General features: G+C 65.3%; 50 protein-coding genes, 2 tRNA genes and 3 rRNA genes (2 of these 55 cut by a window edge). 29 read left to right on the top strand and 26 right to left on the bottom strand.

What is annotated here, in order from left to right:
- On the bottom strand, positions 1–860 hold the 5' portion of the coding sequence (locus AXYL_RS23710; RefSeq protein ID WP_049797954.1) for an AraC family transcriptional regulator. Its footprint begins 160 nt before the window's first position; 860 of the gene's 1,020 nt are visible here — the first part of the coding sequence; its start codon is at positions 858–860; its stop codon lies off the left edge, out of view.
- A gap of 190 nt (positions 861–1,050) precedes the next feature.
- Between AXYL_RS23710 and AXYL_RS23715 the strand changes: the two genes are divergently transcribed.
- Together AXYL_RS23715 and AXYL_RS23720 are read left to right on the top strand one after the other, a co-directional pair.
- Entirely contained in the window at positions 1,051–2,220 is a 1,170-nt protein-coding gene (locus AXYL_RS23715) for a CaiB/BaiF CoA transferase family protein (RefSeq protein WP_013395412.1), read from the top strand.
- Positions 2,221–2,278: 58 nt separating this feature from the next.
- Positions 2,279–3,274 carry a tripartite tricarboxylate transporter substrate binding protein gene (locus tag AXYL_RS23720; RefSeq protein WP_013395413.1) on the top strand — a complete coding sequence of 332 codons (996 nt, stop codon included), beginning with the start codon at positions 2,279–2,281 and terminating at the stop codon, positions 3,272–3,274.
- A 31-nt stretch (positions 3,275–3,305) separates the two neighbouring features.
- On the opposite strand, the gene AXYL_RS23725 is transcribed toward AXYL_RS23720, so the two are convergent.
- Entirely contained in the window at positions 3,306–4,202 is an 897-nt protein-coding gene (locus AXYL_RS23725) for a LysR family transcriptional regulator (protein ID WP_041654206.1), read from the bottom strand.
- A 71-nt stretch (positions 4,203–4,273) separates the two neighbouring features.
- Between AXYL_RS23725 and AXYL_RS23730 the strand changes: the two genes are divergently transcribed.
- The 3 genes from AXYL_RS23730 to AXYL_RS23740 all read left to right on the top strand — a co-directional run bounded on the left by AXYL_RS23730 (position 4,274) and on the right by AXYL_RS23740 (position 7,048).
- The gene (locus tag AXYL_RS23730; protein ID WP_013395415.1) at positions 4,274–5,521 is read left to right on the top strand and encodes a CaiB/BaiF CoA transferase family protein; all 1,248 of its coding nucleotides are present in this window, start codon (positions 4,274–4,276) and stop codon (positions 5,519–5,521) included.
- Entirely contained in the window at positions 5,518–5,994 is a 477-nt protein-coding gene (locus AXYL_RS23735; protein ID WP_013395416.1) for a MaoC family dehydratase, read from the top strand. Before AXYL_RS23730 ends, AXYL_RS23735 begins: the two co-directional genes overlap by 4 nt.
- Before the next feature lie 88 nt (positions 5,995–6,082).
- Positions 6,083–7,048 (top strand): Bug family tripartite tricarboxylate transporter substrate binding protein, encoded by a 966-nt coding sequence (locus tag AXYL_RS23740; RefSeq protein ID WP_013395417.1) that lies wholly within the window; start codon positions 6,083–6,085, stop codon positions 7,046–7,048.
- Between the two features lie 75 nt (positions 7,049–7,123).
- Here the strand turns inward: AXYL_RS23740 and AXYL_RS23745 are convergent, their stop codons facing one another.
- The 5 genes from AXYL_RS23745 to AXYL_RS23765 all read right to left on the bottom strand — a co-directional run bounded on the left by AXYL_RS23745 (position 7,124) and on the right by AXYL_RS23765 (position 12,746).
- A complete protein-coding gene (locus AXYL_RS23745) occupies positions 7,124–7,498 on the bottom strand; it encodes a tautomerase family protein (protein WP_013395418.1) in 375 nt (124 codons plus the stop codon).
- Positions 7,499–7,618: 120 nt separating this feature from the next.
- Positions 7,619–8,875 carry a quaternary amine ABC transporter ATP-binding protein gene (locus tag AXYL_RS23750; protein ID WP_013395419.1) on the bottom strand — a complete coding sequence of 419 codons (1,257 nt, stop codon included), beginning with the start codon at positions 8,873–8,875 and terminating at the stop codon, positions 7,619–7,621.
- Complete coding sequence (locus tag AXYL_RS23755) at positions 8,872–9,729, bottom strand: ABC transporter permease (protein WP_013395420.1); 858 nt, start codon at positions 9,727–9,729, stop codon at positions 8,872–8,874. Before AXYL_RS23755 ends, AXYL_RS23750 begins: the two co-directional genes overlap by 4 nt.
- A 235-nt stretch (positions 9,730–9,964) precedes the next feature.
- Complete coding sequence (locus AXYL_RS23760) at positions 9,965–10,966, bottom strand: ABC transporter substrate-binding protein (RefSeq protein ID WP_013395421.1); 1,002 nt, start codon at positions 10,964–10,966, stop codon at positions 9,965–9,967.
- Positions 10,967–11,483: 517 nt separating this feature from the next.
- Positions 11,484–12,746: a class I SAM-dependent methyltransferase gene (locus tag AXYL_RS23765; protein ID WP_013395422.1), complete on the bottom strand. Its 1,263-nt coding sequence runs from the start codon at positions 12,744–12,746 to the stop codon at positions 11,484–11,486.
- 206 nt (positions 12,747–12,952) lie between these two features.
- Between AXYL_RS23765 and AXYL_RS23770 the strand changes: the two genes are divergently transcribed.
- From AXYL_RS23770 to AXYL_RS23795, 6 genes are all read left to right on the top strand, one after another.
- A complete protein-coding gene (locus tag AXYL_RS23770) occupies positions 12,953–14,101 on the top strand; it encodes a Bcr/CflA family multidrug efflux MFS transporter (RefSeq protein WP_013395423.1) in 1,149 nt (382 codons plus the stop codon).
- 354 nt (positions 14,102–14,455) lie between these two features.
- The gene (gene rpmB / locus AXYL_RS23775; RefSeq protein WP_013395424.1) at positions 14,456–14,692 is read left to right on the top strand and encodes a 50S ribosomal protein L28; all 237 of its coding nucleotides are present in this window, start codon (positions 14,456–14,458) and stop codon (positions 14,690–14,692) included.
- A 37-nt stretch (positions 14,693–14,729) separates the two neighbouring features.
- A complete protein-coding gene (gene rpmG / locus AXYL_RS23780) occupies positions 14,730–14,897 on the top strand; it encodes a 50S ribosomal protein L33 (protein ID WP_003810296.1) in 168 nt (55 codons plus the stop codon).
- A gap of 169 nt (positions 14,898–15,066) precedes the next feature.
- On the top strand, positions 15,067–16,290 hold the full coding sequence (locus AXYL_RS23785; protein ID WP_013395425.1) for an ABC transporter substrate-binding protein: 1,224 nt from the start codon (positions 15,067–15,069) through the stop codon (positions 16,288–16,290).
- On the top strand, positions 16,290–18,179 hold the full coding sequence (locus AXYL_RS23790; protein ID WP_013395426.1) for an ABC transporter permease: 1,890 nt from the start codon (positions 16,290–16,292) through the stop codon (positions 18,177–18,179). The genes AXYL_RS23785 and AXYL_RS23790 overlap by 1 nt, the downstream gene beginning before the upstream one ends.
- Positions 18,176–18,940 (top strand): ABC transporter ATP-binding protein, encoded by a 765-nt coding sequence (locus tag AXYL_RS23795; RefSeq protein WP_013395427.1) that lies wholly within the window; start codon positions 18,176–18,178, stop codon positions 18,938–18,940. Before AXYL_RS23790 ends, AXYL_RS23795 begins: the two co-directional genes overlap by 4 nt.
- Positions 18,941–18,958: 18 nt before the next feature.
- Here AXYL_RS23795 and AXYL_RS23800 read toward each other — a convergent pair whose 3' ends face one another.
- The 4 genes from AXYL_RS23800 to AXYL_RS23815 all read right to left on the bottom strand — a co-directional run bounded on the left by AXYL_RS23800 (position 18,959) and on the right by AXYL_RS23815 (position 23,518).
- Complete coding sequence (locus AXYL_RS23800) at positions 18,959–20,716, bottom strand: SulP family inorganic anion transporter (protein ID WP_013395428.1); 1,758 nt, start codon at positions 20,714–20,716, stop codon at positions 18,959–18,961.
- Positions 20,717–20,843: 127 nt separating this feature from the next.
- A complete protein-coding gene (locus AXYL_RS23805) occupies positions 20,844–21,716 on the bottom strand; it encodes a phosphonopyruvate hydrolase (RefSeq protein WP_013395429.1) in 873 nt (290 codons plus the stop codon).
- An 80-nt stretch (positions 21,717–21,796) separates the two neighbouring features.
- The gene (locus tag AXYL_RS23810; RefSeq protein WP_013395430.1) at positions 21,797–22,345 is read right to left on the bottom strand and encodes a hemerythrin domain-containing protein; all 549 of its coding nucleotides are present in this window, start codon (positions 22,343–22,345) and stop codon (positions 21,797–21,799) included.
- Positions 22,346–22,357: 12 nt separating this feature from the next.
- Positions 22,358–23,518 carry a D-alanyl-D-alanine carboxypeptidase family protein gene (locus AXYL_RS23815; protein WP_013395431.1) on the bottom strand — a complete coding sequence of 387 codons (1,161 nt, stop codon included), beginning with the start codon at positions 23,516–23,518 and terminating at the stop codon, positions 22,358–22,360.
- Positions 23,519–23,826: 308 nt separating this feature from the next.
- Between AXYL_RS23815 and AXYL_RS23820 the strand changes: the two genes are divergently transcribed.
- The 9 genes from AXYL_RS23820 (at position 23,827) to AXYL_RS23860 (ending at position 33,405) form a co-directional block, all read left to right on the top strand.
- Positions 23,827–24,297, top strand: coding sequence for an HU family DNA-binding protein (locus tag AXYL_RS23820; RefSeq protein ID WP_013395432.1), 471 nt, complete (start codon positions 23,827–23,829; stop codon positions 24,295–24,297).
- Positions 24,298–24,448: 151 nt separating this feature from the next.
- Positions 24,449–24,961: a MarR family winged helix-turn-helix transcriptional regulator gene (locus tag AXYL_RS23825; RefSeq protein ID WP_013395433.1), complete on the top strand. Its 513-nt coding sequence runs from the start codon at positions 24,449–24,451 to the stop codon at positions 24,959–24,961.
- Between the two features lie 44 nt (positions 24,962–25,005).
- Positions 25,006–26,226, top strand: coding sequence for an MFS transporter (locus AXYL_RS23830; RefSeq protein ID WP_013395434.1), 1,221 nt, complete (start codon positions 25,006–25,008; stop codon positions 26,224–26,226).
- Positions 26,227–26,311: 85 nt separating this feature from the next.
- Complete coding sequence (gene leuS, locus AXYL_RS23835) at positions 26,312–28,969, top strand: leucine--tRNA ligase (RefSeq protein ID WP_013395435.1); 2,658 nt, start codon at positions 26,312–26,314, stop codon at positions 28,967–28,969.
- Positions 28,970–28,980: 11 nt separating this feature from the next.
- Positions 28,981–29,643, top strand: a complete 663-nt coding sequence (gene lptE, locus AXYL_RS23840) for an LPS assembly lipoprotein LptE (RefSeq protein WP_013395436.1) — start codon at positions 28,981–28,983, stop codon at positions 29,641–29,643.
- Positions 29,644–30,699 (top strand): DNA polymerase III subunit delta, encoded by a 1,056-nt coding sequence (gene holA / locus AXYL_RS23845; protein ID WP_013395437.1) that lies wholly within the window; start codon positions 29,644–29,646, stop codon positions 30,697–30,699.
- A 115-nt stretch (positions 30,700–30,814) separates the two neighbouring features.
- Positions 30,815–32,095 carry a glutamate-5-semialdehyde dehydrogenase gene (locus AXYL_RS23850; RefSeq protein ID WP_013395438.1) on the top strand — a complete coding sequence of 427 codons (1,281 nt, stop codon included), beginning with the start codon at positions 30,815–30,817 and terminating at the stop codon, positions 32,093–32,095.
- Positions 32,096–32,234: 139 nt separating this feature from the next.
- On the top strand, positions 32,235–32,612 hold the full coding sequence (locus AXYL_RS23855; RefSeq protein ID WP_013395439.1) for a hypothetical protein: 378 nt from the start codon (positions 32,235–32,237) through the stop codon (positions 32,610–32,612).
- A 4-nt stretch (positions 32,613–32,616) separates the two neighbouring features.
- Entirely contained in the window at positions 32,617–33,405 is a 789-nt protein-coding gene (locus AXYL_RS23860) for a 2-keto-4-pentenoate hydratase (RefSeq protein ID WP_013395440.1), read from the top strand.
- Positions 33,406–33,455: 50 nt separating this feature from the next.
- On the opposite strand, the gene AXYL_RS23865 is transcribed toward AXYL_RS23860, so the two are convergent.
- Complete coding sequence (locus AXYL_RS23865; protein ID WP_013395441.1) at positions 33,456–34,871, bottom strand: amidase family protein; 1,416 nt, start codon at positions 34,869–34,871, stop codon at positions 33,456–33,458.
- A 92-nt stretch (positions 34,872–34,963) separates the two neighbouring features.
- Positions 34,964–35,833, bottom strand: a complete 870-nt coding sequence (locus tag AXYL_RS23870) for a LysR family transcriptional regulator (RefSeq protein WP_041655984.1) — start codon at positions 35,831–35,833, stop codon at positions 34,964–34,966.
- A 112-nt stretch (positions 35,834–35,945) separates the two neighbouring features.
- Between AXYL_RS23870 and AXYL_RS23875 the strand changes: the two genes are divergently transcribed.
- A complete protein-coding gene (locus AXYL_RS23875; protein WP_013395443.1) occupies positions 35,946–37,346 on the top strand; it encodes an MFS transporter in 1,401 nt (466 codons plus the stop codon).
- A gap of 51 nt (positions 37,347–37,397) precedes the next feature.
- On the opposite strand, the gene AXYL_RS23880 is transcribed toward AXYL_RS23875, so the two are convergent.
- A complete protein-coding gene (locus tag AXYL_RS23880; RefSeq protein ID WP_013395444.1) occupies positions 37,398–38,024 on the bottom strand; it encodes a hypothetical protein in 627 nt (208 codons plus the stop codon).
- 119 nt (positions 38,025–38,143) lie between these two features.
- Here AXYL_RS23880 and AXYL_RS23885 point away from each other — a divergent pair, with 119 nt between their 5' ends.
- From AXYL_RS23885 to AXYL_RS23900, 4 genes are all read left to right on the top strand, one after another.
- Positions 38,144–39,094, top strand: coding sequence for a 3-hydroxyacyl-CoA dehydrogenase NAD-binding domain-containing protein (locus AXYL_RS23885; protein WP_013395445.1), 951 nt, complete (start codon positions 38,144–38,146; stop codon positions 39,092–39,094).
- Between the two features lie 99 nt (positions 39,095–39,193).
- Entirely contained in the window at positions 39,194–39,466 is a 273-nt protein-coding gene (locus tag AXYL_RS23890; protein ID WP_013395446.1) for a GNAT family N-acetyltransferase, read from the top strand.
- 21 nt (positions 39,467–39,487) lie between these two features.
- Entirely contained in the window at positions 39,488–39,892 is a 405-nt protein-coding gene (locus AXYL_RS23895) for a YchJ family protein (RefSeq protein ID WP_013395447.1), read from the top strand.
- A 58-nt stretch (positions 39,893–39,950) separates the two neighbouring features.
- A complete protein-coding gene (locus AXYL_RS23900) occupies positions 39,951–40,691 on the top strand; it encodes an aldolase (protein WP_013395448.1) in 741 nt (246 codons plus the stop codon).
- A gap of 157 nt (positions 40,692–40,848) precedes the next feature.
- On the opposite strand, the gene rrf is transcribed toward AXYL_RS23900, so the two are convergent.
- The 6 genes from rrf to AXYL_RS35355 form a co-directional block, all read right to left on the bottom strand.
- Positions 40,849–40,961: ribosomal RNA gene (rrf, locus tag AXYL_RS23905) — 5S ribosomal RNA — on the bottom strand.
- 198 nt (positions 40,962–41,159) lie between these two features.
- Positions 41,160–44,044, bottom strand: a 23S ribosomal RNA gene (locus AXYL_RS23910).
- Between the two features lie 298 nt (positions 44,045–44,342).
- A tRNA-Ala gene (locus AXYL_RS23915) sits at positions 44,343–44,418 on the bottom strand.
- A 23-nt stretch (positions 44,419–44,441) separates the two neighbouring features.
- A tRNA-Ile gene (locus AXYL_RS23920) sits at positions 44,442–44,518 on the bottom strand.
- Positions 44,519–44,649: 131 nt separating this feature from the next.
- A 16S ribosomal RNA gene (locus AXYL_RS23925) occupies positions 44,650–46,180 on the bottom strand.
- The 16S, 23S and 5S rRNA genes sit together here with 2 tRNA genes alongside, the layout of an rRNA operon.
- An 881-nt stretch (positions 46,181–47,061) precedes the next feature.
- Complete coding sequence (locus tag AXYL_RS35355) at positions 47,062–47,367, bottom strand: hypothetical protein (protein ID WP_237709933.1); 306 nt, start codon at positions 47,365–47,367, stop codon at positions 47,062–47,064.
- Positions 47,368–47,488: 121 nt separating this feature from the next.
- Between AXYL_RS35355 and AXYL_RS23935 the strand changes: the two genes are divergently transcribed.
- Entirely contained in the window at positions 47,489–48,433 is a 945-nt protein-coding gene (locus AXYL_RS23935; protein ID WP_041654212.1) for a LysR substrate-binding domain-containing protein, read from the top strand.
- A 131-nt stretch (positions 48,434–48,564) separates the two neighbouring features.
- Here AXYL_RS23935 and AXYL_RS23940 read toward each other — a convergent pair whose 3' ends face one another.
- Entirely contained in the window at positions 48,565–50,082 is a 1,518-nt protein-coding gene (locus AXYL_RS23940) for an acetyl-CoA hydrolase/transferase family protein (RefSeq protein ID WP_013395451.1), read from the bottom strand.
- A gap of 240 nt (positions 50,083–50,322) precedes the next feature.
- On the opposite strand from AXYL_RS23940, the gene AXYL_RS23945 reads away from it, so the two are divergent.
- Together AXYL_RS23945 and AXYL_RS23950 are read left to right on the top strand one after the other, a co-directional pair.
- Positions 50,323–51,243, top strand: coding sequence for a LysR family transcriptional regulator (locus AXYL_RS23945; protein WP_013395452.1), 921 nt, complete (start codon positions 50,323–50,325; stop codon positions 51,241–51,243).
- 233 nt (positions 51,244–51,476) lie between these two features.
- Entirely contained in the window at positions 51,477–53,882 is a 2,406-nt protein-coding gene (locus tag AXYL_RS23950) for a DUF3772 domain-containing protein (RefSeq protein ID WP_013395453.1), read from the top strand.
- A 55-nt stretch (positions 53,883–53,937) separates the two neighbouring features.
- Here AXYL_RS23950 and AXYL_RS23955 read toward each other — a convergent pair whose 3' ends face one another.
- Positions 53,938–54,606 (bottom strand): hypothetical protein, encoded by a 669-nt coding sequence (locus AXYL_RS23955; RefSeq protein ID WP_013395454.1) that lies wholly within the window; start codon positions 54,604–54,606, stop codon positions 53,938–53,940.
- Positions 54,607–54,650: 44 nt separating this feature from the next.
- Positions 54,651–55,115 (bottom strand): hypothetical protein, encoded by a 465-nt coding sequence (locus AXYL_RS23960; RefSeq protein WP_013395455.1) that lies wholly within the window; start codon positions 55,113–55,115, stop codon positions 54,651–54,653.
- 455 nt (positions 55,116–55,570) lie between these two features.
- On the opposite strand from AXYL_RS23960, the gene AXYL_RS23965 reads away from it, so the two are divergent.
- Entirely contained in the window at positions 55,571–55,861 is a 291-nt protein-coding gene (locus AXYL_RS23965; RefSeq protein WP_013395456.1) for an antibiotic biosynthesis monooxygenase family protein, read from the top strand.
- A gap of 30 nt (positions 55,862–55,891) precedes the next feature.
- Here AXYL_RS23965 and AXYL_RS23970 read toward each other — a convergent pair whose 3' ends face one another.
- The 3 genes from AXYL_RS23970 to AXYL_RS23980 form a co-directional block, all read right to left on the bottom strand.
- Positions 55,892–56,251 (bottom strand): nucleotide pyrophosphohydrolase, encoded by a 360-nt coding sequence (locus AXYL_RS23970; RefSeq protein ID WP_013395457.1) that lies wholly within the window; start codon positions 56,249–56,251, stop codon positions 55,892–55,894.
- Between the two features lie 2 nt (positions 56,252–56,253).
- Positions 56,254–56,796, bottom strand: a complete 543-nt coding sequence (locus AXYL_RS23975; protein ID WP_319946456.1) for a 3'-5' exonuclease — start codon at positions 56,794–56,796, stop codon at positions 56,254–56,256.
- Positions 56,797–56,881: 85 nt separating this feature from the next.
- Positions 56,882–56,958 carry the 3' end of a DUF1653 domain-containing protein gene (locus tag AXYL_RS23980; protein ID WP_013395459.1) on the bottom strand. The gene runs 148 nt beyond the window's last position, so 77 of the gene's 225 nt are visible here — the last part of the coding sequence; the start codon falls outside the window, past its right edge; its stop codon occupies positions 56,882–56,884.

Consider the following 56,958-nt stretch of genomic DNA (forward strand, 5'->3'; position numbering starts at 1 on the left):
ACGGCGGCATCGCGCCGCAGATCGTCCTTCAAGGCTTGAAAGCCCTGGCCCTCCTCGCGCAGATGTCGCCGCAGCGTTTGCGGCGTCATCGCGAGCTGCGCGCTGACCTGGGCCAATGACGGCAATTCCTTGGCAAGATCGTTACGCAGCAGGCGCCGGATGCGGTCGGTCAGGGTGGTGCGGTCGTGGTACTTCACCAGCAGGTCGAACGGCGCATTGGCCAGGAACGGCTTGAGCGTCTGCGCGTTCTGGACTACAGGCAGGGCCAGCCAGCGCGACTCCAGCCACAGGCCGGTCACGGGCTGGCCATAGCGCACGGGCGCATAGAACAGCCTGTGCGCATCGACGCTGCGGGCGCCGCTGCTGTAGTCCACGCCCAGGATGGGAATGCGCCGCGCGGCCAGCCAGTTGGCCACGCCCAGCGTGAAAAACAGAAAGCTGCGCTCGCCATACCAGCGCGTACAGCTGCTGGGGCCGCGCGAGTCGAGCACGATGCGCGCGCGCTCGCCGCTGACGCACAAGCGGGCGGTGAAGTCGGGCAGCACGCCGTGGTAGTAGCGGAATGCCACGCGCAAGGCCTGCCCCACCGTGCCTTCGTGCAGCGCGAGCCGGCAGGCATGATCGAACGCCCCCATGGGAACGGGATGCTGGCCCATGCCGAGGAAGTCGTCCCGGGTGGCGCGGCGCAACACCCGCATTATCTGCGCCAGCTGCGCCTGCGAAACCCGCGCCATCGGCGCCTGCAGCAGGGTCGGCGGCACGCCGGCGCGCATCAGCACCCGGTCCACGTCCACGCCCCGGCTGCGCGCGCCTTGCAGGATCTGGGCGATATGCCCCACGGCGATGGTGTGATGGGTCATGAGCGAATCCTGCGGCTGGCGTACGCCGATGGATCGATGGTAGCCAAAGCCCGCGCGCGCAGGAATGGCTGGCGTGAGCATTCCCGCCAAGCGGAATCAGCGAATCCGCCATTGGTGGGCCGCAAAGCCGCGCCTAGACTGGGCCGAGCCCCTGGCGGGCATGCCACTTCGTATTTACGGGAGTCCCTCTTTGGATACGCCGAACACCGCTCCGCTCGCAGGCGTCAGGATCCTGGACCTGTCGCGGCTCCTGCCCGGCCCGCTGGGTGCGCAGTACCTGGCCGACCTCGGCGCCGATGTGATCAAGATCGAAGACACGCAGGCGGGCGACTATGCGCCCGCGCCGCTGCGCGCCCTCTGCAACCGCAACAAGCGCGGGCTGCGGCTGGATCTCAAGCATCCCGAAGGACAGGCGGCGCTGGCCGCGCTGGCGCGCGGCGCCGACGTGGTGATCGAGAGCTTCCGGCCCGGCGTGGCCGCGCGGCTGCAGGCCGACTACCCCACCCTGGCGCGGCACAACCCCCGGCTGGTCTACTGCAGCATCACCGGCTACGGACAGGACGGCCCGCAGCGCGACGCCGCCGGCCATGACCTGAACTATGCCGCCTGCGCCGGCGTCGCCGACCAGATGGGCTGCGGGCCCGATCTGCCGGCGTTGTCCAACCTGCCGGTGGCCGACATTCTTGGAGGCTCGCTCACCGCGGTGATGGGCATATTGGCCGCGCTGTACGACGCCCAGCGCAGCGGGCGCGGACGTTATATCGATATCGCCATCGCCGACGGCCTGCTGGCCGCCGCCGTGGTGCCGCTGGCCACGCTCAACGCCCGCGGCGACACGCGCCCGGCGGGCGCCGATACCTTGTCGGGCGGACTGGCCTGCTATGGCCAGTACCGCGCCGCGGACGGGCGCTATCTGGCGGTCGCCGCGCTGGAGCCCAAGTTCTGGGAAACGCTGTGCCGGCGGCTGGAACGCCCCGACCTGGCGCCGCTGCACCGCAACGGCGACGCGACGCAGCAGGCGCGCGTGCGCAGCGAGCTGCAACAGCTGTTCGGCACGCGGCCGCTGGCGCACTGGCTGGCGTTGCTGGAAGACGCCGACTGCTGCGTGTCGCCCGTGCTCAAGCTGGCGGAAAGCCTGGAGCATCCACAGTTCGTCGCCCGCGGCCTGCCGCTGCAAACCGAGCACCCGGCCTATGGCCGCCATGCCCAGGTCGCCAGCCCGGTGAAGATGTCGGGCTTCCAGTTCGCCATCCACCGCCAGGCCCCGCTGCCGGGCGAACACAGCAATCAGATCCTGCGCGAGGCCGGCTACAGCGAGCCCGACGTCGCCAGCCTGATCGGACGTGGCATTGCGCTGTAGGCACATACGGCCAGCCCACCCGACACCTGCAGTACCCATAACCAGGACGGAGACATCCATGAACGATCCTCATCGCAGCCCCCCCTCGCCGCGACGCCGCAGCCTGCTCAAGCTGAGCGCGGCCCTGCCTGCCGCACTGGCCCTGCAGCGACCGGCCCGCGCCGCAGGCTTCCCGGCCCGCCCCGTCACGCTCATCGTGCCGTTCCCCGCGGGCGGTGCGACGGACACCCAGATGCGCGCGCTGGCGGTCGCGGCCTCGCGCGAACTGGGCCAGACCGTCGTCATCGCCAACCGGCCGGGCGCCGGCGGCACGCTCGGTCCCGCGGCCATGGCGCATACCGCCGCGCCGGACGGCTATACGGTGTCGGTGGTGGTGGGCACGCTGTTCCGCTATCCCTTCCTACAGCAGGTCAACTATGACCCGATCAAGGACTTCACCTACGTCGCCTGCATGACGGCCTACTCCTATGCCATCGTGGTGCGCGAGGACGCCCCCTGGCGCACGCTGGACGAACTGATCGCCGACGCGCGCGCCCATCCCGACAAGATCAGCTACGGCGGCACCGGCACGGGCGGTTCGGGACGCATCGCGATCGAACGCCTGTCGCGGCTGACGAATACGCGCTTCAACTTCATCCCATACAAGGGCGCGGCCGAGGAAACCACCGCGCTGCTGGGCGGCCATATCCAGATGGTCTCGGACGCGGGCTGGGGACCGATGATAGACACCGGCAAGGCCCGCCTGCTGGCGGTGCTGGGCGAGGCCCGCGCCAAGCGCGTGCCAGACGTGCCCACGCTGACGGAGCTGGGCTACCCCATCGTCACGGCCAACCCGGTCGGCATCGCCGGTCCGAAAGGCATGGATCCCGAGGTGACGCGCGTCTTGCAGCAGGCCTTTCATCGCGCGTCCAGCGACCCGGAGTACAACCGCGCGCTGGAAACCGCCGACCAGCCCCACATGCTGATGGATAGCGCCGCCTATACCGACTTTGCGATCCGGCAGGTGGCGGAAGAGAAAAAGTTCGTGGCCGAGCTGGGCCTGAAGATGCAGTGACGGCTTGGAGCGCGCGCTGCCGTCGGCGTCCTCAGGCGGTGGGGTGCAGCATGCAGTCCCGCAAGCGCAGCACCGATGCGCAGGAAGTGTCGCGATGCGTCACCAGCGACAAGGACAACGCATCATGCGCATCGGCGTCGGTCAGCGGCACGAAGGCCACGTGCGGGGTCGAGTATGCCCGCGTCACCCCAGGTACCAGCGCCAACCCCATGCCGCTGGCCACCAGGCTGATCAGCGTCTGCACCTGTATCGCCTCCTGGCTGATGCGCGGCGAGAAGCCCGCCTTCAGGCATAGCGCCTGCGCCACGCCGTGCAGGCCCGGCACCTTCAACGGCGAGTACAGCACGAAGCTTTCGGCGCGGGCCCGCTGCAGGCTGACCGGCCCGCCCGCGGCCAGCGGATGTCCCGCCGGCACGGCCAGGATGAGGTCGTCGCGCTCCACCACCCAGGAATCCAGCGCCGCGTCTTCCGCCAGGGGGCCGCGCACCAGGCCGGCGTCGATATCGTTGGCGCGCAGCATCGCCACCAGGCCGACCGTGCTGTCCTCGCGCAGGTCCAGCTGCACATCCGGATACTGCGCGCGGAAGGCCGGCAAATGACGCGGCAGCAGCATGTAGGTGGCCGAGCCGACGAAGCCCAGCCGCAGCGTGCCCCATTCGCCCAGCGCCACGCGGCGGGCGGCCTGGCGCGCCTGCTCGGCGTGGAACAGCGCGCGGCGGGCGTCCGCCATCAGCGCCTGCCCCGCAGGCGTAGTCGTCACGCCCTTGGCGCCGCGCACCAGCAGCGGCACGCCCACCGCATGTTCCAGTTTCTGGATCGAGACCGATAGCGCCGGTTGCGCGATATGCAGCGTATCGGCGGCCCGTCGGTAGCTGCCCAGCTCCGCGATGGTGACGAACTGCCGGAGCTGCCGTAAATCGATAGCCATAACAAATTCCATATCGCCCAATACCTACGCCATATTAGACGTGTATGCGGCTGGCCGATAGGATTCCTGCCATGACAGCCTCTCCCCTATCCCGAACCAGTGCGCTGGGCGGCGTGCACATCCTGGACCTGACGTCGGTGGTGTTCGGCCCCTATGCGTCGCAGATACTGGCCGACTATGGCGCCGACGTAATCAAGGTGGAAGCGCCCGCGGGCGATTCCACGCGCCATACCGGCCCCGCCCAGGAACCCGGGCTGGCCGCTATGTTCCTGGGCCTGAACCGCAACAAGCGCAGCATCGTGCTGGACCTGAAGCAGGCCGCGGCACGGCAGGCGCTCTTGACGATGGTGGACCAGGCCGACGTGCTGATGCACAGCATGCGCCCGGCCAAGATGGCGGCGCTGGGATTGGGCCCGGATACGCTCTGCGCACGCAATCCACGCCTGGTCTATGCCGGCCTGTACGGCTTCGGCGCGGGCGGCGCCTACGACGGCCGGCCTGCTTATGATGACATCATCCAGGGCCTGTCGGGCCTGGCCGATCTGGTCGACCGCCAGACCGGCGCGCCGCGCTACCTGCCTACCGTGGCGGCCGACAAGACTTGCGGCCTGGTCGCGGCGCACGCCATCCTGGCCGCCCTGTTCCAGCGCGAGCGCAGCGGCGCGGGACAACAACTGGAGGTCCCCATGTTCGAGAGCATGGCGTCCTACGCGCTGGTCGAGCATTACTACGGCAGGCACCTGGCCGACCAGCCCGGCGAGGCGGGATATCCGCGCGTGCTCACGCCCTGGCGCAGGCCGTGCCAGACCGCCGATGGCCATGTCTGCCTGATGCCCTACACCGACGCCCACTGGCGCGACTTCTTCCTTGCGGCGGAACGCCCCGACCTGGCAGAGGACGCGCGCTTTGCCGACATCGCGTCGCGCACGCGGCATATCGAGACGCTGTACGAACTGCAGGCCGGCATCGTGGCCGCACGCGATACCGCCTACTGGCTGGCGCTGTGCGAACGGTTGGAAATCCCCGCCGCGCGCGTCAACCGCCTGCAGGACCTGGAGGCCGATCCGCACCTGCAAAGCGTGGACTTCTTCGAGCCGCTCGAAAGCGCCTCGGGCAGCCGCTACCGCTTTCCCCGCAACCCCGTGCGCCTGCAGCACTCCCACGTGCCAGCCGCCATGCCGCCGCGCCTGGGCGAGCACACGCTGGACGTGCTGCGCCAGGCCGGCCTGGACGAAACCCTAATCTCCACGCTTCTGGAATCGGGCGCCGCCCGCGACGCGCTTTTCTCAACCCAGACCCACAGCAAGGACCCCGCATGACCGCAGACCGCAACGCCGTCGATATCAAGCAGCTAGGCCACGGCTACTACTGGCAGGACCTGGCCGTGGGCCAGCGCTTCCACACATTCCGCCGCACGGTGACCGAAACCGACATCGTGAATTTCATCAGCGTGACCGGCATGCTGGAAACGATCTTCATCGACGCCACCTATGCGCACGGCGCCATCCAGGGACGCCCCGCCCCCGGCGCGCTGACCTACGGCCTGATCGAAGGCCTGATCATGCAGGGCATGGTGCAAGGCACCGGGCTGGCGCTGCTGGAGGTCCACAAGAAAATGCTGGCGCCGGTGGTCGCGGGCGACACCATCTGGGCCGAGATCGAAGTCACGGGCATACGCCCCACCTCGCAGCACAACCGGGCGGTGGTCGCGTCCGCCATCGAAGTCCGCAATCAGCACGGCAAGCCGGTGATGGCCTACACGGCCACGCGCATGCTGGCCGGCAGGCCCTGAAAGTTCATCAGACGGCCAAGCCTCCCCGCAGAGGGGGCCGGCGGCTGGACGCGGTTCGCGTCGCCAAGACAGCACAAGGAGACAAAAGATGAAGAAAGCACTGCTGGCAGGCAGCCTCGCCATCCTGGCGCTGGCAGGCGCCGCAAGCGCCCAGGCCGCCTGGCCCGAGCGCCCCATCACCATGGTGGTGCCCTTCCCGCCCGGCGGGCCGACCGACCTGGTGGCGCGGGTGCTGGCCAAGCAGTTGACGGACCAGCTGGGCCAGACCGTCGTGGTCGAGAACAAGGGCGGCGCCAACGGCAATATCGGCATGCAGTACGCGGCGGCCGCCAAGCCCGATGGCTACACCGTGCTGTACAACACGTCCTCCATCGCGCTCAGTCCCAATCTGTACCGGTCGCTGGCCTTCGACCCGGTCAAGGACTTCGCGCCGGTATCGTCCACGGCAGTGATCCCGCTGGTGCTGCTGGTGCATCCGTCCGTGCCGGCGCCAGACACCCGCGCGTTCGTGCAGTACGCGCGCGAGCATCCCGGCAAGCTGTCGTATGGTTCGGCCGGCGCCGGCAACGTCACGCACCTGGGCGCCCTTTTACTAATGCGTTCGCTGCAGATCGACGCGGTGCATGTGCCGTACCGCGGCAGCGCGCCGGCCATGACGGATCTGGTCGGCGGACAGGTGCAGCTCATGACCAATACGCTGAACGATTCGCTCGGCTTCATCCGCGAAGGCAAGCTGCGCGCGCTGGCCGTGACCAGCGGCACGCGCAGCGAACAATTGCCCGAAGTGCCGACGGTGGCGGAAACCGTGGTGCCTGGATTCGAGATGGGCGCCTGGCAAGGCGTGGTGGTGCCGGCAGGCACGCCGGCGCCGATCATAGACAAGCTGAACGCCGAGATCCGCCGCGCGCTGCAATCGCCCGAAATGACCAAACAGCTCAAGGCGCAGGGCGCGCAAGCGCTGGGCTCCACGCCCCAGGAGTACGCGACCTACATCAAGAGCGAAATCGCGCGTTGGGGAGAAGTGGTGAAGGAGGCCAACGTCAAGCTGGACTAAAGGCCGCCGAAGGTGGATGCAAAACGCCCGCAAGTCGCGGGCGTTTTGCTGAGACTGCGGAACCGGCTGAAAAACTCAGCGGCCGTTGGCCTTGGCGGTGATGCCGTTGGCCGCGCCCATGTCGGTATTGGGCACGTCGCGCAGCAGCACGCGCACGTCCTGGCCCGAGATGCCGATGCTGGCGCACACGGCCTGGTTCAGGGCCGCGATCAGCGCGGCCTTCTTGGCCTCGTCGCGGCCGGAGATCAGCGCCACGTCGACGCGAGCCATGGCCTTGCCGATTTCGCCGCCCACGATCACGTGCTCGGCCGCCACTTCCTGCAGCACGATGCGCACGCTGGGCAGCGGCGCCGCGATGCTTTCGACGACGGCGTTGGACGCGGCCTGCAACAGAGCGGCCTTCTGGGCGGCCGTGTGGCCTGCCATGATCTGGACATTCAAAATAGGCATGACGGATTCCGATGTTCCGAAAAAGGAGAAACCGGCCCAGGCGGCCGGCAAACCATCATATCCGTATCGGAGCCGCGCAAACGGCCAAGCGGCCTCGATACGGATTAGGGTTTCTCCCTGTCAGGCCGCCTGATCGCGGCGCTCGAGCTCGGGCTGCTCTTGCGCCTCGGTGGCCGCGGCAGCTTCCGCCGGCGCGGTTTCCGCCAGGGCCGGCGTCACCAGTTCCACGACCTTCTTGCGCGACAGCATGCCGATGAACTCGTCGTCCTCGCCGGTCACCGCGACCGGCTGGTCGCTGTGCACCAGCTGGGCCAGCACCTCGCCCAAGCCCGCCGTGGCCGGCACCGAAGCCAGGTCCTCGACGTAGCGCGAGATATCGCGCGCGCCTTCCTCGATGGCGCGCGTGGCGGCCTCCGCGGTCAGCACGCCCGCCAGCCGCTTGCCATCCAGCACCGGCGCGTACTCGTAGCTCAGCGCACGCATGCGGTCCATGGCGTGGGCGGGACGCGAACGCATGGTCAAAGTCAGGCGCGCCGGGTTCACGGCATGCGTGGCGTTGAGCACCTTGGTGCGGTTCACGTCTTGCAGGAACGACTGCACGTAGTCGTTGGCCGGGTTCAACAGGATGTCTTCCGGCGTGCCTTCCTGCACCAGTTCGCCGTCTTTGAGGATGGCGATGCGATTGCCCAGGCGCAGCGCCTCGTCCAGGTCGTGGGTGATGAAGACGATGGTCTTGTTGAGCTTGGCCTGCAATTGCAGCAGCTGGTCCTGCATCTCGCGGCGGATCAGCGGATCCAGCGCCGAGAAGGCTTCGTCCATCAGCAGGATTTCGGCATCGGTGGCCAGCGCCCGCGCCAGGCCGACGCGCTGCTGCATGCCGCCCGACAGCTGGTGCGGATACTGGTTCTCGAAGCCCGACAGGCCCACCTGGTCCAGCCATTCGCGGGCGCGCTTTTCGCGTTCGGCACGGCCCACGCCCTGCACCGTGAGACCGTAGGCGGCATTGTCCAGCACCGTGCGGTGCGGGAACAGGCCGAAGCGCTGGAACACCATGCTCATCTTCTTCTGGCGGAAGATTTCCAGGTCGCGCTTGTTCAGGCTGACCACGTCCACGCCGTCGACCAGGATGTGGCCGGCGCTGGGTTCGATCAGGCGGTTGAAGTGGCGGATCAAGGTGGACTTGCCGGAACCCGACAGGCCCATGATGACGTAGATGCTGCCTTCTTCGATCGACAGGCTGATGTCGCGCAGGCCCAGCGTGTGGCCGCTTTCGGCCAGTAGCTGTTCCTTGCTCATGCCGCCCTGGGCGGCTTCCAGCCATTTCTTCGGATGCGGCCCGAAGACCTTGTAGATGTTCTTGACCTCGATCTTGCTCATCGCTGGCCTCCCATGCGCATGCGCTGTCCATACGATTGCGTGATCCGGTCGAACAGCACGGCCAACACCACGATACCCAAGCCCGCCAGCAGGCCGCGGCCCACTTCCAGGCGGTTGATGCCGAGCAGCACTTCGTAGCCCAGGCCGCGCGCGCCGATCATCGAAGCGATCACCACCATCGACAGCGCCATCATCGTGGTCTGGTTGATGCCGGCCATGATGTTGGGCAGGGCCAGCGGCAACTGCACGCCGAACAGCTGCTGGCGCGGATTGGCGCCGAAGGCGCGCGAGGCTTCCAGCACTTCGCGGTCGACCAGGCGGATGCCCAGGTCGGTCAGGCGGATCAGCGGCGGCACGGCGTAGATCACGGTGGCGATGATGGCGGGGATCTTGCCCAGGCCGAACAGCATGACCACGGGGATCAGGTACACGAAGCTGGGCATGGTCTGCATCACGTCCAGCACCGGCAGCATGATGGAGCGCAGCCAGTTGATCCGCGCCATCAGCACGCCCAGCGGAATGCCGATAATCACCGACAGGCCGGCCGCCATGATCATCAGCGCCAGCGTCTGCATGCCGGCATCCCACAGGCCCAGCACGCCAATCACGCACAGCAGCGCGCCCATCGCCAGGCTCAGGCCGATGCGGCGGCTGACGCCCCAGGCGATCGCGACCGTGACCGCGACCACCGCCCACCAGGGCGAATTGCGCAACAGCTGCTCCAGCCACACCAGGGCATGCAGCACGGGCTGGGACAGGGTCTCCAGCGTGTCGGCATAGTTGGTGACCAAGTGATCGACAAAGCCGTCGATCGCCCCCCGGACCTGCCGGGCGGGAATAATTTCAGGAAACATTCGTTCTACTCCATTCTGGCGCACTCACCGCGCGGACCGCCCGCGCCAGCCCCGGGATCGGGAATGCGGCGCAAGCTTGCGGCTTCCAGCTAGAAAACGGCCGGCCATCCCGGCTGCGCCAGCGCATCACGGCCCGGGCGCGAACGCCCGGCCGGCGGTCATCCCGGCGAAGGAATCCGGCCCCTAGGGAGGGCCGGCGCGCGCCACGGGGGCGCGCAGCCAGGCTCATGGCGGGTTACAGCGCGCCTTGGACGCGCCCGGCGACGTCGGCGGGGACCCACTTGGTCCAGACGTCGGGTTTGTTCTTCAGGAACCACTTGGCCACGGCGCTGGCTTCGTCGCCGGACTCTTCCATGTGGGCCAGGGTTTCATTGATCACCGGCAGCGGCACCGAGACCTTGGACAGGAATTCGGTGAGCTTGGGGGCTTCCTCGGAGAACTTGGTGTTCACCGCCGTGAAGACGGGGTTGTCGGGATAGGCGCTGGGCTCGGGATTGGCGCACTTGGGCGACGTCAGGCACTTGTGCTTTTCGGCGTCGTAGGGCGGCATGTCGAGCTTGACCAGGTCCATCGCGCCGACCAGCGGCGTCGGCGACCAATAGTAGAAAACCACGTTCTGCTTGCGCTTGTAGGCCGACATCAGGGCCGCCTTCTGCGCCGCGCCCGTGCCGGGCGAGTACAGCGTGTAGGAGTCGTCCAGCTTCAGGGCGTGGAACAGGTTGTTGCTGGTGATTTCGCAGCCCCAGCCTGCCGGGCAGCCGTAGAAGCGGCCCTTGCCGGGCTCTTCCGGATCCTTGAACTTGTCCTTGAACTTCGGCAGGTCGGCCGCGGACTTGAGTTCGGGCAGGCGTTCGGCCGTGTAGCGCGGGATGTACCAGCCTTCGGCGCCCATGTAGAGGTCGCCGATGCGCTTGACCTTGCCGGTCTTCTCGGCGCGGTCCCAGGGATCGGCGACGCTGTTCAGCCAGATCTCGGTGTTGATATCCAGATCGCCGCGCTCCAGCGCGGCCAGGGCGGGCAGGGTTTCGGTGGGCAGGGTTTCGGTCTTGCAACCGTAGCCCTTTTCCATGATGAAACGTTCGACGTCAACCAGGACCAGATTGGATTCCCAGTTCATCGCGCCGAAATTGACCGGGCGCTTGATTTCGCACTGAACGGCATCGGCGGCTTGGGCCGCACCGGCGAAGGCGAACAACACGGCCGCGGCGGCCAGGGTCTTGACAGGGGTAAAACGCATTGGCTTTTGCCTCCATAGGTTCAGGCACACACGCCAGGCTTGGGCCCGGAGGTGCCATGGAGCTAAGGGGGTTGTGCGGAAGACGGGCAGAACCGCCAATACAAACCGACACTAGCAACAAGACGGTCCGCGAGGGTGCGTCGTCTTGCAAGACAGGAGCTTCAAAAACGCAGTTTTTGAAAACCCACAGAAAGTGAACAAACTGAACGAAGAAGCGAGCATCTTAAACGAAATTGATGCTTAGCCCAACCCCACTCCAGAATGAATCAGATACATTTCCGGAAAAAATGGTCCGGGATTACCCGCAACGACCAGGGGCAGAATCGCGATTTTCCCTAGAGGATTTTGATTCAGAAGCAAAGATACATTCAGTTAATAATAAATTCATATCCACACGCTTTAGCGCCATCAAAACGGCCCGGAAACGGCCGTTCCGGCCAGGGCGTGGACGCGTTTCGGGCGAATTTCCGCCGCCATTCGGATTGGCGGCGGCCGCCCAATGGACACTTGCTGGCCGCTATCCGTTCTTTACATACATATAGTCCCGGCGCCACGGATAGGCCTGGTCCGCCGGATTGTCCAGTTCGTCGGCGCGCCCCGTCGCCGGATGCTGGCCCAGGATCTGATGCAGCGCGATCCAGCCATGCTCGAACCCCATGGCGCAGCCGGCCAGGTACAGCCGGTAGGCGCGCAATGAACGTTCGCCCTGCTCGCCGCCCAGGATGCGCGCCGCCTCAGAAAGACGCGCCTCCAGCGCATCGCTCCAGGCCCACAGGGTGCGCGCGTAGTGCGGCCGCAGGTTTTCCACGTCCACTTCTTCCAGCCCGCCGTTGGTCAAGGTTTCCAGCACCACGCTGACGTGGGTCAGCTCGCCGCCCGGGAAGATGTATTTCTCGATGAATTCGCCCATGCCATTGCCGAGTTCAGCGTTGTAGACGCCCGCCGCGGTAATGCCATGGTTCATGATCAGTCCGCCCGGCTTGAGCAGGCGGCGCAGCTTGGCGAAATAGCCTTCGAGCTGGGCCCGGCCCACGTGCTCGAACATGCCGACCGACGCAATCTTGTCGTAGGGCGCGGATTCGTCCAGCTTGCGGTAATCGAGCAGTTCCATGCGGACCCGACCGGCCAGCCCCTTCTCCTGGATCAGCTTGCTGACATGGGCATGCTGGTTGCGCGACAGCGTGATGCCGGTGGCGTCGACGCCATAGTTCTCGGCCGCCCACAGCAGCAGGCCGCCCCAGCCCGCGCCCACGTCCAGGAAGCGCTCGCCTTCGCGCAGGCGCAGCTTGCGGCAGATGTGGTCGAGCTTGGCTTCCTGGGCCTGCGCCAGCGTCATGCCCGGCTCGCGGTAATAGGCGCAGGAATAGACCCGGCGCGGATCCAGCCAGAGCGCGTAGAAATCGTCCGACAGGTCGTAGTGGAACTCGATCTGCCTGGCGTCGCGTTCGACCGAATGGCGCCAGACCGATACCACCTTGCGCACCAGCTCAGTGAGCCAGCCGCCACGGGCCGCGTCCACCGGCGAACCGGGCAACAGCGCCGATGCCGCGGCCATGACATCGCGCATATTGCCTTCGATGTCGATGCGGCCTTCCACGTAATCCTGGCCCAGCACGCCCACCGCGCCTTCGGCCAGGTGCGCCAGGGCGGTCTTGTCGTGCGTGACGAAACGGACGCGGGGTTCGGGCGGCCCCAGCACGGCGCCGTCGGGCAGAACCAGCTGGACCGGGACCGGCAGGGCCTGGAGTTTGCGTTCCACAACAGACAACAAAGGATTCACGGCTACTCCTCTGGAATACGTACGGACCTCAATGACTTTATCGGAAAAAACCTGCAATTTGCTTGTAAGGTTGCCCGTGATACAGTCGTTCACTTGGCCCAAAACGTGCAACAAACCGCATCCGGGCCCTGTCACTGCGCTACCCCGCAATCCACATGCCCCCATCACAGTCTTTTCGCAGCGGCCTGCCCGGCTGGCTGATACTCATGGGCGCGCTGACCGCAATCGGTCCGTTCGCCATCGACATGTACCTGCCCGCATTCCCCACGATCGCGGCAAACCTGGGCGTGTCCCGCGGCGATGTCGAACGCACGCTGGCCGCCTACCTGATCGGGCTGGCGATGGCGCAGGTGTTCTACGGCCCGATGGCCGACCGCTACGGCCGCAAGCCGCCGCTGCTGGTGGGCCTGACGCTGTTCATGATCGCCTCCCTGGGCTGCGCATTGTCCGGGTCGGTCGAAGCGCTGACCGGCTGGCGCGTAGTGCAGGCCATGGGCGGCGCCGCGGGCATCGTGATCCCGCGCGCCGTCATCCGCGACCACTACGAAACCCACGAAGCCGCGCGCGCCATGTCGCTGCTGATGCTCATCATGGGCCTCGCCCCCATTCTCGCGCCGCTGGCAGGCGGCCAATTGCTGACCATCACCTCGTGGCGCAGCCTGTTCTGGGTGATGCTGGCCGGCGGCGCGATGCTGATGGCCGCCGTCATACTCATCATGAAGGAATCGCTGGCGCCCGAACGCGTGGTGCCGCTGCGTTGGGAAACCATACTGCGCAACTACCGCGACCTGTTCGCCCATCGCGGCTTCATGGCGCACAGCCTGGCCGGCGGCTTCGGCCAGGCTGGCATGTTCGCCTACATCATCGGCTCGCCGCGCGTCTTCATCGAACTCTACGGCGTGGCTCCCCAGTACTACGGCCTGCTGTTCGGCACCAACGCGCTGTCGCTCATCATCTGTTCGCAGATCAGCGCCCGCCTGCTGCGCACCTACACGCCGCGCCAATTGCAGCGCCGCGCCCTGACTTCGCTGGCCTGCGCCAGCCTGGCCGCGGTCGCGCTGACGCTGGCCGGCTGGATGACGCTGCCGCTGCTGATGCTGTGCCTGATCTGCTACATGGGCAGCCAGGGCTTCGTGAACCCCAACTCGGCGGCGCTGGCGCTATCGGACCAGGGCAAGCGCCTGGGCGCGGCGTCCGCGCTTCTGGGGACGCTTCAACTGTCCTGCGGCGCGCTGGCCGGTTTCGCCGTCAGCGCCTGGCAAACCGACAGCGCCCTGCCCCTGACGACCACGCTGGCGGCGTGCGCCTGCCTGTCCTGGATCTCGGGCCGCGTGGCGCAATCGCACGCCAGCTAGCCTGGCCGCTTGATTTAATTACGCTTTTCGTATTAGAATCTAAGTCTTCACATGAAGTTTCCCGTGCCGGACTACTATGCTTTGTAGTTCAGCACTCTGACCCCAACCGCGCAACGTCTGGCGATTCCCCAGGAATTCCCAGAGATTCTTCCAAGAATTTTGCGGGTGGCAGGCAGCGGGTATAAGCACTGGGGCGGACCAGACTGGGCTTTGATGGCCATTCCGATCCCCCCTCATCCACTAAGACTGGGTGGCCGGCAAAGGCAGCGCAAGCGCCTGTACAGCCCGGCGGCTGAAACCCTGTCTACCCCCCAAGCGATGCGCGACAAAAGAATGACCTAAAGAGGTGCATCCATGGCACGCGTATGCCAAGTGACCGGCAAAGGCCCGATGGTGGGCAACAATGTTTCGCACGCAAACAACAAAACCAAGCGTCGCTTCCTGCCCAACCTGCAATCGCGCCGGTTCTGGGTTGAAAGCGAAAACCGCTGGGTCCGCCTGCGTGTTTCGGCCAAGGCCATCCGCACGATCGACAAGAACGGCATCGACGCCGTGCTGGCCGAAATGCGTGCCCGCGGCGAAATGGCCTAATCGGCCTCCCCGCCAATCTACATACTAGGAGCACGACATGGCCAAAGGTATCCGCGAAAAGATCAAGCTCGAGTCGACTGCCGGCACGGGTCATTTCTACACGACCACCAAGAACAAGCGCAACATGCCCGAGAAGATGCTGATCAAGAAATTTGATCCGGTCGCTCGCAAGCACGTTGACTACAAGGAAACCAAGCTGAAGTAATTCAGCCGGTTTTCCCGCAAGACGAAGAGGCCCTGCAATCGCAGGGCCTTTTTCATTTCCGGGCGAGGCGCCCGTCTATTGCCCCGGGACGAAGGCCCATGTTCCAATTGGGCCGCTGTCATCCGCCGCGCCTGCTGGCGCCAGATTCCCCCTCCACGCGATACCTGACATGTTCCGTCCCTGCCTTACCCTGTTGCGCCGCGCCGTGGCGCCGGCACTCCTGGCCCTGGCGCTGACTCCCGCCGCCTCGGCCAAGGACAAGGAGCCGCCCATCCGCATCGGCGAGATCAACAGCTACAAGGCGATCCCCGCCTTCCTCGGCCCGTACAAGAAGGGCTGGCAATTGGCGCTGGAAGAGGTCAACGCCGGCGGCGGCGTGCTGGGCAGGAAGCTGGAGGTGATTTCGCGCGACGACAACGGCAACCCCGGCGATTCGGTGCGCGCAGCCCAGGAGCTGCTGGCGCGCGAAAAGGTCGAGCTGTTGTTCGGCGGCTTCCTGTCCAATACCGGCCTGGCGCTGACGGACTTCGCCAAGCAGCAGCAGGTGTTCTTCCTGGCGGCGGAGCCGCTCACCGACAAGATCACCTGGCAGGACGGCAACCGCTATACCTACCGCCTGCGTCCTTCCACCTGGATGCACGTGGCGGCGCTGGCCCCCAAGGCGCTGGCCTTGCGCAAGAAGCGTTGGGCCATCGTCTACCCCAACTATGAATACGGCCAGTCCGCCGTGGCCACCTTCAAGGCCATGATGACCTCGTTCCAGTCCGACGTGGAATTCGTCGCCGAGCAGGCCGTGCCGCTGGGCAAGGTCGATGCGGGCGCCGTGGTGCAGGCGCTGGCCGACGCCAAGCCCGACGCGATCTTCAACGTGCTGTTCGCCGCCGACCTGACCCGCTTCGTGCGCGAAGGCAATACCCGCGGCCTGTTCGAAAACCGCGCCGTGGTGTCGGTGCTGTCCGGCGAACCCGAATACCTGGAGCCGCTGGGCGCCGATACGCCTACCGGCTGGATCGTCACCGGCTACCCCTGGTACGCCATCGACACGCCGGCCAACAACGCCTTCGTCGAGGCCTACAAGAAGCGCTACAACGAAACGCCGAAGGTCGGCTCGGTCGTGGGCTACGCGTCCCTCATGTCCATCGCCCAGGGCCTGAAGGCCGCTGGCGAAGTGGACACCGAAAAACTGGTGGACGCCTTTGCCGGCCTGAAGGTGGACACGCCCTACGGCCCGATCCAGTACCGCAAGATCGACCACCAGTCGACCATGGGCGTGTACGTGGGCGTGACCGCGGTGGAAGACGGCAAGGGCGTGATGAAGGATTTCGCCTACATCGACGGCGCCCGCCTGCAGCCGCCTGACGAGCAAGTGCGCAAGATGCGTCCGGCGCACTGATGAGCCTGTCCGGGCTGCTGCTGCAGCTGCTCAATGGGCTGGCGGACGCCAGCGCGCTGTTCCTGGTGGCCGCCGGCCTGTCGCTGATCTTCGGCGTCACGCGCGTGGTCAACTTCGCGCACGGTTCGTTCTACATGCTGGGCATCTACCTGGCCTGGACCTTCACCGGCTATTTCGGCGACGGCGCGGGCTATTGGGCCGGGCTGCTGCTGGCGGCGCTGGCCACCGGCCTCATCGGCGCGGCCGCCGAATGGCTGGTGCTCAGGCGCCTGTACCAGGCGCCCGAACTGTTCCAGCTGCTGGCCACCTTTGCGCTGGTGCTCATCATCGGCGACGCGGCGCTGGCCATCTGGGGGCCGGAAGACCTGTTCGCGGCGCGCGCCCCCGGCCTGTCCGGCGCCGTGCAGATCCTGGGCCGCCGCTATCCCGAATACGACCTGCTGCTGATCGCCGCCGGCCCCGTGGTACTGGGCCTGCTGTGGCTGCTGCTGATGCGCACCCGCTGGGGCCGCCTGCTGCGCGCAGCGGCTGAAAACCGCAAGATGCTGGCCGCGCTGGGCGTGAACCAGGCCTGGCTGTTCACCTCCGCATTCACCCTGGGCGCCTTCCTGGCCGGCCTGGGCGGCGCACTGGCGGCGCCGCGCGTGCCCGCCACGCTCGGGCTGGACCTGGAAATCATCGCCAGCGCCTTCGTGGTGGTGGTGGTGGGCGGCCTGGGCTCGATTCCCGGCGCCTTCCTGGCCGCCTTGCTGATCTGCTCCGTCAAGGCTTTGTTCGTGTTCCTGGGACAGGTGCAGATCGGCCCCTGGCTCTTCAACCTGTCCAAGCTCACGCTGCTGGCCGAGTTCGCCGTGATGGCCGTGGTGCTGGTGGTGCGGCCCTGGGGCCTGCTGGGCAAGCCGCCAGAGCCCGCCTCCCACGCCGCCGCGCCCGAGCGTCCCATCGCCCCCGCGGGCCGCCGCCTGCGGCTGGCCTACGGCCTGCTGCTGGCGCTACTGGCGCTGGCGCCCGTGGCAGCCGCGCACAGTCCCTATCTGGGCATCCTGCTGACTGAAATCCTGATCGCCGCGCTATTTGCCGCCAGCCTGCATTTCCTGACCGGACTGGCCGGCATGACCTCGTTCGGCCATGCCGCCTGGTTCGGCCTGGGCGCCTACGGCGCCGCGCTGCTCTTGAAACTGGCGGCCGTGCCGATGGAAGCGGCGCTGTTACTGGGCCCCTTTGCCGCGGCGCTGGGCGCGCTGCTGTTCGGCTGGTTCTGCGTGCGCCTGTCGGGCGTGTACCTGGCCATGCTGACCCTGGCGGTGGCGCAGATCCTCTGGGCGCTGGCCTATCAGTGGGACGACGTGACCGGCGGCAGCAACGGCCTGATCGGACTGTGGCCGTCAGCCTGGCTCACCCAGGGCCCCTGGTTCTATTACCTCACGCTGGCGCTGTGCGTGGCCGGCATCGCCTGGCTGCGCCGCCTGGCGTTCTCGCCGCTGGGCTACGCCCTGCGCGGCGTGCGCGACTCGTCCTTGCGCGCCGCAGCGCTGGGCATGGACACTCGGCGCGTGCAGTGGGCGGGCTTCGTGGCCGCCTCCTTTGCCGCGGGCCTGGCCGGGTCGCTCTACGCATTCTCCAAGGGCAGCATCGCGCCCGACACGCTGGCCGTGAGCCGGTCCGTAGACGGGCTGGTCATGGTGCTGCTGGGCGGTTTGCAGACGCTGGCCGGCCCGCTGGTGGGCGCGGCATCCTACACCTGGCTGCAGGATGTGGCTGCGCGCAGCACCGAGTACTGGCACGCGGTGCTGGGGCTGGCCATCCTGGCCCTGGTCATGGCCTTTCCCGAGGGCTTGGCCGGCGCCGCCGCGCGCATCGCCGCAAGCTGGAACAGGAGGCGCGCATGACCGCCGCCCCGCTGCTGCAAGTCCGCGAGCTGCGCAAATCGTTCGGCGGCATCGACGCGCTGGCCGGCGTGTCGTTCACGCTGGAAGCGGGCCGGATGCTGGCACTGATCGGCCCCAACGGCGCGGGTAAATCCACCTGCTTCAATGCGCTGGGCGGCCAATTGCGGCCCGACTCCGGCTCCGTCCTGCTGGACGGCCGCGAGCTGGTGGGCCTATCGGCCGGCAAGATCTGCCGGCTGGGCGTGGGCCGTACCTTCCAGACCGCTGCCACCTTCCGTTCCATGACAGTGCGCGAAAACGTGCAGACGGCGCTGCTGTCGCGCGACCGGCTGCTGCTGAATCCGTGGCGCCGGGCCACCCGGCACGCGGCCGAGGAAGCCATGTCGCTGCTGTCGCAGGTGCAGATGGCCGACAAGTCGGAGGAGCATTGCGGCACGCTGGCCTATGGCGACGTCAAGCGGGTCGAACTGGCCATGGCGTTGGCGCACCAGCCGCGGCTATTGCTGATGGACGAGCCCACCGCGGGCATGGCCACCAATGAACGCCATGCGCTGATGCGGCTGACGCGCGCGCTGGCCGACACGCAGCGCATCGCGGTCCTCTTCACCGAGCACAGCCTGGACGTGGTGTTCAAGCATGCCGACCGCATCGCGGTGCTGGTGCGCGGCAGCCTGCTGGCCGAAGGCGAACCCGCGCAGATTGCGGCCGACGAACGGGTCCGCGCCGCCTATCTGGGCACGGAAACGCCGCAGCCGGCCTGACCCCCGGCGCACCCGGCCTCAGTCGTCCCTCAGCCCATTGGGCTGGCATTCCCAGAAGATCTTGGCCTGACAGCCGTCGCAGATGCCGCGGTCCAGCTTGGCGTAGATCGTGTGCAGCGCGGTGGCCTTGTCGGGAAAGATGTGATCTTCGCCCAGGCGCTGCAGGAAGCCCGTGCGGCGCCACATGTCCAGCACTTCTGGCCGGGGACGGTGGAAATACAGGTCGCCGCCCATGGCCCGCCGGGCGGCCAATTCGTCTTCCCAGACCTGCGCGCCGGCCATGTCGATGAAGTTCATGCTCTTGGCCATGACCAGCAGATGGCGCGGCGCGCCGGGCGCCGCGCGCAGTTCATGCAGCCGCTGCGCCACGTGCGTGGCGGCGCCGAAATAGACCGAACCTTCCATGCGCAGCAGCTTCAGTTGCGGGCATTCAGGCAAGGCGTCCGGCTGATGCTCCAGCACCACGAAGCGCCGCTCCAGTCCGCGCGAATCGAAACCCATGGTGCGCATCGCGGGCCGCGAGGTGCGGTGCAGATAGACCATCAGCGACAGCACCGTGCCCAGCAGGATCGCCACTTCCATGCGTATGGTGATGGTGGCGGCCAGGGTGGCGGCGGCGATGATGGCTTCGCCGCGCTGGGTGCGGATAAGCTGGCGCCAGCGCGGAATGTCGAACAAGGTCCAGGCCACCAGCAGCAGCAGCCCGGAGATCGCGGCATGCGGAATCATGGCCAGCAGCGGCGCCGACAGGGCCACCAGTGCCACCAGCAGCAAAGCCGAAAACACGGACGCCAGCGGCGTCTTGGCGCCGGCCTCGTAATTGGGAATGGAACGGTTGAGCGACCCGCAGGACAGATAGCAGGAGAAAAAGCCGCCCACGATATTGGACAGCCCCTGCCCCACGAATTCGCGGTTGGCGTCGATGCGCTGGCCTGAACGCGTGGCCACGGCCTTGGCAATGGAAATGGACTGCGCCAGCGCCACGATGGTCAGCGCGAAGGCCACGCTCAGCAATTCGGGCAGCGCGCGCCAGTCCACGCTGGGAATATGGAAAGGCGGCCAGGGTTGCGCCAGCGCGCCCAGCACGGACACCGGCGCGCCTGCGGTCATCGCATTGAACCCGGCGGCCGCCAACGCCCCTGCCGCCAGTCCCGCCAGCATATAGGGCTTGCGCTTGTCCAAGCGCCGCAGCAGCAATGCCACCGCCAGCGTCGTGAGCGTCACCAGCAAGGCGCCCCAGTGCACCTGCGCGATGTTCGTGGCCAGGCTTGCCAGCAAGGCTCCCGCGCCGTGCACGTCCGGCGCGGGCATGCCCAGCGCGTCCTTCAGCGCATGCACGGCAATCAGCAGGGCCGCGCCGCTGGTGAAGCCGAACAGCGCCGAAGGCGAAATGAAATGCGCCAGCGATCCCAGCCTGAGCGTGCCCACCAGCCATTGCATCAAGCCGACCAGCACGGTCACGGCCAGCGCCAACTGGATGTAGCCCTGGCTGCCGGCGACCGCCAGCGGCGTCAGCACCGCATAGAGCGCCAGCGAGTTGGCGTTGGTCGGACCTGACATGACGTGGCGGCTGGACCCGAAAAGCGCCGCGACGATACAGGGCACGATGGCGGAATACAGGCCGTACTCGGGCGGCAGGCCCGCCAGCATGGCGAACGCCACGCCCTGCGGCAGCACCAGCAACGCGCCCAGCAGCCCCGCCGTCGCATCCGCGCGCAAGGTCCGCGCATTGACCTCGTCCACCCACGAGCCGAACAACCGGCGCGCGACGCTCATCCCCCCCTGCATCATTCTTTCCTGTCCCTTGGCATCTGCTTTCTGATCGGCCCGCCTGCGGCGCACAGAGCCTGCGGCGGGTCGTCTAGCGTAAACGCTAGCGCCCCCCGCGCGCAACGCGTCCCGGCTACCTCAGGTAGCGGCTTTCGAGTTCCCGCATGCGGGCATCGCCCTGCAACGCGATGATTTCCTTGACCGTCGGCAGGCTGGCGTCCACCTGGTGGATGCCGCCATCGCGGCGAATGCGGGCGAATACGTCCCGCATCGCCCCCACCGCGGCGCGAATGGCGTGGTTGCCATAGATCACCAGGCCCACCTTGCCCAGCGCCTGGATATCGGATTCGCGCAACTGGGGATAGGCGGTAGGCACCAACACCAGCGGCGCGCGGCCTTGCCATGCGGCCACGAACGACAGGATCTCGTCGGGCGTGCTCTGCCTGGAATGGATCAGGATGGCATCCGCGCCGGCGGCTTCATAGGCGCTGGCGCGGGCCAGCGCCTCCTGCTCGCCGGCGCCGGCGATCAGGGCCTCGGTCCGGGCGATGACGCAGAAATCCGCATCGCGGCGGGCGCCGCAGGCGGCTTCGATCTTGCCCTGGAACTCCTCGATACGCACCAATTCCTGCCTGCCGGAGGCGCGCAGGCTGGTGTCCTTGGGAAAGGTCTTGTCCTCCATCACCACCGCCGACACGCCGGCCGCTTCGTACTGCGGCACCATGTAGGAGACGTTGATCGCATTGCCGAATCCGGTGTCGATATCGGCGATGACGGGCGCGTCCACCGCGGCGGCGATCGCCCGCATCATCTCCAGGTGCTGCGATGGCGAAAGAATATTGGCATCGGGCACCGCGTGGCTGGCCGACAGCTCGAAGCCGCTGCCCCAGATGGCGTCGAACCCGGCCTCGGCCGCCAGCCTGGCGGACAGCGGGTTATGCGCCGACATGGCATGCATCAAGACGGGGTCCTGCAATTTCTGGCGGAAACAGGCGTTTCTGTTCATGGCGGGGGCGTAGGCGCAAACCCGGCGCGCCGCGCGCCGGCTGCGGCCATCGTAGCGCCAATCCCGGCGCGGCCGGAGCCTCAGCCGGCTTCGCCGCCGCGCCGCGCCTTCATGGCCTGCCCGATGGCGGCCAAGGCATCGTCCGGAATCAGCCGCGCCGCCATCGGCAGCAACTCGCTCTCTTCGCGCTGGATATGCGCGGCGTAGGCCTCGATGAAATCCTGGATCTGGCGCACGGGCAGATCGGCCTGGCGGCCCGCCGCGATCTCGGCAAGCGCCTGGCGCAAGGGCTCCCAGCGCTGCGCCAGTTGCCGGTGTTCGGCGACCAGGCCGTCCACCAGCGCATGCAGACAGACGGCGTCGGATCCGGCCATGGACTCGATCAGGGCGGGGAACAGGTCCTCTTCCTCGTCCTCGTGATGGTGCGCGGCCGCGGTATCGAAATAGCGCAGGACGCTGGCCGCCGCGGTCTGGGCCGCCGCGTCGCTGCCGTGCACCGGCAGGTGTCCGGCCAGGCGCCCCAGCGTGGCGCACTGGCGGGAAATGCGGCCATGGCAGGCCGACAGCAGGGCCAGCGGATCATCGGCTCCCGGCGCCGGGGCCGGACCTCCAGGAAAGCTCACCGCCATCACACACCTCCGTTATCCGGCGTGGCCACGCCACCACAAGCGGATGGAGTCCCACGCGCGCCCCGCGAATCCCGCCTCGGCCACCGGTTCCAGCGCCACCACGGGAAACTGCATGGCGGGCTTGCCGTCTACCAGCACGCGCACCGCGCCCACCGCGGACTGGGCCGCGATCGGCGCGATCAGCGGATCCTGCGGCGTCCACACCGGCTCGACCTTGGCGCCCGCAGGCACCGTTACGTACGCATCGCGCGCGAATCCGGCTTTCAGGCTGTCCTGCTCGCCCTTCCAGACCTCGGGCGTGGCGACGGCCTGGCCGCGCGCGTACAGCTTGATGGTATTGAACCCCTGAAAGCCCCACTCCAGCAACTCGCGGCTTTCCTGCGTGCGCAGCTTGTCCGAGGCCGTGCCCACCACCACCGTGATCAGGCGGCGTTGATCGGCGCCATTGGGCCGCTGCGCGGTGGCGACGATGCAGTAGCCGGCCGATTCCGTGTGCCCGGTCTTCAGGCCGTCCACGCTGGGATCCAGCCAAAGCAGGCGGTTGCGGTTGGGCTGCGTAATCTTGTTGAAGGTGAACTGCTTGGCCGAGTCGTAGGTCTTGTAGAGCTGCGGATAGTCGCGGATGAAGCGCGTGGCCAGGATGGAGAGATCGCTGGCGGTGGAGTAGGTCTCCGGATCCGGCAGGCCGTGCGGGCTGGCGAAACGCGTGGCGTGCAGGCCCAGCCTTGCGGCGGTGTCGTTCATCCGCGCCACGAAGGCCTCGACGCTGCCCGACACCGCCTCGGCCAGCGCGATGGCGGCGTCGTTGCCCGACTGGATCATCAGGCCGCGCAGCAGGTCGTCCACCGACACCTTCGAGCCAGGCTCCAGGAACATCTTCGAGCTGCCCGCCGGCACCTTCCAGGCGCGGGTCGACACCGTGACCAGCTGCGTCGCCGACAGCTCTTTCTTGCTGAGAGCCTCGAACACCACATAGGCCGTCATGATCTTGGTCAGGGACGCGGGCTCGATCCGCGTCGTCGCCGCGTGCGACGCGATCACCTGTCCGCTGGTCTCGTCCAGCAGCAGCCAGGCCTTGGCCGACAAGGCCGGAGCAGGCACCGTCTGCGCCATGGCTCCCGACATGCACGCTGCCGCGACGATCAGGCTCGCCGCCAACTTCTTCATCAACATATGGCTTGCTTCACTTCCATGCTTGGGTTTTTCCCGCGCGGGCCTCGCGCAGGGCACGCAATTGGAACATGTCCGGCGCGGTTGGTTCAGTACCGCAGACATCTGAAAAAATGCGCGATGAATGTCACGACATCTTGCGAGGACCCTTCTACAAAGCACTTTCTGTGTCGAAAACAACAAACAAGGGCCAAAAACCCGCTAGAAAACCGCATTAACCGCCACTCTTCCGCTATCATCGGCCGCGTAGCGTTAAACGCCGATATCCGGCGCGCGCGCTGCTCCATGTCCTCAACATACGGATTTTGACCATGGCCACGAAAGCAAAAGCTCCTGCCAAGAAAGTCACCAAGCCCGCCGTCAAGGCGCCCGCAAAGAAGGCAACCGCCGCAAAAACCGCTGTGAAGCCCGCTGCCAAGCCGGCCGTCAAGAAGGTCGTCGCCGCCAAGAAGGTCGCTGCTGCCCCCAAGGCCATCAAGGCTGCTCTGAACAAGACCCAGCTGATCGCCTACATCGTTGAGCAATCCGGCGTTGAAGCCAAGTCGGTCAAGGCCGTCCTGGCCAGCCTGGAAACCTCGGTGCTGAGCTCCGTGGACAAGAAGGGCGCTGGCGAATTCACGCTGCCCGGCCTGTTCAAGGTTGCCGTGCAGAAGGTTCCCGCCAAGGCCAAGCGCTTCGGCAAGGATCCGTTCACCGGTGAAGAGCGCTGGTTCCCCGCCAAGCCGGCTTCGGTCAAGGTGAAGGTTCGCCCGCTCAAGAAGCTGAAGGACGCCGCGCAGTAATTCGCGCGTAGTTCCGGTCAAGCCGGAAGGGCCCGCTTCGCAAGAGGCGGGCCCTTCTTTTTTGCCGCGGCGCTTGCCGCACGCATGGCGTTCTCATTCGAATTTATCTTCATGTTAAGATACTTCACGTAAAAATAAACGCCGTCTATCCATGAATGACCTTGTCGATCTGGTGATCTCGCAATGGACCCGCGAATGCCCAGCCCAGGACTTCGCCGCCATGTCCGTCGTCACCCGCGTGTTCCGCCTGAACGCGCTGGCCGCGCGCAACGTTAACCGCAGCTTCCGCAATTACGACCTGCACCAGGGCGAATTCGACGTGCTGGCCACGCTGTACCGCAGCGGCGCCCCCTATGCGCTGAATCCGCAGAAGCTGGTGGAGGCTCTGCTGCTGACCTCCGGCGCGATGACCAACCGGCTCGATCGCCTGGAACAGGCCGGCCTGCTCACGCGCAGCCCCAACCCGGAAGACCGGCGCGGCGTCATCGTGTCGCTCACGGCCGAGGGCCTGCGCGTCATCAAGCTGGTGTTGAAGGACTATCTGAAAGACCTCAATGAACTGCTCGAGCCCCTGTCCGCCAGCGAGCGCAAGCAGCTTGCCGGCCTGCTCAAGAAGCTGCTGATCAAGCAAGACCAGGACACGCCCGGCGGCATCGGCACCTGAACCTAGCCCCCCCTTTCCGCAGCCGCCCTCCCCGATTCAGATCCATGACTTCCGCTTCCCAGTCCTCCCAGACGCCGGCGCTGACGGCGCCCATCATCCTGCTGATGTCGGTGGCCACCGGCCTCGCCGTCGCCAGCAACTACTACGCCCAACCGCTGCTGCACACCATCAGCGAGCAATTCTCGCTGTCCACCGCCACGGCCGGCACTATCGTCACCACCGCGCAGCTGAGCTACGCCCTGGGCCTGATGCTGCTGGTGCCGCTGGGCGACATGTTCGAGCGCCGCGGCCTGGTCGTGCTGATGAGTCTGCTGTCTTCGGTCGGCCTGCTGATTTCCGCCTTCGCCCCCAACATTACCGTGCTGATCCTGGGCACCGCGCTGACCGGCATGCTGTCCGTGGTGGCGCAGATTCTGGTGCCCTTCGCCGCAACGCTGGCCGCGCCCCACGAACGGGGCAAGGCCGTGGGCACGGTCATGAGCGGCCTGCTGCTGGGCATCCTGCTGGCCCGCACCGTCGCGGGCGCGCTCGCTGACGTGGGCAGTTGGCGCACGGTGTACTGGGTCGCCGCCATCCTGACGCTGGGCATGTCCGCCGCCCTGTGGCGCCTGCTGCCGCGCCACCAGAGTCCGGCCGGGCTGAGCTACCCGCGCCTCCTGGGCTCGATCCTGCGCATGTTCATCGAGGAACCGCTGTTCCGCGCCCGTTCGCTGCTGGGCGGGCTGCTGTTCGCGGCCTTCAGCATGTTGTGGACACCCCTGACCTTCCTGCTGGCCAGCCCGCCTTACCAATACAGCAACACCACCATAGGCCTGTTCGGCCTGGCGGGCGCCGCCGGCGCCTACGCCGCCAACCGCTTCGGCCGTATGGCAGACCGGGGCATGGGCAACCTGGCCACCCGCGTCGGGTTGCTGTTGCTGCTGGGCTCGTGGGGGCTGATGGCGTTTGGCCAGGTATCGGTGCTGGCCCTGCTGGCTGGCATCCTGATACAGGACCTGGCGATCCAGGGCGTGCACGTCACCAACACCAGCTCCCTCTACCGCCTGCGCCCCGAGGCGCGCAGCCGGCTGACCGCGGGCTACATGACCAGCTACTTCATCGGCGGCGCATCCGGTTCGCTGGTATCGTCCTGGCTGTACGCCCATTTTGGCTGGCCCGGCGTGGTCACGGCGGGCGCCGTCCTCGGGGTGATTACGCTGGCTTATGGCGCCCTGGCGCCCAGTGCGCGCATCCCGGAAACGGCTCCGTCCCCTGCCCGCGCCTAGCACCTCCTATAATCAGGGGTTTTGACCGCCTCCGCGCCCGCGCGGCGAGGCGGCTCACCCTTTTTTTGCCACCGTGCACGAGCCCATGCAGGAACGTTACCTTCCCACTACCGTCGAAGCAGCCGCCCACCAAGACTGGCAGGCCCGCGACGTCTATCTGGTCCATGAACAAGCCAAGAACGCCGACGGCTCCGAAAAGCCGAAGTTCTACGCCTGCTCCATGCTGCCCTACCCCAGCGGCAAGCTGCACATGGGCCACGTGCGCAACTACACCATCAACGACATGATGGCGCGCCAGCTGCGCATGCGCGGCTACAACGTCCTGATGCCCATGGGCTGGGATGCCTTCGGCATGCCGGCGGAAAACGCCGCCATCAAGTCCAAGGTGCCGCCGGCGAAGTGGACGTACGACAACATCGCCTACATGAAGAAGCAGATGAAGGCGATGGGCCTGGCCATCGACTGGTCTCGCGAAATGTGCGCCTGCGATCCCCAGTACTACAAGTGGAACCAGTGGCTGTTCCTCAAGATGCTGGAAAAGGGCGTGGCCTACCGCAAGACCCAGGTCGTCAACTGGGATCCGGTGGACCAGACCGTGCTGGCCAATGAACAGGTCATCGACGGCCGCGGCTGGCGCTCGGGCGCCCTGGTCGAGAAGCGCGAGATCCCCGGCTACTACCTGCGCATCACCGATTACGCCGACGAACTGCTGGGCGCGGTCCAGAACGACCTGCCAGGCTGGCCCGAGCGCGTGCGCCTGATGCAGGAAAACTGGATCGGCAAATCCGAGGGCCTGCGCTTCGCCTTCCCGCACCAGATCGCCGGCCAGGACGGCCAGCTGATCCAGGACGGCAAGCTGTATGTCTTCACTACCCGCGCCGACACCATCATGGGCGTGACCTTCTGCGCCGTGGCGCCGGAGCACCCCCTGGCCACGCAGGCCGCCTTGTCCAATCCGCAGTTGGCCGCGTTCATCGAACAATGCAAGCTGGGCGGCACGACCGAGGCCGAAATGGCCACGCGCGAAAAGGAAGGCATGCCCACGGGCCTCTTCGTCACGCACCCGGTCACGGGCGCCGAGGTCGAGGTCTGGGTCGGCAACTACGTGCTCATGAGCTACGGCGACGGCGCCGTCATGGGCGTGCCGGCGCATGACGAGCGCGATTTCGCCTTCGCCAGGAAGTACGACCTGCCCATCGTCCAGGTCGTGGACGTGGCCGGCAAGGAATACTCCACCAACGCCTGGCAGGAGTGGTACGGCGACAAGCAGGCCGGCCGCACCATCAATTCGGGCAAGTACGACGGCCTCTCGCACAAGGAAGCGGTCGACGCCATCGCCGTCGACCTGGGCGCACAAGGCCTGGGCGAAAAGCAGACCACCTGGCGCCTGCGCGACTGGGGCATCTCGCGCCAGCGCTATTGGGGCACCCCGATACCCATCATCCATTGCGCGGATTGCGGTCCGGTCCCGGTTCCGGAAAAAGACCTGCCGGTGGTCCTGCCCGACGACCTCATCCCGGACGGCAGCGGCAATCCGCTGACCAAGAACGAGGCCTTCCTGTCCTGCGCCTGCCCCAATTGCGGCAAGCCGGCGCGCCGCGAGACGGACACGATGGACACCTTCGTGGATTCGTCCTGGTATTTCATGCGCTACACCTCGCCGGGCAACAACAATGCCATGGTCGACGCGCGCAATGACTACTGGATGCCGATGGACCAGTACATCGGCGGCATCGAACACGCGGTGCTCCACCTGCTGTACGCCCGCTTCTGGACCAAGGTCATGCGCGACATGGGCTTGCTCAACTTCGACGAACCCTTCACCAAGCTGCTGTGCCAGGGCATGGTGCTGAACCATATCTACTCGCGCAAGACGCCCCAGGGCGGCATCGAGTATTTCTGGCCTGAAGACGTCGAAAACGTCTACGACGACCGCGGCGCCATTGTCGGCGCCAAGCTGAAGTCGGACGGCTCCGCCATCACCTACGGCGGCGTGGGCACCATGTCCAAGTCCAAGAACAACGGCGTCGATCCGCAATCGCTGATCGACACGCTGGGCGCGGACACGGCCCGCCTGTTCGTCATGTTCGCCAGCCCGCCGGAACAGACCCTCGAATGGTCCGACTCCGGCGTCGAAGGCTCCAACCGCTTCCTGCGCCGCCTCTGGTCCATCAGCTACGGCCAGCGTGAAGCCATCGCGCGCGGTCTGGCCCATGGCGCCGACTGGTCGCAGGCGCCAGCCCCGGTCAAGGATCTGCGCCGCGAAGTCTATGGCCTGCTCAAGCAAGCCGACTACGACTACCAGCGCATCCAGTACAACACCGTCGTGTCCGCGTGCATGAAGATGCTCAACGCCATCGACGATGCCAAGCTGCCGGAAGGCGCGCCCGCGGACGCCGCCTACGCCGAAACGCTGGGCGTGCTGCTGCGCGTGCTGTACCCGGTGGTGCCGCACATCACCTGGCACCTGTGGCGCGACCTGGGCTACGCCCACGAGCTGGGCGACCTGCTCGACGCGCCCTGGCCGCACGTGGACGAAGCGGCGCTGGTCGCCGACGAGATCGAGCTGATGCTCCAGGTCAACGGCAAGCTGCGCGGCTCCATCCGCGTGGCCGCCAAGGCCGCCAAGGAAGACATCGAGAAGCTCGCGGCATCCCAGGAAGAGGTCGCCCGCTTCCTGGAAGGCCGTCCGCCCAAGCGCGTCATCGTGGTTCCGGGCAAACTGGTCAACGTCGTAGGCTGATGAGGTCAAGCATGCACTTCGCCGGGCAACAAACGCATTCCCCCCGCCAGTCCTGGCTGCTGCGCGGCGCCTGCCTGGCGCTGTTCATGCTGCTTTCCGCTTGCGGCTTCGCCTTGCGGGGAGTCACTCCGATGCCGTTCGAGACACTGTATGTCGGCATTCCCGACACCACCCAGTTCGGTGCCGATGTGCGCCGCGCGCTGCGCGCGGCGTCTCCGGACACCAAGCTCGTGGCAGGCCCCAAAGAGGCCCAGGCCATTCTGCAGCAAGTGGGCGACACCCGCACCCTGCGCGAAGTCTCTCTGAACGCCCAGGGCCGCGTCGAAGAATATGAACTCGGCATCAACTACACGTTCCGTCTGATTGACGCAAAGGGCCGCGCGCTGATCCCGGACACGACGTTGTCGATCTACCGCGAAATGCCTTACGACGACCAGGTCGTGCAGGCCAAGCAGGGACAGATCGACACGCTGTACAAGGCCATGCAGCGCGACCTCGTGTCCCGCCTGCTGCGCCGCATGACCGCGCCGGAAGTGCGCAAGGCGTTCGAAAACGCCGAACAGCGCGCCGAAGACGGCGAGACCCCGCTGTACGATCCAACCATGCCGGAACAGCAGCGCACGCCCGCGCCGTGGCAGACGCCGTCCACCACCGACCCGGCCATCCTGCGCTAAATGGCACAGCCCCTGGACGCGGATCGCCTGGCCGAGCATTTGCAGCGGCCAGGCAACCGCCTGGCGCCGCTCTATACGGTGTCCGGCGACGAACCGCTGCTCGTGACCGAGGCCGTGGACGCCCTGCGCGCCGCGGCCCGCAACGCAGGCTACAGCGAGCGCCTGTCCATGGTCATGGACGCGCGCAGCGACTGGAGTTCGGTCACCGCCGCCACCCAGAGCGTGTCGCTGTTCGGCGACCGCCGCATACTTGAAATCAAGATCCCGACCGGCAAGCCCGGCAAGTCCGGCGCCGACACCCTGGCCAAGCTGGCCGAACAGGCCGAAAAGCAGGCGGATCCGGACACGCTCGTCCTGATCGCCCTGCCCCGCCTGGACAAGGCCACCCGCGAAAGCCGCTGGGTGCAGGCGCTGAACCGCGGCGGCATGATGGTCGACATCGCCAACATCGAGCGCGGCCGCCTGCCCGCCTGGGTCGGCATGCGCCTGGCGCGCCAGAACCAGCGCGCCGACAGCGCCACGCTGCAATGGATGGCGGACAAAGTGGAAGGCAATCTGCTGGCCGCCCACCAGGAAATCCAGAAGCTGGGCCTGCTCTACCCCGAAGGCCAACTGGCCGCGGAAGACGTCGAACGCGCGGTGCTGAACGTGGCGCGCTATGACGTCTTCGGCTTGCGCGACGCCATGCTCGCCGGCGACATCGGCCGCACTATCCGCATGATCGACGGCCTGCGCGCCGAAGGCGAGGCCCTGCCGCTGGTGCTGTGGGCGGTCGGCGAGGAAATCCGCCTGCTGGCCCGCGTCGCGGAAGCCCGCACCCTGGGCCAGGACGTCAACGGCCTGATGCGCCGCCTGCGCATCTTCGGCGCGCACGAGCGCCTGGCGTTGCAGGCGCTAGGCCGCGTGCAGCCGAACGTGTGGCCCGCCGCCGTGCAGCACGCCCATGAGGTCGACCGCCTGATCAAGGGCCTGTCCGTACCTGGACGCCTGTCCGATCCCTGGGAAGAAATGACGCGGCTCGCTTTGCGCGTCGCCGCCGCCGGCGGACGACCGTGAAGGCGGCATAGCCGCCGCCTTCGCCTTCCCTTCCGGCCCTCCCGCTGGAACTCGCCCGGTCTGACGCCCGGATATAAACTGAATCTCCAGGCGGCGCCCGCGCCGCCCCACTTTCATGATCGACGCCGCCATGTCCTCGTCCTCCATCGAACACGCCATGCTCACCCTGGGCGAAAACGCCCGCCGCGCCTCGCGCGCCATGATGCGCGCCAATGGCGCCGCCAAGAACCAGGCGCTGCTGGCCATGGCCGACGCCCTGGCCGCCAGCCACGACGAACTCAAGGCCGCCAACGAGAAAGACCTGGCGGCGGCGCGCAGCAACGGCCTGGAGCCGGCCCTGCTGGACCGCCTGACCCTGTCGGACAAGACGCTGGCGCACATGGCGGAAGGCTTGCGCCAGATCGCCGCCCTGCCGGACCCCATCGGCAGCATCACCGCCACCAGCGTTCGCCCCAACGGCATGCGCGTGGCGCAGATGCGCGTTCCGCTGGGCGTGATCGGCATCATTTACGAATCCCGTCCCAACGTGACCATCGACGCGGCCGCGCTCTGCCTGAAGTCCGGCAACGCCGCCATCCTGCGCGGCGGCAGCGAAGCCCTGCATTCCAATATCGCGCTGGGCCGCGTGGTACAGACCGGCCTGGCCGCCGCGGGCCTGCCGCAGGACGCGGTGCAGGTCGTTGCCACGGCCGACCGGGCCGCGGTCGGCAAGCTCATCACCATGACCGAGCATATCGACGTCATCGTGCCGCGCGGCGGCAAGGGCCTGATCGCCCGGCTGTCGCAGGAAGCGCGCGTGCCGCTCATCAAGCACCTGGACGGCAACTGCCACGTCTATATCGATGCGGCAGCGGACCCGGACAAGGCGCATGCCATCGCCTTCAACGCCAAGACCTACCGCTATGGCATCTGCGGCGCCATGGAAACCCTGCTGGTCGACGCGGTGGCCGCCGTTTCCATCCTGCCCAGCCTGGCCGCGGCGCTCACCGAACACGGAGTGGAATTGCGCGGCTGCCCGCGCACGCTGGCCCTGCTGCCGCACGCCAAGCCGGCAACCGAAGAGGATTGGGCCACGGAATACCTGGGTCCCATCCTGGCGGTGCGCATCGTCGATACGCTGGACGACGCCATCGAGCACATCGCGCGCTGGGGCTCTGGCCACACCGACGCCATCGTCACCGAAGATCTGTCCGCCGCGCAGCGCTTCCAGCGCGAGGTCGACTCCAGCTCGGTCTACGTCAACCTGCCGACCTGCTTTGCCGACGGCTTCGAGTACGGCCTGGGCGCCGAAATCGGCATCTCGACCAACCGCCTGCATGCACGTGGTCCGGTTGGCCTGGAGGGCCTGACCACGCTGAAATGGGTGCTGAGCGGCGAAGGCCAGGTGCGCGGCTGACCCCGGACGCTACGGCGCGCGAAGCCTGACGCGGCCCTGAACACGGGGCCGCGGCAAGCCTTTTACAATACGGTCGGCAATTTTCCGCACGCTTTCCTATCATCCGAACGCGGCACACCGCGTCTTCCTGAGATCCCCCATGTACTCACCCGCCATGGCCATGGCCTTCAGCCTCTTCCTGCTCTGCTTCATCACCTGCACGCTTTGCGGCATCGTGCTGTTCTTCAAGCGCAAGCAGATCAACGCCAAGCTGAAGCACCCGTATCTGCAGCACCGCCCGTTCAATCAGTATCCGCTCGCGATCCAGGCGTCCATCATGCTGGACTATTTCTTCCGCCTGATGTTTCCCGACACGCGTTTCTGGCTGATCGGCAACGCCAACGATCTGCTTCCGCACGTCGATCCGAAGAAGACCCCGCTGGCCCTGAAGTGGCCCATCGTCGGTTTCTGGGGGTCTTGCTGGCTCGGCCTGATCGCCATGATCGTCCTCTGGATCATGTTGTTTGTAGGAGCTTGAGCGCATGCAGATCAAAATCGAAGACTATCCCGGCAGCCTTGATGCGGCGCGCTACCTGATCGCCGCGCGCGTATCCGGCGTCGCCGGCCCGCGCCTGCCCGCCGACTGCCGTCCGCAATCGCTGAACCAGGCCTTCGCCGTGCAGCAACGCACCGCGCAACTGCTGCTTGAGAACCATCAGGACGATATCGGCGCCTGGAAGAGCGCCTTGCCCACGCCCGAGAAAAGCGTGGTCGCGCCAATCTACGCCTCGACCGTCGCCTACGCCGAAGCCGGTCCGGTCGCGGCCCGGACCGCCACGGTGCGCATCGAACCCGAGATCGCGTTCGAAATTGCCCGGGATCTGCCCGCCCGCCCCCAGCCCTACAGCGAAGCCGAGGTGGACGCGGCCATCGGCAGCGCGCGCCTGGCGCTGGAGGTGCTGGGCTGCCGCTATGCCGCCCCGGAACACGCCAGCCTGCCCGAACTGCTGGCCGACCATATGTTCAACCAGGGCCTGGTACTGGGTCCGCGCATCGCCTCGCCGCATGACGCGCCCGGCAGCATGAGCATTACGCTGGCCGTGGACGGCGTCGAAACCGAGCAGCATGCGGGCATCCACCCGAACGACCGCCCCAAGGCGGGGCTGTACTGGCTGGCCAACTTCCTGCGCGAACAAGGCCTGGGGCTGCGCGCCGGCCAGCACGTCATCACCGGTTCCTATGCCGGATTCCTGGACGTGCCCGCCAACCGCGACCTGGAACTCGCCTACGGCGACCTCGGCATCCTGCGCCTGCGCTTCAGCAACCCCTAGCGCCTCGCGCCCGTGCCGACACTGTGCGGTCCGGGCCGACCAGCGCCACGCTAGCGGGCCGCAGGCTCGGCAATATCGATGGGGGCTCCGCCCGCCTCGATGATTTCGCCCACGTCCAGGCACAAATCCTCGCGGTAGCGCCCCGCCACTACCTGCACGCCGATCGGGCTGGCGCCCGCGCCGCTCATGGCGCTGCCCATCGCCACCGACAGGCCCGGCAAGCCCATGAACGGCACGCCGATCTGCGTCATCTGCGCGCGCCAGACGCGGGCGTAGGCCGCATCGCCCTGCAGGTCCAGCTTGTCCGGGAAAGGCTGCTCGGCCGACACGGGAAGCAGCAGCACCGGATATTCCGCGAAGAACAGTTCCCACATGCGCGTCAGTGTGGCGCGCCGCGTCAGCGTCGCCGAAAAACTGGCGAGATCGGCGCCGGCAGCCTTGTCGCGCTGGCCGGCCAACGCAACAAGAGCGCCACGGTCTCCTTCTTTTTCCGCGGCTGCGACCATCGCCTCGTAACCATCAGCCAGCCACATGCGGATCTGCAGATCCGCGGCCTCCTGCATCGGCGGCACCGCGTCCAGCGTGTCCACCGTCCAGCCTGCCTCGCTGAGCCGGCGCGCGGCCTCCTGCAAGGCCTTGACCACGGCGGGCTGGGTATCCATTCCGTCAGGATTCAGGCACAGCGCCGCCCGGCGCGGCGCCTCGGGCCCCGCCAGCGGAGCCGGCACCCACCACGGATCGCGCGGATCCCGCGCAGCCAGCGCGGCCAGGCCCAGTCTCAGGTCGGCGATGCTGCGCCCCAGCGGGCCGGACACTGCGGTCAGTTGCCCGCCGATGGAGCGCTCCGGCAAGGCCGCGTTGTATGCCGCCACGCGTCCCAGCGACGGCCGCAGGCCGTGCACGCCGCAGGCATAGGCCGGATACCGGATGGAGCCGGCGATATCCGTGCCATGCGCCAGATGCCCGATGCCAGCGACCACCGCGGCGGCCGCGCCGCCCGACGAGCCGCCGGGCGTGAGCGCCGGATTGCGCGGGTTCAGCGTGTCGCCATGCAGCGCGTTGCCGGTGAACCAGCGCAAGGAAAACGCGGGCGTGTTGGTGCGGCCCAGGATCACGGCCCCCGCGCGCCGCAGATTGTCCACCACCGGGCTGTTCCCGGCGGCGATCACATCCTGCTGCAGGCGCACGCCGTTGGTCGTGGCGTAGCCCGCCTGATCGACGTTGACCTTCACGGTGACGGGCACGCCGGCCAGCGGTCCCGCGTCTTCGCCGCGCGCAAGCATGGCATCCACTTGCGCGGCTTGGGCCAGCACATCTTCCGGCCTATGGTCCACCACCGCATTGATCGCGGGATTGACGGCATCCAGCCGCCCCAACGCGCTTTGCGCGGCCTCGCGGGCGGACACCTCACGCTTGCGGATGCGGGCGGCAAGTTCAACTGCGGACAAACGCCAAAGATCGGACACGCGCGACTCCTGAGTCATGGTTGCGTTGATGGGTCAGGCCAACCTTAGCGCCAGCCGCGTCCGCCCACAAGCCGCCGCGCCCCGGCCTGCGCCTACTGGTCCTCTTCGAAGACCTCGACGATGGCGTCGGCCACGGCGCGCACGCGGGCCGTGCGGTTCAAGTCGCCGTGCATCACCAGCCATAGATCGTAGGGCTCGCTGCGTGCAGGCCAGATGCGCACCAGATCCGGGTACTGGGGCGCCATGTGCGTGGGCACCTGGCCTATGCCCAGGCCGGCCGCGACGGCTTCGATGATCATCAGGCCGGAATTCAACTCGACACCCATGCGTCCGTTGCCCGTGGGCTCGCCGCAGAAGGTATCGGACCAGCCCGGCAGCACCGCCTGCTGGTAGGTCACCAGGGTATGCCCCGCGAATGCCGTACCCAGCCGCGGCTCGCCATGCGCCTCCAGGTAGGCCTTCGAGGCGTACAGCCCGACCTCCTTGCGCGCCAGATGCCGGTGGATCAGGTCGGGATTGTCCGGCCTGATGTTGCGGATCGCCAGATCCGCCTCGCGGCGCGTCAGGTTGCTGAGCTGGATCGCCGTGGACAGCGTGACGCGGATGTCGGGATGGTGGGCATGCACGCGCCGGACCGCCTCCATGACGTAGTAGGTGGCGACGGTTTCCGAGGTCGCCACGCGGACCACGCCCGACAGCCGGTGGTCCAGTCCCTGCATCTGGCGCTGCAACTGATCCGCCGCCTGCTCCATGCGCTCCGCCGCCGCGAACGCCAGCTCACCCGCCGCCGTGGGGACGTATCCGCCCGGGGTGCGCAGGAATAGCCGCGCGTCCAGCGAGGCTTCCAGCGCCGCCAGCCTGCGCCCGGCCGTGGCCTGGTCGACCTGCAGCAGCGCCGCCGCGCCGCGCAGCGTGCCGACCCGATAGATGGCCAGGAAGATCCTGGCGTTGTCCCAGTCCATGACAGCCTTCTTCAGATGCATTTTTGCATGACTATAAAGCAATTATTCTGCTTTTTTGCATCATTCAAAGCGCCTAAGCTTCACTCCTCGAAAGCCGCCGTACGCCTCAACCATGAACTCCGCCTGTCCCAATATCCCGGCGCCCTCGCTGGACGCCAAGCCCGCAGCAGCTGGCCTGCTGCCGCTCGTCACACTGGCCATCGGCTTCGTCATGGCCATGCTGGACGTGACCGTCGTCAACGTCGCCCTACCCAGCATCGCGGTCCAGTTCACCGTGCCGCTGACGGATCTGGTCTGGATCGTGGACGGCTACACGCTTACCTTCGCGGCCCTGCTGCTGGTGGCCGGGGCGCTGGCCGACCGCTATGGCGCCAAGACGGTCTATCTGGCCGGCCTGGGCGTCTTCACCCTGGCGTCCCTGCTTTGCGGACTGGCGCCGAATGCCGACCTGCTGATCCTGGCCCGCATGCTGCAAGGCCTGGGCGCGGCCCTGTTCATGCCCAGTTCCCTGAGCCTGCTGACCCATGCCTACGACGACGAGCAGACGCGCAACCGCATGCTGGCAGCCTGGTCCGCCATCGTGGCGGTGGCAGGCGCCGCCGGCCCGCTGCTAGGCGGCGTGCTGATCCACCAGTTCGGCTGGCGCGGGATTTTTCTCATCAACATCCCGCTGGGACTGGCCGGCTTGTGGCTGGCGCGGCGCCGCATCCAGGCCGCGCCGCGCCGTCCGCGCGCGCTCAATCCGCTAAGCCATCTGCTGGGCGTGATCGCCCTGTCGTCGCTGTGCTTCGTACTGATCCAGGGCAATGCCTATGGCTGGTCTTCCAGCCTCATCCTGGGCATGGCTGCCCTCTGCCTGGCCGCCGCCGCACTGCTGGTGCGGCGCGAGCGCCGCCACGCCGAGCCCATCATCCCGCGCGCCCTGTTCGCGACCGCGCAATTCGCGGCCGCCAACGGCGTGGGCTTTCTGATCAATCTTGCCTCCTACGGCCAGCTTTTCCTGCTCAGTCTGTTCCTGCAACAGGCGCGCGGCACGGACGCCTTGCAGACGGGGCTGCAACTGGTGCCGATGCTGGCGGTATTCTCCATCGGCAACCTGATGTCGGGCCGGATCTCGGCGCGCTGGAACGTCTCGACGGCGCTGCTAGGCGGATTGTCGCTGGCCGCCATCATGAGCAGCATGGGCACTTTCGCTTTCTCGCCGGACATGGCCTACTGGCCGTTTGCCGTCGCCGTCGCGCTGTCCAATCTGGGCGTGGGCATCGCCGTACCCGCCATGACCAGCGTGGTCATGCAGGTTTCGGGCAAGAGCCACGCGAACAGCGCCGCCGCGGCGCTGAACGCCAACCGCCAATCCGGCGCCCTGGTCGGGGTCGCACTGATGGGTACCATCCTGCATCTGCTGCCGGACTGGCACGCCAGCCTGCCTGCGGCCTACTGCATCATCGGCGCAAGCTATCTGGCTGCGGTTGCGCTGGTGTGGCGGCATCTGCGCCGCGCCCGCAACGCCTGAACTCCAGCACGAAGACAGCCGCGGAAATCAGGCCGGCTGCCCTCGCCTCGTTCAAGCGGCCGCGAGTATGGCCACGCCGCGCCCCGCGAAGAATTCGTCGAAAACGGCTAGCGGCAATTCGACATCGGCCTGCGTGCCGGGCTCGCCCGAGGGATTGTGGAAGGTCACCGAATCGGGCGTTGCGCGGGTCACCAGCACCAGGTGCCCGCCTTTCCTGGGCGGCTGCCGGTCGGGCCAGCGTATCCAGGGATGCACGGAGGCCATGAAGTAGGCGGCCCGCGACATCAATCCATGCAGTTCGTCCGCGCGCAGATCGACATGCACGCGCGCCGCCAGGCCGAATACCTCGTCCACATAGCGCACGAACGGCGCGTAGATCATGCCCTTGATCTGCTCGCCTTCCACGGTATAGGCGCCGTAAGGCAAGCTGCCCCGCGCCAGCTCCAGCGTGGGGTAATGCCGCCTGTCACGTGCCGCCAGCACCATCTTCAGGCAAGCCATGCCGCAAACGTGGCTGGCCCAGCGCCCATACTCGTCCGCATCACGCGCGCCCGAGCCGCGCCAGGCAGGATCATCGACCAGGGCCAGCTTGCCCTGGATGATCTCGCTGGCCAGATGCGCCGACTCCCATTGGCAAAAGTACGGCACGGCCGTTCGATGGGCTGGGGTCGCATTCATGGAGGGCTCCTGGTTTCCGGAGGCGGAAGGGAGCCGCTATCTTGCCCGTGCCGCCTGCGCGTGGCAACGGGCCGGCGTTTGCTTCACAATGCTTCTATCCGCGCTCACAGGAGACCCGCATGTCCAGCATCGCCACGTCCAACCCGCCCGCCATCCGCCGAATCGCCATCGTGGGCGCCGGCACCATAGGCGCCAGTTGGGCCGCGTTGTTCCTCGCTCGCGGCCTCGCGGTCGTCGTCAGCGATCCGGCCGCCGATGCCGAAGCGCTGACGCGCGCCCGCGTGCAGGCCGCATGGCCCGTGCTGACAGAGCTCGGACACGTGCTGCCCGGCGCCTCGGCCGAGGCCCTGCGCTTCGAGCCGGACCTGGAGGCCGCGCTGGCCGGCGTGGACTTCGTGCAGGAAAACGCGCCCGAGCGCGAAGATTTCAAAACTGCGCTGTTCGCGCGCATGGACGCCGCGCTGCCTGCGCACGTCATCGTGGCGTCGAGCTCGTCCGGCCTCATCATGAGCCGCCTGCAATCGCAGTGCCGCCATGCCTCGCGCTTCGTCATCGGGCATCCGTTCAATCCGCCGCACCTGATCCCGCTGGTCGAGGTGGTAGGCGGCACCCAGACCTCGGCCGACACCATCGACCGCTGCATCGCCTTCTACCGCAGCCTGGGCAAATACCCCATCCGCCTGAACAAGGAAGTGCCGGGCCACATCGCCAACCGCCTGCAGGCGGCCCTGTGGCGCGAAGCGATACACCTGGCTGCCGAGAACGTGGCCAGCGTCGCCGACATCGATGCCGCCGTATCGCAAGGCCCCGGCCTGCGCTGGGCGTTGTTCGGTCCGCACATGACCTTCAATCTGGGCGGCGGCGCGGGCGGCCTGGCCAATTTCATGGACCACCTGCTGGGTCCGGTACAAACTTGGTGGGACGACCTGGGAGCACCGGAGGTCACTCCCGAGCTGCGGCAGCGCCTGATCGAAGGCGTCAACGCCGAAGCAGGCCAACGCAGCATCGCCGACCTGGTCCAGGCTCGCGACGCCCAGCTCACCGCGCTGCTCAAAGCGCTGCAACGCTGAAGCGGCAGCAGTCAATGGCAGCAACACGAGGCGAATGCGCCCCATAGTCCATCAAGCCGGCTGACAGTAGCCGGCCATTCCATCGCAGGATTCCTCCGCATGATCTCCGTAACGCATGAAACCGCCCATTCCCGCTACACCGCCACCGTTGATGGCGTCTTGTGCGTGCTCGACTACCAGCTGCAAGGCAACACCATGGCCATCACGCACACCGGCGTGCCCAGCCAGGTGGGCGGCCGCGGCATCGCCGCTGCGTTGACCAAGTACGCGCTGGACGACGCGCGCACCCGGGGCTGGAAGGTGCGGCCCTTGTGCTCATACGCGGACGCCTATATCCGCCGCCATCCTGAATACAGCGATCTGCTGGCCTGAGCTTCTTCGGCGTTTCGCACCGTGACCAAGCAATCCAAGCTCCAGGCTGCGGCCTGTCCCTGCGGCGGCCCCAAGCCCTATTCCGAATGCTGCGGCCGCTGGCATGAAGGGCCGCAGGCGATGCAGGCACCCACCGCCGAGGCGCTGATGCGCTCGCGCTACAGCGCCTTCGTGCTGGACAAGTTGCCCTATCTATTGGCGACCTGGCACCCGAGCACCCGCCCCGCGTCTCTCGATCCCAATCCGCCCGACATGAAATGGCTGGGACTGGCAATCAAGCAAACCGGCAGCCAGGACTCTGCGCACGCAACCGTGGAATTCGTCGCCCGCAGCCGCCAGGCCGGCCGCGCCCATCGCCTGCATGAGCTCAGCCGCTTCGTGCGCGAAGGCGGACTATGGTTCTATGTGGACGGCGACCTGTACTGATCCCGGCCCGCACGGACGGACCAGGCCTTCCCAAATCCAGACATCAGAAAAGGCAGACATGAACCACGATCCTCGCCACGCCGAAGCGCTCTTTCACTCTGAAACCGTCGCGGCATTGCGCGCCGACCTCGCGCTCGCATTGCGGGCCGCGGCGGCGCATGGATTGGGGGAAGGCGTCTGCAATCACTTCAGCGTCGCCCTGCCAGGAGACTCGGAGCATTTCCTGCTGAATCCCCGCGGGCTGATGTGGCATGAAGTGCAGGCGGATGACATCGTGCTGATCGATGCCCAGGGCAACAAGCTTGCGGGCCGCCATGCGGTCGAACCCACGGCCATGTTCATCCATGCCGCCATCCACCGCATCGCCGGCAAAGCCTGCGTGCTGCATACGCATATGCCTTACGCCACGGCCCTGACGCTCACCTCGGATCGCGCGCTCGATACCACGCTGTCCCAGAATGCCATGCGCTTTCATGGTCGCCTGGCCATTGATGAGCACTACAACGGCCTGGCCCTGGACGTAAGCGAAGGCGAACGCATCGCTCACGCGATGCAGGGCGCTGATGTGGTTTTCCTTGGCAACCATGGCGCCGTCGTCTGCGGCGAACGGCTGGATTACGCCTACGACGACCTGTTTTTCCTGGAACGCGCCTGTACCGCCCAGGTGCTGGCGCAATCCACGGGGCGCCCGCTCGTGCCGGTCAATCCCGAACTCGCGGCCAAGGTTGCGGCCCAGGTGCAAAGCGAACGCCTGCAATCCGAATTGTTCTTCGCTGCCTTGCGGCGCCAATTGCCCTAGCCGCTTTTAACGGCGCGCCCAAAACAAAACCCCTCGCAGGAGCATCCTGCGAGGGGTTTTTCATTGGGGTTTGCGGAACCTGCGAAGCGCATTCTCAGCTCGGCGCCACAAAGACAAAACCCCACAGGGGTTACCTGTGGGGTTCTGCGGAATAAAAGCTTGACGATGACCTACTTTCACAGACGTCCGTCCACTATCATCGGCGCAAAGTCGTTTCACTGTCCTGTTCGGGATGGGAAGGAGTGGGACCAACTCGCTATGGTCGTCAAGCGTAACTGGTTGAGCGGTTGCCGCGAGGCAACTGCTCCAATCTTGGAAGAAACACAACGCGTGGGGGATCAGAGTCAGACTCGATGATCACGCACGGGGGGTGTAATTGGTGTTGGCTGGCTGCCGACGGTGCAGCCAGATTTTGTATTGAACGACACTTGGAACGCTACATCACCAGGTCATAACCATCAGTGTTATAGGATCAAGCCTCACGGGCAATTAGTATCGGTTAGCTTAACGCATTACTGCGCTTCCACACCCGACCTATCAACGTCCTGGTCTCGAACGACCCTTCAGGGGGATCAAGTCCCCGGGATACCTTATCTTCAGACGAGTTTCCCGCTTAGATGCCTTCAGCGGTTATCTCTTCCGTACTTAGCTACCCGGCAATGCCATTGGCATGACAACCGGTACACCAGAGGTACGTCCACTCCGGTCCTCTCGTACTAGGAGCAGGCTCCGTCAAGTATCCAACGCCCACGGCAGATAGGGACCAAACTGTCTCACGACGTTTTAAACCCAGCTCACGTACCTCTTTAAATGGCGAACAGCCATACCCTTGGGACCGGCTACAGCCCCAGGATGAGATGAGCCGACATCGAGGTGCCAAACACCGCCGTCGATATGAACTCTTGGGCGGTATCAGCCTGTTATCCCCAGAGTACCTTTTATCCGTTGAGCGATGGCCCTTCCATTCAGAACCACCGGATCACTATGTCCTGCTTTCGCACCTGTTCGACTTGTCAGTCTCACAGTCAAGCACGCTTATGCCATTGCACTATCAGCACGATTTCCGACCGTACCTAGCGTACCTTCGAACTCCTCCGTTACACTTTGGGAGGAGACCGCCCCAGTCAAACTGCCCACCATGCACTGTCCCCGATCCGGATAACGGACCAAGGTTAGAACCGCAAACAAACCAGGGTGGTATTTCAAGGATGGCTCCACGTAATCTAGCGACTACGCTTCAAAGCCTCCCACCTATCCTACACAGGCCGGTTCACAGATCAATGCAAAGCTACAGTAAAGGTTCATGGGGTCTTTCCGTCTAGCCGCGGGTAGATTGCATCATCACAAACACTTCAACTTCGCTGAGTCTCAGGAGGAGACAGTGTGGCCATCGTTACGCCATTCGTGCAGGTCGGAACTTACCCGACAAGGAATTTCGCTACCTTAGGACCGTTATAGTTACGGCCGCCGTTTACCGGGGCTTCGATCAAGAGCTTGCACCCCATCACTTAACCTTCCGGCACCGGGCAGGCGTCACACCCTATACGTCGACTTTCGTCTTTGCAGAGTGCTGTGTTTTTAATAAACAGTCGCAGCCACCGATTCTCTGCGACCCCATCATGCTAAGCGCGCAGGCGCTTCACACTACCGGGGTATACCTTCTCCCGAAGTTACGGTATCAATTTGCCGAGTTCCTTCTCCTGAGTTCTCTCAAGCGCCTTGGAATATTCATCCCGTCCACCTGTGTCGGTTTGCGGTACGGTCTCGTACAGCTGAAGCTTAGAGGCTTTTCTTGGAACCACTTCCAATCACTTCGCAAGCAATGCTCGCTCGTGCCATACCCTTGATTTACGCGCCCGGATTTGCCTAAGCGCCATCTTCGATACAGCAACAGGGACATCCAACACCCTGATGATCTTCCGCGATCCGTCCCCCCATCGCACTGTACGACGGTACTGGAATATTAACCAGTTTCCCATCAGCTACGCATCTCTGCCTCGCCTTAGGGGCCGACTCACCCTGCGCCGATGAACGTTGCGCAGGAAACCTTGGACTTACGGCGAGGGGGCTTTTCACCCCCTTTATCGCTACTCATGTCAGCATTCGCACTTCTGATACCTCCAGCAGCCTTTACAAGCCACCTTCGCAGGCTTACAGAACGCTCTCCTACCGCGTGCACTAAAAGTGCACACCCGCAGCTTCGGTTTATCGCTTAGCCCCGTTACATCTTCCGCGCAGGACGACTCGATCAGTGAGCTATTACGCTTTCTTTAAAGGATGGCTGCTTCTAAGCCAACCTCCTGACTGTCTATGCCTTCCCACTTCGTTTCCCACTTAGCGATAATTCGGGACCTTAGCTGGCGGTCTGGGTTGTTTCCCTCTTGAGTCCGGACGTTAGCACCCGGTGCTCTGTCTCCCAAGCTGTACTTGCGGGTATTCGGAGTTTGCCATAGTTTGGTAAGTCGCCATGACCCCCTAGCTATAACAGTGCTCTACCCCCCGCAGTAATACTTGAGGCACTACCTAAATAGTTTTCGGAGAGAACCAGCTATTTCCAGATTTGTTTAGCCTTTCACCCCTATCCACAGCTCATCCCCTAATTTTTCAACATTAGTGGGTTCGGTCCTCCAGCACGTGTTACCGTGCCTTCAACCTGGCCATGGATAGATCATCTGGTTTCGGGTCTACACCCAGCGACTGAATCGCCCTATTCGGACTCGCTTTCGCTACGGCTTCCCTATTCGGTTAACCTTGCCACTGAATGTAAGTCGCTGACCCATTATACAAAAGGTACGCAGTCACCCCACAAGGAGGCTCCTACTGTTTGTATGCATACGGTTTCAGGATCTATTTCACTCCCCTTCCGGGGTTCTTTTCGCCTTTCCCTCACGGTACTGGTTCACTATCGGTCGATCACGAGTATTTAGCCTTGGAGGATGGTCCCCCCATCTTCAAACAGGATTTCACGTGTCCCGCCCTACTTGTCTTACGCTTAGTTCCACACACAAGATTTCGCCTACAGGGCTATCACCTGCTACGGCCGGACTTTCCATTCCGTTCGACTATCTTGCATGCTAAAACGTAAAGGCTCTTCCGATTTCGCTCGCCACTACTTTCGGAATCTCGGTTGATTTCTTTTCCTCGAGCTACTGAGATGTTTCAGTTCACCCGGTTCGCTTCCACTGGCCTATGTATTCAGCCAGGGATACCGCATTGCTGCGGTGGGTTTCCCCATTCGGACATCTACGGATCAAAGCTTGTTTGCCAGCTCCCCGTAGCTTTTCGCAGGCTACTACGTCCTTCATCGCCTGTGATCGCCAAGGCATCCACCATATGCACTTAGTCGCTTGATCCTATAACGCTGTAGGCTATAGGACCTGAGTATTAGCGTTTGTGCCGTTCATAAGTTTCAAAGCAGTCTGAGGTTATTCACCCCAGTCTTGAGAACTTGGAACAAAATTAATGCAATCACAACCCGTACCTATCTTCATCGACTTGCGTCGAGTACTTGATAAGTACATTTTCGTTGTGCTTCTTCCAGATTGTTAAAGAACAAATATAGCTGTTCAGGTAAAACCTAACTCATAACGCCGTTTCCACGACACTATGAGTTAGCCTCTACATCACCACCAGGTGAGTTTTGAGAATCAATGGTGGAGGTGAACGGGATCGAACCGATGACATCCTGCTTGCAAAGCAGGCGCTCTCCCAGCTGAGCTACACCCCCATATCCCGCATGCGTAGAATACTTGGTGGGTCTGGTTGGATTCGAACCAACGACCCCCGCCTTATCAAGACGGTGCTCTAACCGACTGAGCTACAGACCCAAAACCTTCTCGGATCAGCAGTCAGGTAGTTGGAGACCCAGGGAAGATTCCCTCGACCCAAGCCTACAACTGATCCCAGCTATATCAAACAACCGATAAGAGTGGACGCTTAACACGAGCACTAAGCTCTGAAAGGAGGTGATCCAGCCGCACCTTCCGATACGGCTACCTTGTTACGACTTCACCCCAGTCATGAATCCTACCGTGGTAATCGCCCCCCTTACGGTTAGGCTAACTACTTCTGGTAAAACCCACTCCCATGGTGTGACGGGCGGTGTGTACAAGACCCGGGAACGTATTCACCGCGACATGCTGATCCGCGATTACTAGCGATTCCGACTTCACGCAGTCGAGTTGCAGACTGCGATCCGGACTACGATCGGGTTTCTGGGATTGGCTCCCCCTCGCGGGTTGGCGACCCTCTGTCCCGACCATTGTATGACGTGTGAAGCCCTACCCATAAGGGCCATGAGGACTTGACGTCATCCCCACCTTCCTCCGGTTTGTCACCGGCAGTCTCATTAGAGTGCCCTTTCGTAGCAACTAATGACAAGGGTTGCGCTCGTTGCGGGACTTAACCCAACATCTCACGACACGAGCTGACGACAGCCATGCAGCACCTGTGTTCCGGTTCTCTTGCGAGCACTTCCAAATCTCTTCGGAATTCCAGACATGTCAAGGGTAGGTAAGGTTTTTCGCGTTGCATCGAATTAATCCACATCATCCACCGCTTGTGCGGGTCCCCGTCAATTCCTTTGAGTTTTAATCTTGCGACCGTACTCCCCAGGCGGTCAACTTCACGCGTTAGCTGCGCTACTAAGGCCCGAAGGCCCCAACAGCTAGTTGACATCGTTTAGGGCGTGGACTACCAGGGTATCTAATCCTGTTTGCTCCCCACGCTTTCGTGCATGAGCGTCAGTGTTATCCCAGGAGGCTGCCTTCGCCATCGGTGTTCCTCCGCATATCTACGCATTTCACTGCTACACGCGGAATTCCACCTCCCTCTGACACACTCTAGCCCGGTAGTTAAAAATGCAGTTCCAAAGTTGAGCTCTGGGATTTCACATCTTTCTTTCCGAACCGCCTGCGCACGCTTTACGCCCAGTAATTCCGATTAACGCTTGCACCCTACGTATTACCGCGGCTGCTGGCACGTAGTTAGCCGGTGCTTATTCTGCAGGTACCGTCAGTTTCACGGGGTATTAGCCCATGACGTTTCTTTCCTGCCAAAAGTGCTTTACAACCCGAAGGCCTTCATCGCACACGCGGGATGGCTGGATCAGGGTTTCCCCCATTGTCCAAAATTCCCCACTGCTGCCTCCCGTAGGAGTCTGGGCCGTGTCTCAGTCCCAGTGTGGCTGGTCGTCCTCTCAAACCAGCTACGGATCGTCGCCTTGGTGAGCCGTTACCCCACCAACTAGCTAATCCGATATCGGCCGCTCTAATAGTGCAAGGTCTTGCGATCCCCTGCTTTCCCCCGTAGGGCGTATGCGGTATTAGCTACGCTTTCGCGTAGTTATCCCCCGCTACTAGGCACGTTCCGATACATTACTCACCCGTTCGCCACTCGCCACCAGACCGAAGTCCGTGCTGCCGTTCGACTTGCATGTGTAAGGCATCCCGCTAGCGTTCAATCTGAGCCAGGATCAAACTCTTCAGTTTAATCTCTGTATTTGTTTCGTATTCTTGGTCTGAATAAATCCAAACCAGGTCATACGTCGCTACTCAAAGGAAGTGAGGTATGTTCTTAAACTTGACGTCTAAGGTACTTCACTTCTAGTGAGCACTTGATTTCATTGTGCTTGTGGCCGGGGTTTAAAACCCAATCACACTGCACTCGCATCAAGCGCCCACACTTATCGGTTGTTTAATTGTTAAAGAGCGGTACTGCTAAATTCGGTACTACTTACTGCCTGCTCGCTTCGCTACGCCGCTTTCGCTGGCGCCGCGTTGTTTGCAGCAGAGAAACGAGATTATGAAGAAATTTTATCGCTTGTCAAGTACGCGTCACATCCATCGTTACGCTTTCTTGCCTGCGACCTCTTCAGGTCCGCCTCTCTTTAGCAGCTATCGAAATATCAGGGTTAACCCTAAGTTTTCGGCAACTACCAAGCCCAAGACTATAACACGATTTTTGCAGATTGCGCAACTGGCTTTTGCCTAACTTGCTGCAATCCTTGCAATCACCGCGCACCGCTCATCTCTGAACGCTTTGCGGCAGACCTGGCTCGAATCTTCTTGCCCGACCTGTTGTGCTTGCTTGGCTTCGCGGTTCAAAACTGTCTGAACTGCGAAGGAGCGAGACTATAGCACAAGTTTTTCGCCTGTCATGACGCGCAGCCAAAATATTTGTTCTAGTCGCGGCTCTGACACCTGCCCTTTTCCGCCACGCGATGCTGCCTATATATAGATAGCGGACAAGACACGCCTCCCCCGGCAAGCACGCGGCCCCGTCCTCTCTATATATAGGTCTATATATAGAGAGGACGGGGCCGCGGCGGGAAAAGAAGGAACGCCGAGCCGCCCATCACGGGCGCGCGCGCCTACCAGCGGAGATAGTCCACGTCGCGAAGCCGCGCCAGGTCGCGCTTGACTGCGGCTTCGTTCATCAACCAGTTGGGAGCGCCCAGATCCTGCAGCATGTGCTCATCCAGGTCGGCGGCAAGATGACGCAGCCGCGTTTCATTGCGACGCTTGCGATAAGCCGCCGCGAGCATGGCAAAGAATCCAAGGCGGGGCGGCGCCAGCTCGGCGGACGGCGCGCCGACTGGCATGGCCGCAGCGGGTTGACGATCCCAAGAGGCCCCGGCCAAGGGCGGAGAAGACGGGGTGCAAAGCTGTGCAGACATGATGGGCTCCAGGTATTTATGCACTTTGGTAAGCGTAGTCGCCCAATGTTCGGCTGAAAATCGAATTGTTTTGGGGATATCGGTAAGCTATGATGACCAATCTCTCACCCCGATCCCAGCCATGCGCCTGCCACTCAGTACCCTCCCCGCCTTCCGAGCCGTGGCCGAGCTGCAGAATCTGCGCGCCGCAGCCGAACGGCTGCACCTCACCCACAGCGCCGTCAGCCAGCAGATCAAGGTGCTGGAAACCCAGTTGGGCTTTCCTCTGTTCGAGCGCAGCGGCCGCGGCATCGTCCTGAATTCAGCCGGCGCCGCGCTTTTGTGCAGTGTGCAAGGCGCCATGGCTCTACTGGATGAAGGCACGATGGCGGCATCGGCCGCGGCCTCGGGCAGCGAGCAGCGTTTGCGCGTTTCGGTGCTGCCGTCCTTCGCGCAGCGCTGGCTGCTACCTCGCATGGCGCGGTGGCGCGAGCGCAATCCGGGCCTGACGCTGGAGATCGAGACTTCCCAGCAAGTGGTGGATCTGCTGCGAGACGGCTTTCACGCGGCGCTGCGTTTTGGGCGCGGTCCCTGGGCGGGCGTGGAGTCGGAACCTTTGTTCGACACGCCCCTGCCCTTGATAGTCCTGGCGTCGCCGGAAACCGCGGCAGCGCTCCCCGACAATTCGCCGCAGACGCTGGCGCGCCAGCCTTTGCTTGGCGAGCGCGAGCTCTGGCAGACCTGGTTCAACGCCGCTGGACTGAACACGCCCATCACGCCGGTGGCCTCCTTCAACGATGCCGGCATGATGATGCAGGCCGCCGAGCAAGGGCTGGGCATCACCCTGGGCCGCCAACTGCTGGCCGCGGACGCGCTGTGCTCGGGCCGGCTGGTGCAGCTGTCGCCCATCAGCATCGAGTATGAGCAGGCGCAGACCTACCACCTGGTCTATCGGCCCAGTCGGCGCGACTGGGCGCCGCTGGTGGAACTGAAGCAGTGGCTGCGCGACGAGCTGGAGATGTCGCGCGAAAATCTGAGCGCCCCCAAGTCCGGCCCCCGCAAGAAGCCGCAGGCAAAAAAAAGGTAAAGCAGCATCTGCTGCTTTACCTCTACCCAATCGCGGCGCCAGCGGAAACCACGATCCGCAGGCCGGGATACGCTACGCACGCCTGACCCGGCAGACGCCGCGGCGGCAGCAGCCTCAGGTGGCGGCGGACCTCAGGCCACCTTGCGCGCAGCCGGCTTGGCCGGCCGCATCGTATCGGTTTCGTTGAAGCGCTGGTGCCAGGAGTACGCTTCCTCCAGCAGATGCGGCGTCTGGCCGCCGCGCTCGCAAGCGCGGTCGAAATAGTCCTGCAAGGCCTCGCGGTAGGATGGGTGCACGCAATTCTGGATGACTGCGCGCGCGCGTTCGCGAGGCGCCAGGCCGCGCAGGTCGGCGAGGCCGCATTCGGTGACCAGCACGTCCACGTCGTGCTCGGTATGGTCCACATGGGACACCATGGGTACCACGCTGGAGATGTCGCCGTTCTTGGCCATGGACTTGGACACGAAGATCGCCAGGTGCGCGTTGCGGGCGAAGTCGCCCGAGCCGCCGATGCCGTTCATCATGTGCGTGCCGCCCACGTGCGTGGAATTCACATTGCCGTAGAGATCGAATTCCAGCGCGGTGTTGATGGCGATGATGCCCAGGCGGCGCACGATCTCGGGCGCGTTGCTGATCTCTTGCGGACGCAGCACGATGCGCTCGCGGTAGTGCTCCATATTGGCCAGGATCTTTTCGTAGACCGGCTTGGACACCGTGATCGAAGAGGCCGACGCGAACGCGAGCTTGCCCTGGTCCAGCAGTTCGATGGCGCTGTCCTGCAGTACCTCGGAGTACATCGTCAGGTTCTCGAAGCTCGAGGACTCGAAGCCATGCAGCACGGCGTTGGCGATGGTGCCGATGCCGGCCTGCAGCGGCAGCAATTCATTGGTCAGGCGGCCGGCGTCGACCTCGCGGCGCAGGAAGGCGTTGATGTGGCCGGCGATGGCATTGGTTTCCTCGTCGGGCGGCAAGGCGTTGGACGGGCTGTCCGGTTCCTGCGTGATGACGATGGCGGCAATCTTGGCCGGGTCGACTTCGATGCAGGACTGGCCGATGCGCTGGTCGGGCGAAACCAGGCCGATGGGCTGGCGCGCCGGACGGGCTTCGGGCACGTAGATGTCGTGCAGGCCTTCGATGGCGGCCGGCACGCCCATGTTCAGCTCGATGATGATGACGTCCGCCTGCTGCGCGAAGGAGGCGGAGTTGCCCACCGACATGGTCGGCACGATGGCGCCGGTCTCGGTGATGGCGGCGGCCTCGATGATGGCGACGTTGATGGGGCCGATATGGCCCGCGCGCAACTGCTCGACGGTCTCGGACAGGTGCTGGTCGATGAAGGCGATTTCGCCCTGGTTGATCTTGCGGCGCAGGGTCGTGTCGACCTGGAACGGCATGCGGCGCGCCAGCGCATTGGCTTGCGCCAGCATCTTGTCCGTATCGTGGCCCAGCGACGCGCCGGTAATCAGGGTGATGGAGAGCGGTTCGCGCTCGGCGCGGGCCGCCAGCGCCGCCGGCACCGACTTACAGTCGCCCGCGCGGGTGAAGCCGCTCATTCCGACGGTCATGCCGTCCTTAACCAGCAAAGCCGCCTGATCGGCGGAAGTGATCTTGGCGCGCAGCCCAGGGTGGCGGATACGGTCGAGATGCATGGTGTCTCCAGATTCAAGGGCCTACGTGCGGCGGGGCGCGGCATTGCCGCCATGCGCCCAGGCGCCGTCTGACGCGGCGTTTCCCGAGGTTCCTGGGCCGACTCGAAGCGGTCCGGGAACGAATTTTCGGCAGTATAGGAAGGCCGGCTCAAATCTCGTAATGACTTAAAATCATCCAGATCAGTCGCTTTTTTCATCGTTTGAATGTTTTGCGCGCATCGCGCGGGGGAATTCCGGTCCATGGACGTGCGCGCGTTGCGGTACTTCGTCGAAACCGTCAGGCATGCCAGCTTCACGCAGGCGGCCAAGACACTGTTCGTGACGCAGTCGACGGTGAGCAAGATGATCCGCCAGCTGGAAGAAGAGGCCGGCACGCCGCTGCTGATCCGCGACGGCCATACGGCCCGCCCCACCGACACGGGCCGGGTCATGTACCAGCGCGGCCTGCAGGTGCTGGAAACGATGCGCCAACTATCGGAAGAACTGCGCCAGACGGCCGACTTGCGCCGCGGCGCGTTGGAGGTCGGCATTCCGCCCATGATCAACCTGCTGTTCACGCCTGTGGTCAAGCGCTTCCGCGAACTGCATCCCGGCATCCACCTGACGCTGCGCGAAGGCACCGGCCAGGCCGTGGAGGGGCTGGTCGCCAGCGGCGAACTGGAAGTGGGCGCGACCATTCTGCCGATCGCGCCGGACAGCGGCCTGGCGGCCCAGCCCTTCGGCAGCTACCCGATCTGGGTGATAGGCCCCCCCGACGCGCCCTGGGCCGGCAAGACCTCGTTCCCGCTCGCCGCGTTGCGCGATGCGCGCCTGCTGATCCCCACGGACGACTTCGCCATGACCCGCCGCTTGCGGCAGGCCTTTGCGGATGCCGGATTTCAACCCGGCATCGCCGCGCAGAGCGCGCATTGGGATTTCCTGGTGGCGATGGCCTCGGCGGGCCTGGGTGTGGCGCTGCTGCCCGAACCGCTGATGCTGCGCATGAAAACGCGCGGCTTGAGCACCGCGAAACTGGCCAAATCCGGCATGCAGTGGGAAGTCGGCCATATCTGGCAGCAATCCGGCTATCTGTCGTATGCCGCCCGCGCCTGGCTGGAGGTGTGCGATACGGTGCTCGGGAAACCGAAAAAAGGCGCCGTGCGCGCCAACCTGCCTGGTTGAGTTGAATCCAAACGTAGGCCAGGTAAACATGCTTTGCCAAAGCTGCCGGCCTCTGGGCCTCGCAGGGTGAATGCTCCGCCCATCCGGCCCTGTTTCTACCCCCGCTTCAGGCTGTCATTCCGGTGTTTGATCGTGCTGTCAAAAATAGGGCCGCAGCGCTCGTTTTTGTTGCAACGGATGGGGCGGCGCCTTGCTATGCTCCCGCCTCGATGCGAGCGACTCGCCCAAGAAACATGACACAGACTTCCCTTACCCTGCCCGCCCGGTCCCGCCGCGCCCGCTACTCCGCCTTGGTGGCGCTGATGGCGGCGCTGCTGCTGGCGCTTTTCCTGCTACCGGCCCACGCCGCAGCGCCGCCTACCCCGGCCGACACCGAAGCGACGCTGGCGGCCGCGCGCAAGCAGATCGATGACATCCGCAAGCGCGTCGCCGACGAAACCGACGACGCCACCCTGGTCAAACAACGCGGCGATGCGCTGGACATCCAGTCCAAGGCCGACGCCGCCGCCGAGGCCCTGACGCCGCAGCTGGCCAGCGTAACGGCCCGGCTGAGCGAGCTGGGCACTCCGCCCGAAGGCGTCAAGGAAGCGTCCGACGTGGCCGCGCAACGCATGCAGCTGGATAAGAACAGCCGCGCGCTGGACGCGCAGATCAAGCTGGCCCGGCTGCTGTCCGTGGACGCCGGACAAACCGCGGAGCAGATCTCGGCGCAACGGCGCAAGCAGTTCCAGGCGCGCCTGGGCGAGCGGCGCGACTCCTTCCTGTCCGGCCAATTCTGGACCGAGTTCCGAGAGGAGTTCCCGCGCGACCTGGAACGCCTGGAAGCCCTGCGCGACGACCTGGCGACCGCGGTCGGCCAGACGCCGAAATGGGGCTGGCTGCTGCTGGGCGCGGCGATCGCGCTGACCATCGCCTTGCGCGTCGCCATCGGCCGGGTGCTGCTGCGGATAACCGCCACGCGCGTCCCGCCCGGGCGCTTGCGCCGTTCCTTTCTTGCGGTCACGCATCTGGTGCTGGCCGTGGCCACGCCGGGCGTCATCGCGCTCTTGATCCATATCGGCCTGGACTGGGATTCGCAGCTGAGCGACAACACCTCGTCGCTGCTCGCGAACCTGGTGGCGACGGTTTGTTTCGGCGGCTACGTGTCCGGCCTGGGCTATGCGCTGCTGTCCGCGAACCGGCCGTCGTGGCGCCTGCCGCCCATCAGCGACGCCGTGGCGCTGCGGCTGCGCTGGCTGCCCGGCGTGTTGGGCGTTCTGGTGGTGATGATCTGGCTGGCCGAGCGCCTGCCGGTGCTGCTGAACGCCAGCCTGACCACCACCATCACGCTGACCGGCATCGTCGCCGTGCTGACCATGGCGACGATAGGCGCGGTGCTGGCCATCAGCCGCCGGCTGCGGCGCCAGGCCATGCAGGAAAGCGAGGCCCCGATCCCGTTCTGGGTGTCGCTGCTGCTGACCTCGGTCTGGACCGTGCTGATCCTGAGCCTGGCCAGCTTGCTGGCCGGCTACGTGGCGTTCGGCAGCTTCATGGTCAAGCAGGTGCTGTGGGTGCTGATCGTGCTGGCCTCGGCCTATCTGTTGTCCACGCTGATCGAGGACGGCTTCAGCACGCTGCTGGGCACCTCGCACCGCGACGGCGGCGAACACGAAGCGCCCAGCATGCGCGACCAGGCGGCCGTGCTGCTGTCGGGCGTCGGCCGCGTGGCGGTCGGCCTGCTGGCCGTGATCCTGCTGCTGGCGCCCTTCGGCGAAGCGCCGATGGACCTGTTGCAGCGCTTCGACCAGCTGCGCAAGGGACTGGCCATCGGTGAAGCCCAGATCCGTCCGGGCGCGGTCCTGCAGGCGCTGCTGGTGCTGGCGCTGTCGCTGCTGGCCGTGAAGATGCTCAAGCGCTGGCTGTCCAACCGCTACCTGCCCACGACCGAGCTGGATCCGGGCATGCAGTTGTCGGCCGCCACGCTGTTCGGCTATGCCGGTTTCGTCACAGCGGTGGCGCTGGCGCTGTCGGCCGCCGGCTTCGGCCTGGAACGCGTGGCGTGGATCGCGAGCGCGCTGTCCGTGGGTATCGGTTTTGGCTTGCAGGCGGTGGTGCAGAACTTCGTGTCCGGCCTGATCCTGCTGGCCGAGCGTCCGGTCAAGGTGGGCGACTGGGTATCGCTGGGCGGGGTCGAGGGCGACATCCTGCGCATCAACGTGCGTGCCACGGAAATCCAGATGGGAGACCGCTCCACGGTGATCGTGCCGAACTCGGAGTTCGTCACCAAGACCGTGCGCAACGTGACCCGCTCGAATCCGCTGGGGCTGGTGCAGATCAAGCTGCCGCTGCCGCTGTCGACCGACGCGGAACAGGTGCGCGAATTGATCCTGCAGGCTTTCTCGGACCACGAGGACGTGCTGGACGCGCCCGCGCCGAACGTCTTCCTGGACGGCATCGAGGGCGGCAACCTGGTCTTCAACGCCAAGGGTTACGTGTCGTCGCCGCGGGCAGCCTACGGCGTGCGCAGCGCCTTGCTGTTCACTCTGCTCAAGCGCCTGCATGACGCCGGCCTGGAGGTGTCGTCGCCGCCCACCATGCTGCTGGCTTCAGCGCCGCCGGCAGCGGCGCCCCTCGCCGTCGCGCCGCCGACCCAGTCCTGAAGCCGCCACATCCTGCCGCCATCCCGCCCCGCCAGGGACCGGCAGGACTTCCGCATCAGCCCGGCGTGTACAGATCGGTGTAGGTCCGGTTGCGCAACGGCGGCGCCGCCAGCGCGGCGCTCTGCACGCTGCGCACTGGATAGGCCCGCGCCTCGGGCGCCGGCGGTTGCGGCGGCGCGGGGCGGTCAGCCAGGACCGGCCCCGAAGGCGCCACCTGCGCCACCGCGTTGCTGTCGAAACGGTGATCCGCGGTCGTCAAGGCAGGATTGGTGCACAGTCCCTGCGCCACCAGCGCCGCCTTGGTGCGGTCGTCGGTCTGGCACAGAATGTCGATGGCCGCGGTTTCCAGGCGGCGCGAACGGTCCGCGTCCTTGGTCGAGGCGGCCGCCTGCATGGTTCGCTCGAAGTTGCGTCGCAGGCTGCACTTCTGATCCTCGATCGGGATCGCGACGTTCAGGCCGAAGCCGACCACGGCGCCGCCGCCGCCCGCCGAAACCATGCAGCTGTCGGAAGAGAACGAACCGTAGAAACTCTGTCCGCCCAGCGGCGGCACGCTGCGCAGCGTGCTGGACCCGCTGTTATTGGAGTTGAGCGTGATGCCCTGATTGTTGCCGGCGTTGGTCGATCCCGACGACGCCGATGTCGTCGCATTGGAACTGCTGGTCTGGGCGCCGGCGGAAAACGCCGCCAGCGACAGGGAAATGGCAAGCACTATAGTCTTCATGATGTCCCCTCGCCCGGACGGCCGGAGCCGTCCGGATAACTGGGTCAGTGATTGAAACCGCCGACATGGCCCACCGGACCGATGCCATGTATCGACCCGAATGCACCCACATTCACCGCATGGAAGGAGCCCGTCGCCGAAGCGCTGGTATCCGTCTTGGCGAACGTGGCGCCGCCATTGGCGATGCTGTCGCCCACCATGATGGGCGCGTTGCCCGACACGTGGCCGTACGAATCGCTGTTGGCGTACTGGCGCGTGCTGGTGACCACTTGCGTGCCATCGCGGCTGAAGCTGCCGCCCACTTCCGCAACGCCACCCGTCATGCCGAACGATACCTGGGTGGATGAACCGTAGCCGTTGATCTGGGTGGCGGCCACGGAGCTGCCTGTGGAAATGGATGATGCGGTGCCATTGATTGCGCCGGCGTGGCCCGTGATTGATCCACCAGGGTCCGCATAAGCCGAAACAGCGAACAAGGACAACGCGGCGACTGCTATGAGCTTTTTCATTTCAGCTCCTCCTGCTCCGTGCATGCACGGATTCACGATTTACCGGCGACCGACCGGCGCGGACCGTTACCGCTCAGCGCCACGCCTGGACAATGACGAAAGGCGTGGGACTTTCGTATTGGTACGGAATGATTGCGCCGTCCTAGGCAAGTCGATATCGCCTAAACGGGCGACCGAATCCCGATGGACGATCCCGGGCTGTAAAACAATCGGCCAGATTTGCGGCAATCTTGCGCGGCGACCCTGCGTATGGACGAGGAAAAACGCGCTGGCTGTGCGCCGTGCGCGTCCGGCTTCAACTTTATGGATGGGAATAAGGCGGACCGCCTCGGGCAAGCTCCCTAACGCGCACAACCGAAGCGGCGAGGCCCGCTGCGCGCCTGGCCCGGGATTTTCAGCCATACTACGGCGGCCAGCCGGGCGCTACCCGGCCTCATCTGTTTGGAGACCAGAACATGATCCAGGAAATTGCCAGCATCCATGTCCGCGAAGGGCAGGAAGCGCTGTTCGAGGCAGGCGTCGCGCAAGCGAAGCCGCTGTTCCTGCGGGCCCGCGGCTGCCACGGCATGGAGCTGTACCGCAGCATCGAGCAGCCGCAGCGCTACACGCTGGTGGTGGATTGGGAAACCGTCGAAAACCACATGGTGGACTTCCGCGAATCCGGCGATTTCCAGGAATGGCGCAAGCTGGTGGCGGGCTTCTTTGTCGAACCGCCCCAAGTGCATCACGAGCAAAAAGTGATTTGACGCGGCCAACCTGGCCGCATCGCGCGCGGGTCAGGACTGTTCAGGCGGATCGTCGTACTTGCGCGCGCTGCCGCGAAAACGATCCGCCGGGTATTTCCGCGCATTCTTGACCATCTTGCCCGCGACCGCATCGGCGATGTTGACGCCGAGCTGATCGGCCAGGGCCACCAGGTACATCTGCACATCCGCGATTTCGTCCGCGGCATCCGCCAGCTTTTCGGGCGGCATCTGGCGCGACTCGGCCTCGCTCAGCCATTGGAACAGGGACACGAGTTCGCCCGCCTCTCCGGCCAGCGCCATCGCCAGGTTCTTGGGCGTGTGGAACGGCTGCCACTCCCGCTCTTCGGTAAAGCGGCGCACGGCCAGCCGGATCTGTTCCAGGTCGGACATGGCTACTCCTGGCCCGCGGCCAGGCGGGAACTGGCGGCCAGCGCCACCGCCACGGTCGTGCGCACGTCGGCCAGCGCGCGGTGGGTGGGATCGGAAGCGCCCACATGGCGCGCCAGGATTTCCAGCTTGTGCGAGGGCAGCTCCGGCCAGGCGCGCCGCGCCAGCGCCAGGGTGCAATGGGTGGAATTGGCGAATGGCAGGCCGGTCTGGTCCGCCGCCGCACCCAGGAAGCGCCGGTCGAACGACGCATTGTGGAAAAACACAGGCAGGTCTTCCACGAAATCCAGGAAGGAGGAAAACGCCTGCACCACCGGCACGCCATCGCGGTCGACTTCGGCCTGCGTGATGCCGGTCAGCCGGCTGATGAAGGACGGCACCGGACCGCGGGTACGCACGACTTGCGTGTACTCGCGCTCCAGCGCCCCCGCCTCGCCCACGCGCACCGCCGCGAACTCCAGGATCTCGCAGGTCGCGGTGGACAGGCCGGTGGTTTCCAGGTCGGCCACGATGAACGGGCCGCGCAATGCCTGCAGCGCCGCGGCCAGGGCCTCCGCGCCCGCGTTGCCGCCCGCCGCCCGGACGGGAGAGGCGCCGCTCGCGCGCGGCCGGCGATAGAAGTACGTCACAGCCTTACTCCGCCGGCCGCAACGGCGCAAAGCGCGGCGCGCCATCGGGCAACTGGCCGAAGAACATGTCCGCCGGACGCA

It is taken from the genome of Achromobacter xylosoxidans A8, assembly GCF_000165835.1.
Lineage (GTDB): Bacteria > Pseudomonadota > Gammaproteobacteria > Burkholderiales > Burkholderiaceae_B > Achromobacter > Achromobacter xylosoxidans_B.

Coding starts and splice junctions, on each gene's coding strand:
- AXYL_RS23810 (WP_013395430.1), bottom strand. CDS start 22,345: ATGGCGGTGAGCTTTCCTGGAGGTCCGGCCCCGGCGCCGGGAGCCGAT.
- AXYL_RS23935 (WP_041654212.1), top strand. CDS start 47,489: ATGCGCCTGCCACTCAGTACCCTCCCCGCCTTCCGAGCCGTGGCCGAG.
- AXYL_RS23890 (WP_013395446.1), top strand. CDS start 39,194: ATGATCTCCGTAACGCATGAAACCGCCCATTCCCGCTACACCGCCACC.
- AXYL_RS23785 (WP_013395425.1), top strand. CDS start 15,067: ATGTTCCGTCCCTGCCTTACCCTGTTGCGCCGCGCCGTGGCGCCGGCA.
- AXYL_RS23815 (WP_013395431.1), bottom strand. CDS start 23,518: ATGTTGATGAAGAAGTTGGCGGCGAGCCTGATCGTCGCGGCAGCGTGC.
- AXYL_RS35355 (WP_237709933.1), bottom strand. CDS start 47,367: ATGTCTGCACAGCTTTGCACCCCGTCTTCTCCGCCCTTGGCCGGGGCC.
- AXYL_RS23825 (WP_013395433.1), top strand. CDS start 24,449: ATGAATGACCTTGTCGATCTGGTGATCTCGCAATGGACCCGCGAATGC.
- AXYL_RS23790 (WP_013395426.1), top strand. CDS start 16,290: ATGAGCCTGTCCGGGCTGCTGCTGCAGCTGCTCAATGGGCTGGCGGAC.
- AXYL_RS23945 (WP_013395452.1), top strand. CDS start 50,323: ATGGACGTGCGCGCGTTGCGGTACTTCGTCGAAACCGTCAGGCATGCC.
- AXYL_RS23885 (WP_013395445.1), top strand. CDS start 38,144: ATGTCCAGCATCGCCACGTCCAACCCGCCCGCCATCCGCCGAATCGCC.
- AXYL_RS23970 (WP_013395457.1), bottom strand. CDS start 56,251: ATGTCCGACCTGGAACAGATCCGGCTGGCCGTGCGCCGCTTTACCGAA.
- AXYL_RS23760 (WP_013395421.1), bottom strand. CDS start 10,966: ATGCGTTTTACCCCTGTCAAGACCCTGGCCGCCGCGGCCGTGTTGTTC.
- AXYL_RS23800 (WP_013395428.1), bottom strand. CDS start 20,716: ATGAGCGTCGCGCGCCGGTTGTTCGGCTCGTGGGTGGACGAGGTCAAT.
- AXYL_RS23830 (WP_013395434.1), top strand. CDS start 25,006: ATGACTTCCGCTTCCCAGTCCTCCCAGACGCCGGCGCTGACGGCGCCC.
- AXYL_RS23770 (WP_013395423.1), top strand. CDS start 12,953: ATGGGCGCGCTGACCGCAATCGGTCCGTTCGCCATCGACATGTACCTG.
- AXYL_RS23950 (WP_013395453.1), top strand. CDS start 51,477: ATGACACAGACTTCCCTTACCCTGCCCGCCCGGTCCCGCCGCGCCCGC.
- AXYL_RS23755 (WP_013395420.1), bottom strand. CDS start 9,729: ATGTTTCCTGAAATTATTCCCGCCCGGCAGGTCCGGGGGGCGATCGAC.
- AXYL_RS23795 (WP_013395427.1), top strand. CDS start 18,176: ATGACCGCCGCCCCGCTGCTGCAAGTCCGCGAGCTGCGCAAATCGTTC.
- AXYL_RS23900 (WP_013395448.1), top strand. CDS start 39,951: ATGAACCACGATCCTCGCCACGCCGAAGCGCTCTTTCACTCTGAAACC.
- AXYL_RS23955 (WP_013395454.1), bottom strand. CDS start 54,606: ATGAAGACTATAGTGCTTGCCATTTCCCTGTCGCTGGCGGCGTTTTCC.
- leuS (WP_013395435.1), top strand. CDS start 26,312: ATGCAGGAACGTTACCTTCCCACTACCGTCGAAGCAGCCGCCCACCAA.
- lptE (WP_013395436.1), top strand. CDS start 28,981: ATGCACTTCGCCGGGCAACAAACGCATTCCCCCCGCCAGTCCTGGCTG.
- AXYL_RS23855 (WP_013395439.1), top strand. CDS start 32,235: ATGTACTCACCCGCCATGGCCATGGCCTTCAGCCTCTTCCTGCTCTGC.
- AXYL_RS23965 (WP_013395456.1), top strand. CDS start 55,571: ATGATCCAGGAAATTGCCAGCATCCATGTCCGCGAAGGGCAGGAAGCG.
- AXYL_RS23870 (WP_041655984.1), bottom strand. CDS start 35,833: ATGGACTGGGACAACGCCAGGATCTTCCTGGCCATCTATCGGGTCGGC.
- AXYL_RS23730 (WP_013395415.1), top strand. CDS start 4,274: ATGACAGCCTCTCCCCTATCCCGAACCAGTGCGCTGGGCGGCGTGCAC.
- AXYL_RS23745 (WP_013395418.1), bottom strand. CDS start 7,498: ATGCCTATTTTGAATGTCCAGATCATGGCAGGCCACACGGCCGCCCAG.
- AXYL_RS23740 (WP_013395417.1), top strand. CDS start 6,083: ATGAAGAAAGCACTGCTGGCAGGCAGCCTCGCCATCCTGGCGCTGGCA.
- AXYL_RS23860 (WP_013395440.1), top strand. CDS start 32,617: ATGCAGATCAAAATCGAAGACTATCCCGGCAGCCTTGATGCGGCGCGC.
- rpmG (WP_003810296.1), top strand. CDS start 14,730: ATGGCCAAAGGTATCCGCGAAAAGATCAAGCTCGAGTCGACTGCCGGC.
- AXYL_RS23735 (WP_013395416.1), top strand. CDS start 5,518: ATGACCGCAGACCGCAACGCCGTCGATATCAAGCAGCTAGGCCACGGC.
- AXYL_RS23875 (WP_013395443.1), top strand. CDS start 35,946: ATGAACTCCGCCTGTCCCAATATCCCGGCGCCCTCGCTGGACGCCAAG.
- AXYL_RS23820 (WP_013395432.1), top strand. CDS start 23,827: ATGGCCACGAAAGCAAAAGCTCCTGCCAAGAAAGTCACCAAGCCCGCC.
- AXYL_RS23880 (WP_013395444.1), bottom strand. CDS start 38,024: ATGAATGCGACCCCAGCCCATCGAACGGCCGTGCCGTACTTTTGCCAA.
- AXYL_RS23720 (WP_013395413.1), top strand. CDS start 2,279: ATGAACGATCCTCATCGCAGCCCCCCCTCGCCGCGACGCCGCAGCCTG.
- holA (WP_013395437.1), top strand. CDS start 29,644: ATGGCACAGCCCCTGGACGCGGATCGCCTGGCCGAGCATTTGCAGCGG.
- AXYL_RS23750 (WP_013395419.1), bottom strand. CDS start 8,875: ATGAGCAAGATCGAGGTCAAGAACATCTACAAGGTCTTCGGGCCGCAT.
- AXYL_RS23940 (WP_013395451.1), bottom strand. CDS start 50,082: ATGCATCTCGACCGTATCCGCCACCCTGGGCTGCGCGCCAAGATCACT.
- AXYL_RS23805 (WP_013395429.1), bottom strand. CDS start 21,716: ATGAACAGAAACGCCTGTTTCCGCCAGAAATTGCAGGACCCCGTCTTG.
- rpmB (WP_013395424.1), top strand. CDS start 14,456: ATGGCACGCGTATGCCAAGTGACCGGCAAAGGCCCGATGGTGGGCAAC.
- AXYL_RS23850 (WP_013395438.1), top strand. CDS start 30,815: ATGATCGACGCCGCCATGTCCTCGTCCTCCATCGAACACGCCATGCTC.
- AXYL_RS23960 (WP_013395455.1), bottom strand. CDS start 55,115: ATGAAAAAGCTCATAGCAGTCGCCGCGTTGTCCTTGTTCGCTGTTTCG.
- AXYL_RS23725 (WP_041654206.1), bottom strand. CDS start 4,202: ATGGCTATCGATTTACGGCAGCTCCGGCAGTTCGTCACCATCGCGGAG.